Below are 57,671 nucleotides of genomic sequence, written 5' to 3'. Positions count from 1 at the left end.
ACTTGTAATGGTGTCGGGATTAACCAGTTTGCGGATCAGCGGCAGCAGATCTGACGCCAGCATGCCCCGCTCGCCGTCAGCGGCGGCCTGATCTGCAGCCTCGCCGTGGATCACGGCGCCCAGCCAGCTTGCCATGGTGGCAGACCAGCCCTGGGCCAAAAGGGCGGCGATTATACCAGATAACAGATCGCCCATCCCGCCACTTGCCATGCCGGGATTGCCTTCACAACAGAGAGCGACCCGCTCGCCGTCATAAATAAGTGTTCCCGCCCCTTTTAACAACACCACACCGCCATAACGCCGCTGCAGCGCCTGCACGGCGGCAAACCGGTCGGTTTCAATCTCGGCAATGGTGCATCCCAGCAGGCGCGCAGCTTCACCGGGATGGGGCGTGAGCACCCAATTATCCTGATGGCGGGGAGATTGCGCCAGCCAATTCAATCCATCGGCGTCCAAAACCAGTGGCAGCCGTTCGGTGAGATAACGGGCGATTTGCGCGCGTCCCCACTCATCCTGACCGAGCCCGGGGCCAATGACCCGCACCGACGCCCACCCCTCGTCATCAGCGGTAGTGAGACTCATCAGTTCGGGTTGATAGAGGCTGACCGGTGGATGATCCGGATGCTGACACACCCGCACCAGCCCGGCCCCCGCCCGCAGGCAGGCGCGGGCCGCCAGCACGATGGCCCCCTGCATGCCGCGATTGCCCCCCACCAGCAGCACCTTGCCATAAGAGCCCTTGTGGGAAGCGCGCTGGCGCGGGGTCAGTTGCGTGCTCAGCTGCGGATAATCGATACACCAGGCAGCGGGCAGCATAGTGTCATCCGGCGTGACGCCAAGGGGATCACAGTCAAGCTGGCCGACACAATCCACCCCGTCGCCGGTGAGCATCCCCTGCTTGATACCGATAAAGGTGAGGGTGCGCGTGGCCTGCACCACGGCCCCCATGGCACGGCCGGTATCGCCGTTGAGGCCGGAGGGGAGATCCACCGCCAGCACGGGCACAGCCAAGCCATTGATTGTTGCGACGATCTTTGTCAGTAGTGGCGAGAGGGGCGTGTTGACACCGGTGCCAAACAGGGCATCAACCACCAGATCCGGGGCGGAGTGCTGGTCCTTATCAAACTGCTCGGCCAGCCAGACCCGGCCACCGGCCGCCAGCCACTCATCGGCGGCCCGTCTGGCATCCCCCTTCAGCTGGTCGGGTGCTCTGGCGGCAATCACCACCACCTCAATGCCAATCTGGCGGGCAAGGCGGGCCAGCACATAGCCATCACCGCCGTTATTGCCGGGGCCGACGAAGATCCACCAGCAGCGACTGTCGGGCCAATGCAGGGTGGCATAGGTGCGCAGCGCGGCACCGGCTCGCTCCATCAGGGCATAGAGAGGTTGCCCCTCACGCGCGGCCCAGTTGCGCTCCAGTGCGCGGATCTGTTCAGTCTGCCACAACCCCTGTGGTAAACTGCTCCCCTCTTTTGTGCCCAACGCGCCCCTGATGATCTCTACCATGACGGCTCCCGCCTCTTATCAATCGACCCACGCCAGCAAACACCGGCCAGGCCAAGCCGCATGAGCGCACCTGACTTCCACCAGCTGGCCCACGATATCAAGCTCTGGGCACGGGAGCTAGGATTTGACCAGGCGGGCATCACCGACACCGACCTGCGTATCGAAGAGCCGAGATTGCAGGCCTGGCTGGATGCGGGCTATCACGGCAGCATGGATTACATGGCGCGCCACGGCATGATGCGCGCGCGCCCCCACGAGCTGCTGCCGGGCACGGTGCGGGTGTTGTCGGTACGGATGAACTACCTGCCGTTCGAGGCGGGTTTTGCCGCCACCCTGCGCGATCCGACCCTCGGCTATATCAGCCGCTATGCCCTCGGCCGCGACTACCACAAGGTGCTGCGCAACCGGCTCAAACAGCTGGGTGATCGCATCGAAGCGCGCTGCGCCGAGCTGTTTCAGGGCACCGAAGATACCTTGGGTGAGTGGCGCCCCTTCGTCGACTCCGCCCCCATCCTAGAGCGGCCGCTGGCAGCCAAGGCGGGCCTCGGCTGGGTTGGCAAACACTCACTGCTGCTCAACGAATCGGCCGGCTCCTTCTTCTTTCTCGGTGAGCTGTTGCTCAACCTGCCGCTGCCGCTCGACCAGCCAGTGGAGAAGGAGCAGTGCGGCAAGTGCGTCGCCTGCATCAACATCTGCCCGACCGGCGCCATTGTCGCCCCTTATGTGGTGGATGGCCGCCGCTGCATCTCCTATCTCACCATCGAGAACGACGGTCCTATTCCGGAAGAGTTCAGGCCCTTGATGGGCAACCGCATCTACGGCTGCGACGACTGCCAGCTTATCTGCCCCTGGAATCGCTACGCAGATGCCAGCCCGGAACCCGATTTTAGCCCCCGCCCCAGCCTGCACCGCCCGCCCCTGCTGGCGCTGTGGTGCTGGAGCGAGAGCGATTTCCTCAAACAGACCGAGGGGAGCCCGATCCGCCGCATCGGCTATCAACGCTGGCGCCGCAATCTGGCAGTCGCCCTTGGCAATGGCCCGGCGACCCCCGAGGTGATCGCGGCTCTGCAACTGGGGCTGACCACCGCCGATCCCATGGTGGCCGAACATATCGAATGGGCGCTGACCACCCTTGCCCGGCGTCAGGATGAAGAGAACAAGAAGACCCGTTTGCTGATCCGCTGCATCGAAAAAGGTCTGTCGGATCACGCATAAGTGATCTGCCCCTTGCCGGATTGCAGCACTTTTTTCATGCTCTGCCGACCTGCAGTGCCCATAACAGCGTGGTCACTGCAAACTGGTCGGCACACAACAAGGACAACACAGATGCATATGTTGGGAGTGGATATTGGAGGCTCAGGGATCAAGGGCTGTCTGGTCGATACCAAAACCGGCGAATTGATTGGCGAGCGCCATCGCATTGCCACACCGCAACCGGCCACCCCGGCCGCCATCGCCCATACCCTCAAGGCGCTGGTCGAACATTTCGACTGGAAAGGACCGGTGGGTTGCGGCTTTCCCGCCACCATCCACAACGGGGTTGCCAAGAGTGCCGCCAACATCGACAAGAGCTGGATCGAAACCGATGCCGAGCATCTGTTTGCCGATGTCACCGGCAAGCCCTGCTATGTGCTGAATGATGCCGATGCCGCCGGTCTGGCCGAGATGCGCTTTGGTGCCGGCAAGGATCGCAAGGGGGTCATCATCCTCATCACGGTCGGTACCGGCATCGGCACCGCCATCTTCGTCAACGGCCATCTGCTGCCCAACACCGAGCTGGGCCATCTGATGCTGGAAGGAATGGTCGCCGAGCACTACTGCTCCGATGCGGCGCGCAAACGGGAAGATCTCTCCTGGAACCGCTGGGGCAAGCGCTTCAACAAATATCTGGCGCGCCTCGAGTTTCTCTTCTCCCCCGACCTCTTCATTCTGGGGGGCGGCAGCGCAGCCAAGCTGGATAAGTTTGTCGATCGCATCGAGACCCGGGCGCCACTGATTCCGGCGGCCAGCCTCAATCAGGCGGGCATTATCGGGGCCGCCCTCTACGCGGCCGAGCAGCAGGGCTAACCGACGCTCACTGCAAGTCAGCAGATATCCAATGGAAAGGGCCCGGTACTGCTGCCGGGCCCTTTTGTTTGGCCGTTATCTTGCGTGTTTGGCACTTATCACCCGTTACATGTCGTCGAGTCGATGCACCCCGTGCACCAGTCGGGTCAGGCGGGTCTGCTCCAGCCCGGCCAGATTCTCGAGCAAAGCGGTGGTGGCCGGTGTCGGGCACTCCCGTGCCAGATGGCTCAGCTCGCCCACCAGCTGCTCTTCCCAGCGGCATACCTGAGTGACGATATCCTGGGTCTGGACTGATGCCGGCAGCTCGAAGCGGGTAATGGCAGGCAGCATGTCCTCGCTGAAACTCTGGTTCAGCCAGGTCTCCCTGACCGCCTCTCCCAGCTGAGCGGCATATTCGTGCAGATGGGCACTGGCCGCATCCTCACGCCCTTGCAGATAGACCAGCAACATCCGGCTCCGTTCGTTGTCCACCTGACTGGTCAAACGCCCGTAACAGAGCCCGAGCTGGTGATGAACCTGTTCAAGATAGTGCAGCAACTCTTTGATCTGTTGGAATCTCATCGCACTGCCCTCCATGCTTGTCGGCATCATCAGTATAAAAAACAAGCGCAACCGACCCAATCCCTATCCGAGCCCCCCTTGCGCTGCATCAAGGTTGACGCCGACAAAGTGGCGATCAGGTGATCCGGTCACGAATAGGGAACGATTTGTGCAGCAATTTGTGCAACGATGGAGGAACATTAAGCTCGACAGCAGATGTAAACAGAAACGGGCTGGCACACTAATAAAACCAGCATATACCCGATATAAACCATCTTTAATTCGGTCATATCCCGTAGGGACGAAACAGGATCTGGAAGAGCAACAATACCATCCTGATCGTTATCCGCCTGACAGAAATCCTTATCACTTTTTTAGACGTCTAGACGTAAAAACATGCGTTGACATGGCCATCCAGACATCTTAGCATCATCCTCCATGATGACAGAGTAACCCAGTGGAACCTCTGCCCAATTTCCCCGCCTGTAGCGCCCTGTGCTTTAAGGCTGTTTGCACGGAAGAATCCATGATTAAGTTGATCGGTCTCAACAAAGTCTACGGTACAGGCAGTGACGCCGTGCACGCCCTGCGTGATGTGAGTCTGCATGTACCCCAAGGCAAAATTTTCGGGGTGATCGGTGCCTCCGGTGCCGGCAAGAGTACCCTCATTCGTTGTGTCAACCTGCTGGAGCGCCCGACAGAGGGACAAGTCATCGTTGATGGCCAGGATCTGGTCGCCCTGAGCGAACGGGACCTTACCCAGGCTCGCCGCCAGATCGGGATGATTTTCCAGCACTTCAACCTGCTGGCCTCCCGCACCGTGTTTGCCAACATAGCCTTTCCACTGGAGCTGGCGGGCTGGAGCAAAGAGAAGATCCAGCAACGGGTTGCCGAGCTGCTGGCGCTGGTCGGGCTGGAAGCCCGTGCCCAGGCCTATCCGTCCGAGCTTTCCGGCGGTCAGAAACAGCGCGTCGCCATTGCCCGCGCACTGGCTCCGGCCCCCAAGGTACTGCTTTGTGACGAGGCCACCTCGGCCCTCGACCCGCAGACCACCCGCTCGATCCTGACCCTGCTCAAGGAGATTAACGTCAAGCTGGGGCTCACCATCCTGCTCATCACCCACGAGATGGATGTGGTGAAGGGGATCTGTGACGAAGTGGCCATCATCAGCGACGGCCGTCTGATCGAACACGGCGAAGTGGCCTGGTTCTTCAGCAACGCCAAGACCCAGCTGGCCCGTGACTTCATCCACTCCACCATCCATCTGGAGGTACCGCAGGAGTATCAGGATCGGATGAGCAGCGAGCGGGTGCCGGGCAGCTACCCGCTGGTGAAGCTTGGCTTTACCGGCAGCACGGTCGATACGCCGCTGATCTCCGAGGCAAGTCGCCGTTTCAATATCGACATCAGCATTCTGAGCGCGGACATCGAGTACGCCGGTGGCGTCAAATTCGGTTTCCTGCTGGCCGAGCTGTTCGGGGATGAAGCCCAGTGCGAGGCGACCCAGCAGTTTCTCATCGACAACCACATTCAGCTGGAGGTAATGGGTTATGTCCGAAGCCATGATTAATCTGCTCATCACGGCCCTGGGCGACACCCTGATCATGGTGTTTGCCTCCGCCCTGTTTGGCTGCCTGCTGGGTCTGCCGCTCGGCGTGGCACTGCATGTGACCAAGGCGGGCCAGATCCTGGCCAACCCCTTGCTCAACCGTACTCTGGGCATGGTGGTCAACGTGGGTCGCTCGGTGCCCTTTATCATCCTGCTGGTCGCCATCATTCCGCTGACCCGGCTGATTGTCGGCACCAGTATCGGCACCATCGCCGCCATCGTGCCGCTGACTGTCGGCTGCATCCCCTTCATCGCCCGTCTGGTGGAAGGGGCCCTGATGGAGGTGCCGGACGGCCTGCTGGAAGCGGCCAAGGCGATGGGCGCCAAGCCGCTGCAAATTATCACCAAGGTGCTGCTGCCCGAGGCTCTGCCCGGCATCCTCAACAGCGTCACCATTACCCTCGTCACGCTGGTGAACTACTCGGCCATGGCCGGGGCCATCGGTGGCGGTGGTCTGGGGGATGTGGGTATTCGTTATGGTTATCAGCGCTTTGACCCGACCGTCATGCTGGTGACTGTGGTTATCCTGGTAGTACTGGTTCAACTTATCCAGAGCGCGGGTGAGCGCCTGGTCAACAAATGTGATCATCGTTAATCGTCGATTTCTGACAGGAGGTTTTATGAAATTTGGCATCAAATCCGTTGCAGCTGCCCTGCTGGCTGGTCTGGTTCTGGCCGGTTGCGGTCAAAAAGAAGAGAGCAAGGTTCTGAAAGTGGGCGCTATTGCCGGCCCGGAGACCGAGCTGGTTGAAGTGGCTGCCAAGGTCGCCAAAGAGAAATACGGTCTGGACGTTCAGATCGTCAACTTCTCCGACTACGTCACCCCGAACGTAGCGCTGAACGATGGCAGCATCGACGTCAACGCCTTCCAGCACAAACCCTATCTGGATGCGCAAGTGCGTGATCGCGGCTTCAAGCTGGTGCCGGTTGGCAACACCTTCGTCTACCCGATTGCCGGTTACTCCAAGAAGATCAAGGCGCTGAGCGAGCTGCAAGATGGCGCTCAGATCGCGGTACCGAACGATCCGACCAACCTGGGTCGCTCCCTGATCCTGCTGGCCAAACAGGGCCTGATCACCCTGAAGGATGGCGCCGGTCTGGAAGCCACCGTGCTGGATATCGCCAGCAACCCGCGCAACTTCAAGATTGTCGAGCTGGAAGCAGCCCAACTGCCGCGCTCGCTGGAAGACGTGGACTTGGCCATCATCAACAACACCTTCGCCGGTCAAATTGGTCTGACCCCGACCGAGAACGGCCTGTTTGTTGAGGACAAAGAGTCCCCCTACGTCAACCTGATCGTCGCCCGCGACAACAACAAGGATGACGAGAAGGTCAAACAGTTCGTACAAGCTTTCCAGACCGATGATGTCTACAAGAAAGGTCTCGAGCTGTTCAAAGGCGGCCTGGTAAAAGGTTGGTAATTGCTCACTCGGCAAAAAAGGCCACGCAATGCGTGGCCTTTTTTATTGGCGCCGCTATCATATCCGCGAGCACGGCAACACGAACATACTCATAACATGAAAAAATGGTATCTGGCCTACTGCAAGCCAAAAGAAGAGGCCCGCGCCCGCGCCCACCTCGATGCCCAGGGTATCGAATCCTATTACCCCATGGTGGAGATCGAGAAGCTGCGCCGGGGCAAGCGAGTTCCGGTACGGGAACCCATGTTCCCCAACTATCTGTTTATCTTCGTCGATTTGGAAGAGGTAACACCGGTCACCCTGAAGTCGACCCGCGGCATCAGCCGGATCATCCACTTTGGCAGTGAATGGACCCCCATCAGCAGCAAGCTGGTCTATCAGCTGATGAGCCGCGATGACAGCGACGAGGCGAGAGCCAGCTACGCCAGCCTTCCCTGCTCGGGCGACAAGGTGCTGATTGAAGAGGGGCCACTTGCCGGCTTCGAAGCCATCTATATGGAGCCGGATGGAGAGAAACGGGCGATTTTGCTGGTCAGCCTGCTCAACCGGGAGACCACCAGCAGCTTCGACAACCACACCTTCAGACGTCTGGACTAAACCCACGGGCCAGACGGCCCGGTGAATGGCAATAGCAATGGCGGGATAATCCCGCCATCTCACGCATCAAGATCAAAGCGGGCGATGACCGCCTTCAGCTTGCCGGTATCGCCAGCCAGTCTGGCTACGATCTCCTCCCCCTGCTGACTACGCTGACAGGATTGCCGACTGAGCGCGGCAATGTCGTCGACCGTCCCGGATACCTCGGCGGCCACCCTCGACTGCTGCTCGGTTGCCACCGAAATGGCCTCCAGCTGGCCCGACAGCGACTGAACCAGCTGGTTCATGGCACTCAGGGTATCGGTCACCAATCCAACAGCATCCCGCCCTTGCTCTACCAACCGGGTACCACTGCTGACGGTACTTACCGTCTGGCGAGTCTGCTGGGAGATGGCCGCAATAGTCTGGCTGATCTCGGCGGTGGATTGATGGGTGCGGGTTGCCAGCTGGCGAACCTCATCGGCCACCACCGCAAAACCACGCCCCTGCTCGCCTGCCCGCGCCGCTTCTATCGCCGCATTGAGTGCCAGCAGATTGGTCTGCTCGGCTATAGTGGCGATCACCTCGGTGATCTGCCCTACCTGTTCACTCTGATGCTCCAGCAGCCCCATGGCTTCGTTGGCCTGTCCAATCATGGCGGCAATCTGCTGCATGGTATCGCTCATTCGCGCCAGCGCGGCCTCTCCCTGACGGGTCTGCTGCCGCACCTGATGGGCTCCATCCGCCACACCGGCAATGTTGCCAGCCACATCACGAGCACTCACTGACATCTGATCGATAGCCGCCGCCACCGCATCGACCCGCTGATCCTGCTCCGTAAGATCCGCCACTATGGCTCTGGTAGTGCTGCCCACATCGAGACAGGCCACCTCGACCTGCCCCACTGCGCCCTGCAACTCCCCGACCAGATGATGTAACTGGGCAGACATCCGGTTGATGGAACCGGTCAACTCTCCCAACTCATCCTGCCCTGTGATTGGCAAGGGCTCAGCCGCCAGCCGGCCATCCGCAACCTGCCCCGCCCGGGTCACCAGACAGGCAATGTCACGGGTCAGACGGTGACTAAAGAGCCATGCGACCACCATGCCAAGCACGATGGCGCTGCCGGTAGCCAACAGCAGTGTCTGGTTGATAGCCCTCCCGGCTCCGGTCATCTGCGCCGAAATCTGATCCACCTCGGCACGGGTTTTCCCCACCTGCTGGACCAGCTGCTCGCTGAGGCTGGACTGCATCGGCTCGATGTCGGTGGCCATCAGGTAGTTTGCCTGATCCCAATCCGGCGCCTGGCGTTTCTCGATCACCTGCCCCACCAGCTCGGAGAAGGGGGGCGCCATCTCTTCAAACAGCTGCCAGAGGCTCTGCTGGGTGTCGGTAAAGAGCGCGGCTTGCTGTTTAACCTCAGCCACCCGCTGCTGATGAAACTGGTAGTAATCCTGATATTTGCTGCGGTATTCGGGATCGCCTGAGATAAGAAAATCCCTCAGGGCAGAGAGGGCGTTGGCGAGGCTGTTATAGGCATCTCCCACCTGTTTGAGCAGCATGCGGCGATCGCCGGAGAGTTGATCCTGCGGAGTGCCAACTTCTTCATTGGCAAAGGATTGCAACTGATCGAGCGCCGCCTCCACCAACGGCCCCGCCTCCTGCAACATCAGGGTGTGAGCGGGCAGATTCTCTTCGCTCTGGGCGATGGTCCACACCTTCTCCTGATGGCTTTTGAAGGTCTCGAGAGACTTGGCGAGCGCCGGGCTGAACGCCTGATGGGCGATGGCCTGCCAGGCCGACTCCCACTCCTGCTTGAGGCGGGAAGCCTGAGCCGGATCCTTGCCGAGGATCAGATAGCCACGCAGGGCAGAAACGGTGGCAACCAGTGCCTTCTGGCTCGCCTCATCCCGCTGCAGGGCGGGCAGCGCCTGCTCCAGCAGGGTGTGTTGGGCCTGATTGATCTGGGTCAGCCGGTAATAGACCAGCGTGGAGGAGAGCAGGATCAGCAGGTTGATAAAACCGAAGCTGAGCAGCAACTTGCTTGAGATTTTCATGAACATCCTTGTTCAAACGGAGGGATCCAGCCAACAGAATCAGATAGATATCAGTGTAGGCAATCTATCTTGCCAAGTCCGGTGCCAATTAGCCAATTCACTGCGCGGCATCGGGCGGGCAGAGAAAAATCCCTGACAGAGGTCGCAACCGAGTTGGGCCAGCACTCGCCAGGTTGCCTCATCCTCTACCCCTTCCGCCACCGACTTCAGCCCCAGCTTGCGGGCCAACTCGATACTGGACTCGATGATAGCCAAACGTGACGGATCGGCATGGCAGCGATCGACAAAGGAGCGATCCAGCTTGAGTTCGGTGAACGGCAACAGTGCCAGCTGCTGCATTGAGGAGTAGCCGGTACCAAAATCATCGATGGAGAGGCCAAAGCCATGCATCCTTAGCCGGGTCAGCACCTCCAGAGACTTGCCCAGATCCTGTACGAATGCGCTCTCGGTCACCTCCAGAGTGATAAGCTCCGGATTGATACTCCAGCGCTTGCACTGATCAATCAATAAGTTGCAGAGGTCCCCTTCAATGAGTGAGGTGGTAGAGAGGTTCATCGACAGATTGAGTGACAACCCGGTTTCCTCCCATAAATGACCATCACTCAGAGATTTGCTGATGATCACCTCGGTCAACGGATCGATAAGCCCGTTGCTCTCCGCCAGTGAAATAAAACGCCCGGGAGGGATCAGGCCAAACTCGGGGTGTTGCCAGCGGGCCAACGCCTCCATCCCGACCCACTCGCCGGATGCAAAACTCACCTTGGGCTGATACCAGGGCAGCAGTTGATCTTGTTCGATCGCCCGACGCAACTCATCGAGTCCTATTCTGTGCCCCTCTTCCTCCCTGAGGGGTTCCTGCCGGGGTGACCAAGCCTGGATAAGCCGCTGGAGCTGCTGCGGCGTTGAGGGTTTCTCTATGCGACCGAGCACCTGCAGGCCATAAGCGGTACTCATACGCAATACGGCTTCGACCACATCCCCCTCAAGCGCGCTGGAGAGGATAATTCCGCCCTGAAAACCACCCAGCGACAGGCGGCGCAACAGCGCCATGCCATCCATTCCGGGCATTCGCAGATCGCAAAACAGGATATCGACGTTGTGTTGCTGGCTAAGCGCCAACGCCTCGATACCATCAACCGCTTCCAGCAGATTCGGGTAACCCAGGCTGCGGATCTGGTGCAGCAGCGCCTTGCGCTGAAATCCATGGTCTTCCACGACCATGATGACCAACTCATGTTGTGCTTTTTTCATCGAGCCATAATCCAATGTCGTGGGCAATCGCCGTCATCAACCTCTGCACTGTGCTGACCAGATCGTCGATCTCGTCGAGCCGCTTCAATCGCGCTGCCGATTCCAGCATGGCAGCCTGGCTGGCAAGCTCCTCCAACCCGACCATTCGGGCAGCCCCCTTGATCCGGTGGGCTGTCTCTACCAAAGCGCTGGCATCATGACAAATAAGCGCTGCCATCATAGCCTCGCCATCCTGCCGGTTGGAATCGAGATACTCCACCGCCATGGCTCGCGCGGTCAGCTCGTCACCAAACAGCGCCAACCAGCGCTCAGCCTGCATGCCTGTAGCCCCAACAACGGGCGCAACCGCGCTTCTGGTTGGCGTCCTCTCTGCCAGCCAATGGGCCAGCATCTGGCGCAAGATATCCAGCGGGTAGGGCTTCAGTAACATGTCACTCATGCCAGCCTCTACCATACGAGCACTCGCCTCTTCCGACGTATCTGCCGTTACCCCTATGATGGGGGCCGTCACTCCCGCAGCCCGCAGCGCCTTGGTCAGGGCATAACCATCCATCACCGGCATATGGCAATCAGTCAACAGCAGAGAGAATTGCTGTCCCTGCCAAGCCCGCAGAGCCTTCTCGCCATCTTCCACGACCTGAGCCTCGATACCAAGAATGGCTAACTGCCGTGCCAACAAGGCACGATTGACCGGATGATCATCAGCCACCAATACTTTGCCACCCAGCTTCTCTGCAAGCGCAGGGAGGATTGGTGTGACCCGCTCCTGTAGCAATTCGTGGCAGCTCTCCAGCAGAAGATCCGGATAGAGAGGAGATAGCCCCAGGCGCCACCATTTCTGTTCACCAATCCGACCCCGTAACGCCTCATCGGGTGACGCTATGATCCCCTTCAGCGCAGAGTGTTGCAGCCAGCTTTGCCATTCCCCCCCAAGCGCTTGCTCAAGCCACCGTTGATCGGCCAACAGCAACCCTTCCAGTGAGCGACTGAGCTCATTGGCCCCCAAGTACCTGAGCTTGGCCCCCTGCCGTACCATGGCCGCTTCGAGGTTGGTGTCATCGCTGAAAAACCACCATTCTGTGTCAGCCAGAGCTGGGGGATCCCACTGCGGATTGGTTAGCGGCACGGTGAAGCGGAAGCAGGAGCCCTCTCCTGCCTTGCTGGTCAGTGCCAGTGCCCCACCCATTTTGCATACCAGCTGCTCACAGATTGCCAACCCCAGTCCGGTGCCACCAAAACGACGGTTGATATCTGACTCCACCTGCTCAAAAGGCGTGAACAGCAGCGCCTGCTTCTCTTCGGCGATCCCGATACCGGTGTCACTGACACTGATGGTCAGTTGCTCGCTCAGGTAGCTGACCCGAATCGTAATCCCCCCTTGTTCGGTAAACTTCACCGCATTGTTGAGCAGGTTGGAGATGACCTGACCGATACGCACCCCATCGATGTCGGCCCAATCCGGCACATGATGCTCCCACTCCAGCACCACATTGAGCCCCTTGTTATGAGCCAGTGCCGCGTGGCCACGAATGGCATCGCAGATCACCGTTTGCAACCGGCTGCTCTGGTAATTCAACTGCAACTGACCCGCTTCTATCTTGGAAAAATCGAGGATGTCATTGACCAGATAGAGCAGGTTATTGGTCGAGGTGACCACATTGCGCACCATAAAACGCTGGTCGTCGTTCAGCTCGCTCATTTGCAGCAATTCGAGCATGCCATGCATGCCTGAAATGGGTGTTCGTAGTTCATGGCTCATGGTTGCCAAAAAGCGGCTGCGAGCCTGCATCGCCTGCTCGGCATAGGCGCGAGCTTCGCGCAACTCATATTCCTGTTGCTTGAGGGCTGTGATGTCCTGAATCACCCCGTTAAGGATCAGTGCTTGCTGCTCCTGTCTGACAAAGTTGCCACGCACTTGCAGATAGCGATCTCCATCAGGTCGCTCCACCTTGACCTCCAGGTCGAGGGGCGCCAGAGTCTCGGCATGATTGGCCACCTTGCTGACAAAATCCTGAAGCGCCTGTTCGGTAAAGCCAAATACCTCACCGGCCGACTCAGCGCCAAACAGTTCCCTATTGGTCACCCCCAAGATCTCATTAGCCCCCTCAGAAGCGTAGAGAAAGCGTCCCTTACCCGGTCCCAGCCATAGATATTGGTAAACAACGCCAGGCATGCTGTCAGTAATCTGGGTTAGGCGATTTTCAGCCTGACGGGCGCGCTCCTCCGCCTCCTTGATCCGGCTGACATCGGTCAGTACTGTCAACACCCCCAGCATATTGCCATCAGGAGCGCGATAAGGGCGTTTGGCATAGATAACATGGCAGGGCGTACCATCAGCTCGCAGGTTGCTCCCTGCCCCCTCCAGATCCTGTCCTGTCTGCCACACTAAACGCTCTTCTTCCAACACACTGTTTCTGAGTGTCTCTGGCATGTTTTGCAGCTCCTCACTGCAACTGCCAGCACCGAGAAAAGCATCGCGATAGGCCTGATTGCACAAGGTGATCCGCTGCTCGCTATCACGTAGCGCCACCATGGTTGGCAGTGAGTTGAGCAAAGTCTGCACAAACAGCAACTGTTCGTTCAGCTTGTCCTCTGCGATTTTCCGCTGCGCAATCTGGCGACGCAAACTGCGAGCCCAGAACATCACCAGCAAACCGCTGACGAGCAAGGCGCCCCCCCCTATGGCCAACCATTTGTAAATCAGGGTGTAATCAGACTCGATATTGACCGACACATTGAGCCAGCGTCGTTCCAGCAGTTGCCACTCCTCATCCGTGATGGTCAGCAGCAACTTGTCCATGATTCGGAGCAACTCGGGCTGAGCATTGTCGACGGCCATACTGATAGGTACGGAAAATTCGGGAGAGCTCAGCACCACCTGATACTTATCATTGAACCCCTTCATCGCCTGCTGTCCCAGATTGGTCATGGTCAACAGCACATATTCGGCTCGCCCAGTATCAAGCAAGGTCAGTAAATCGGCATCTTTGCCTACTTCGATAATATTGGCGCCCAGCGCGTGAATGAGAGAGGCTTCGTAAGAGCCCGTCACACCACCAATCAGACGCCCTTTCAGCTCGACCAACGACTTCAGCGGGCGAGCACCGTGTCTGGCTACAACATAGCTGTCTAACTTCAGATAGGAGGAGGTAAAAGAGGCAAAGGACTGACGATCCTTGAGCGGTGTCATCAAGGGAATAAGGTCCACTTTGTGCTCTTTCAGCATTTTAAGTGACTCCTGCCAGGTATTTGTCGACGCCAGCTCAAAGCGGATCCCGGAGCGCAGACTCAATAACTTCATCAGGTCTGCCGTATAGCCATGCAATTCACCTTCGTCATCGATTTCACTGATGCCGGCAAATCTGGGGGCAACGGCGAACTTGATGACCTTGTTTCTCTGCTTCAGCCAACTAGACTCATCTGGTTCCGGCAACAGACCAGCGTTGGCGCGTTCATCTTCCTGATGCAACCGTAATCGTGAGTCTGCAACGGGTATCCGTTGATATGCCTGCCAAAGCTTCTCACTCAGTTCTGGCTGGAGGGAACTGGTCGCCATCGTCAACGTGCTGCCAGAAAGCCACCCAGGAGCGACAACCCCCATTGACGCTGGCATTCTCTCCATCTTGAGGGTAACAATTGGCCCCAACTCAAGATATGCATCGACAGCGCCCAGCTTGACCATATAGGTCGCCTCAGTGCGGCTCTCCAGCTCAGTTACATCAGAGATCCCCAAACGCGCCAATTCATTACAACTGCCAAACCCGCGAATACAGACCCAGCGTAACTTGCGCGCCTGCTCCAGGGTCAATTGCTGATCCGGGGTATGCATTAAAATGGAGCGGGCATATGAACCGATACTGCCGATATGGTTTATCCCCTTCAGCTCAAGAGCATTACGTTCGACCCCGATTAATGCATCGATCTGGCCACCTTGGAGAGCAATCTGGGCATCTACGTAGGAGTTGTAGGGGATATAACGCAATGACACGCCCATTTCGGCTGCAATACGCGAGGCCAGCTCCTTGAGCGGACCGGCATAACGCAGGTTGGGGAGTTGATAGATGAAAGGGGGATAACCACCACGGGGAACCCCGACCAGCAGCTCCTTTTGTGCAGAAATTTCGTTACTTGTGCTCTCATCTTGCGGTTGGGGAGCCGCAACAGCCAACATGCCTGAAAACAACAGCAAAATGGGAAGAAAAAGCTGACGAAGGAGTGGCATAAGGTCTTGTCCTGATGAGTAAAACAGATAGGGCTGCCACCTCTAATCTTGCAGATCCTGACGACGCAAGGCGAGAAAACAATCGCAGCTGTTACAATGAGGGCGGAGAGGATAATACTGAGTCACCAACATGTGAACCTGGAATCAACCGCAAGATGGAAAAATGGCAGGCATGCAGCCTGCCATTTCACTAGCGAGGGGGATCTTATTCTCCCCTTCGCGATCAGGTTATTCGATTCCCGAGGCGGAAGCCGGTTTGATACTCCCGCTCGCGAACGAGGGCGATTTGACCCTGATATCCTTCCAGCCCGATATCCCTGAGCAGGGCGGGTGACAGATTGACCTGCACGAGACGACGCTCGACCCGGGCAATCCTTTTCTGGACCAGGGATTCAACACTGCGCAGTAAAACCAGTTCGATAGACATGACATTCTCCAGTTGAACATGCGGTTCTCCCGGAGAAAGTGGATATCACCCTGCGGGACGAACCGCGGGTGATAAAAAGACAGGGGTTACCTGTTTACGCCACGCGGTAAAAGAGCACGAGATTTCACGCCGCACGCAGTGCCGCGAGAGAATGCAATATTGAGCATCAGATGTTGCATTTTCGTCTCCTTACCGGGTAAAAGTTGAACAGGTTGCAGAAGTCTAAAAAATATCCGAATTTAACACAAGCCTCTTGCGACTCCTTTTTAAACGTTTTTACGGCATTTTATGCTGCCCGACAGGAGCCTGGGGCATCAGATCCCCGAGAGTAGCCGGTACTCTTCCAGTACATAGGTATCCGTCATGCCGCTGACATAATCGAGCAGCAACCGCACCCGGTAATACCACTCCTGCTCGTTCTGGCAGGCAAATCGCGGATCCGGGGTGGCAATCGCCAATCGATAGGCCTTGAGATGGCGGGCCGAGAGACGGTGATAGAGGCGGCGCGCAAAGAACAGCGCCTGACTCCCCTCCCCGGCCAGCAGACGGGCAAACTGTGGCGCTGGCAGCGACAACAGGCAGGCATAACTGGTCAGCACCCCGCGCAGCGCCGCATACCCCTCCAGCTCAAGCGCTTCCACCTCGGGGCGCATAAAGACCAGCTCGCGGGCCACCCGTTTGAGGATATCGAGCACCCGCGCCGCCGGCGCCTGACCGTGCAGCAGCGCTTGCGGATAGGATCCCTGCAAAATGGCCTGATGTTCGCTGACATAGCTCTGCGCCGCCAGCGCAACCAGATCCCGGGTAAGTTGCTGGCGAAAATGGGGGAAAAAGCCCCGACCAGAAGCCAGCGCCTCATCCAGCAAGGTGCCCATGTAGTCACTCTGGTCAGCAGCTCGCAGCGCCGCCAGCAGTTCACCCTGAGTCAGGATCCTCCGATCTACCGCATCTTCCAGGTCGGCGATGCAGTAGGAGATGTCATCGGCCGCCTCCATGATGTAGACCAGCGGATGACGGCAGCCGGGGGCCAATCCCAGGCTCTGACCGAGGGCGCGGTAGAGCGGCTGCTCGCTAAAGAAGATGCCCCGCTTGCTGCTCCAGCCATGATGCTGGCCATAACTCACCCCGGGTTGCGGCTGCTGCGGGTATTTGCAGAGTGCCGCCAGTTGTCCGAGTGTCAGGTTGAGCTCGTGCAAGCTGTGCACCAGCCGCAGACTCTGGGCGTTGCCATCAAACAGTTGCAGATCCTGACGCAATTCAGCCCACTGGGCCGAAGGTGGCTGCGCCAGCGCCTGCTGATAGAGGGGATCGAGCATCTCGCCGAGCCACTGGCTCATCACCTGCTCGCCAAAGTGGCCAAACGGCGGGTTGCCCACGTCATGAAGCAGGCAGGACATCTCCACCAGATTGATAAAAGCCCCTTCGCAGACCGTGCCTGCTGGCAAGGCAGCCAGAATGCGGCGGCTGATCTGGCGGCCGGTCTCCTGCACCTCCAGCGAGTGGGTGAGACGGCTGCGCACCGAGGCCTTCACATCGAGCGGAAAGACCTGGGTCTTCTGCTGCAACCGACGCACCGGCGCGGCCTGCACGATACGGGCGCGATCCTGCTCGGTCGCCTCCAGCAGCTCCTCATTCCCCCAAGGGTGGATGCGCGCGGGGGTAATCAAACGGCTATACATCTCGCAGCTCCTTGCCAGCAACTTCCATCAGACTCAAGACAGCAACCAGCGCCGCAGACGGGCGATATCGCCCGGATATTCCCGGCGCAGCGTCTCAATCCAGTCTTCCACGTTTTCCCACCAGGCGGGGTGATCCGGGCTCTGGATCAGCTGGGCCGTCTGCTGCAGTCGACGCAGACCGATGGAGCCTGCCGCCCCTTTTATCTTGTGTGCTTCTTCCACCACGCCGGCCTGATCCTTGGCAATCATGTTGGAGTCGAGCACCGCCATGTAGTCCGGCATCATCTTCTCGAACAGATCAACGCTGGAGAGCAGCACCTGCTTTCCCACGGTATCGGCGTAATCGGTGAGGAAGGGGATATCCAGCAGGGCATCCTGGTTGCCCGCATCCGCCTGCTCGTCCGCTTCATCCTCGGCCAGATCGGCAAACAGGTGACCAATCACCTCCCGCACCGCTTTGGAGCCAAGCGGCTTGTTAATGACATCCTGCATGCCGTGATCCCGATAATACTGGCGATCGCCGGTAGAGTTGGCGGTGAGCGCCACCATGGGTGGCAGGCTGTCGCCATAACGCTCTAGCAGGGTTTTCGCCACATCAAAGCCGGTCATGTCCGGCAGCTGGATATCGAGCAAAATGAGGTCGAAATCATCCGGGTTGGCCATCGCCAACGCCTGGGTGCCGTCTCGTGCCACCTGCACCTGATGACCCAGCTTGCCCAGCAGGGCGCAGGCTACTGTCACGTTAAGCTCCACATCCTCCACCAGCAGGATATCGAGGGAGGGCATCTCCTCCTCCTGCTCTGGCAACACAGGCTCGGCGCAAGCCACTTCCAGCTCGGCGGTAAAGCAGGAGCCTTCGCCCGGATCGCTGTCCACATAGAGCTGCCCGCCCATCGCCTGCACCAGCTGACGGGAGACCGCGAGGCCAATGCCGGTGCCGGTGGCGTGCTTCTTGCCCTGCACCTGATAGTACATGGCGAAGATCTTCTCCTGCTGGGCGCGCGGGATGCCGATGCCGGTATCCTCCACCTCGAAGTGCAGGGCCAGCTTGCCCGGCTCGTCGGCTGGATGGGAGAGACAACGCACGGTGACGCCCCCCTCATCGGTAAACTTGACCGCGTTGCCCACCAGATTCCACAGCACCTGACGCAGGCGGGTACCGTCAGCCATCACAAATTGCGGCATGTCGCCATCGCGATCGAAATGGAGATAGAGCCCCTTCTGCTCCGCCTGAATGCGCGACAGGGTCTCCAGCTCGTCGAGGAAGGCAGGCAGGTCGATACGGGTTGGCGCAATTTCGAGGCGACGGCGATCCAGTTTGTCCAAGTCGATGATGTCGTTGAAGATATTGCCAAGGGTCACCGCACTCAGGTGAATGGTCTTGAGCTGCTGATGCTGTTTGGGATCGAGGGGGGTATCCATCAGCATCCGGCTTAAGCCCACAATGCCGTTGAGCGGGGTGCGCAACTCGTGGCTGATGGTGGAGATAAAGGTGGTCTTGTCACGGCTCGCCTTCTCCAGCTTGTCCTGATACTGCTTGCGCTCGGTGATGTCGCGGCCAAAACCGAGCAGGCCGAGTCGCTTGCCGAAGCGGTCGAAGAAGGGCACCTTGCGCAGCTCGAAGTAAGCCTTGCGGCCATCGGGATACTCCAGCCACTGCTCGTAGGTGAGCGGCTCGTTGCTGGCAAAGACCTGCTTGTCGGTCTCCACCACCTTGTTGGCGATCTCCTGCTTGTAGACATCGAACGGGGTCAGACCGATCAGCTCGGCCTCCACCTTGCCGGTCAGCTCTTCCATGGCGCGGTTGCAGCCGGAGAACTGCTCATCCTCGTTGCGGTAGTAGACCAGATCGGGGGAGCAGTCGATAAAGGAGCGCAGCAGCGCGGTGCGCTCCCCCAGATGGAGCTGGGCTTTCTCCCGCTGGAACACCTCGTTCTCGAGATCCTCGATGGCCTGCAGACGCAGGCTCTCGGCCCGATTGGTTTCGGCAATCTGGGCGTTGAGACGGCTGATGTTCTCCTGCAGCTGGGTATTGAGCTCCAGATCCCGCTCGCGCATATCTTGCAGCTTGCGCACCATCCGGCTCAGTCGTTGACGGGAATCCTCCAGCTGATCCACCACGATGGAGAGAAAATAGACCGCCCAGGGAGTCACCAGCAGGCCAAAGAAGACCGAGCGAACGAAGTCGATCACATCGATATTGCCGCGCAGGAACAGGGTCACCCCCATCTGGATGGCGACCGCCAGCACGATAATGCCCGCCGCCAGGAACATGCTGAAGCGCACCAGTCCCAGCTTGGTCATCAGATCGACATAATATTGCGCCCAGGATTTAATCTGTTTCATCTTATTGTTTTCCCCCGATATTCGCGGTACAGAATACCAGCACAACCGAGTGAACTCTTCTTAATCTCGCACAATTAATTAACGATTCGCCGAATGAAATGAGTGGGTTAGGATAATTGGCAATATTGAGTCAGTTGCCATTAAGTTTTTTTCTTTATACTCACCGGCTGAAATAATTCACAACCATTTAATTTAGGAGTTATCCGATGCGCAACACCACCTTGCTGGGCCTGGGCCTGCTGGTCGCAAATAGTGCTTATGCTGATTTGGGTGAAATTCCCAAGGAGTCTGGCTGGTCCGGTTTCCTGCTTGGCGGGGTCAGTGTCATCAATTACGAATCGAATTTTTATAGTGGTGATGATGAAAACCGCCGCCTGAGCGGACTGGGCAGTGCCGAGAGCAGCTCCGCCGTTGCCCCGCTGCTCAACGCCGATATCCGCTACACCTTTGCCGATACCCGCACCCAGGTCTTCCTCGGTAACCTGATCCAGGATGCCATCCGTTTCGACTTCACCCAGCAGCTCGGTATCCGTCAGGAGATGAGCGACAAGGGCATCGTAGCTGGCTCCGTGGTCTTTAATGCCATGCCGACCGAGCAGTGGAGCGATCCCTTCGCCGTAGGCGTTGATCGCCAGTCGACCGATATCAAGTCAAAAGGGGTGCGCTTCGCCTGGGACAGCATCTGGGGTAGCAACTTCAATGGCAGCCTGACCACCCGCAACATCGAGGTGGATGAGGAACGCAGCGGCCAGCAATACGATAAGGATAACCAGACAAACTATGCAGCCAAGCTGGATCGCAACGGCAAGATCCACGCCCTCGACCTCTCCTACAAATGGCAGCTGGCACCCGGTCAAATTCTGGAGCCAGCCTTTATCTACCGCCAAGCCGATCTGGACGGCAGCGCCCAAAGCTACAAGAGCAACGGCCTCCAGTTGACCTACGGCATGCGCGCTTCCCAGTGGTCTTTCGTCAGCAACGCCTATCTGGGCCAGACCAAATATGATGAAGCCAATCCAATCCCTGACTTTGGTAACAAAAAAGCCGACTCCGACGAGTTTGCCCTGACCGGCACCTTCTTCTGGCACCGCCCGTTCGGTATTGCTCCGCTCTCCGCAACCTTTACCGCTGGCTATGCCAAGTCCGATTCCGACATCAACTTCTACGATTCTGAATCAGTGATGTTCAACACCGGCCTGCTCTACAACTTCTAACGACAGTTGTGCGCACCGATACAACAAGGCCACCCGAAGGTGGCCTTGTTGCTATCCGGCGTTTGCTTCAGATACCCAGAGAGTCGAGCAGATCGTCGTGATCGTTGGCAACCGGGGCCGCAGCCTGAGCCGGCTTGGCGGCATCCTGCTTGGCCTGGGCGATCAGCGCATCGGGATCCAGCTCCTCGTGCTCCATCCCCTCATTGTGGATGCGGATGAACTCGGTTTTGTCCATCGCCAGCTCCAGATAGAAGATGTTGTTGCGGGCGGTGAAGAAGGTAACGCGGCGGGACTCCGGGCTGTCGAGATTGGTATCGACGCTCAGCATTACCTGCTTGTTGAGGGCCAGCATCTTCGGCTGGTTCTGGGTGATGTGGGTCTGCAGATCCCGACCCACCTTGACGGTGAAGCTGCCGACGATCTGGTTCATCAGCTCGCCCATCACGTTGCTCACCTCGTCAGAGGTGTGGGAGATGGCGAGATCCTCCTTGGAGAGCCCCATGCTCAGCATGTAGCTCTCGTACAGCTCCATGGCGGCGGCGGCGGAGAAGTTGATCACCACCAGACCGGAAAAACCGCCATCGAACAGCACGAAGCAGCCGATATCCGGCTTGAGGCAGGTCTTGCTGATCCGCTGCACCATGCCGGAAAACCGCACCTGACTCATGGTCGCGGCACTCAAAACGTCCGTCACCGAGTTGCACAGGCTGAGCAGCACATCCTCTGTGGTCAATACGGCATCGTCATCGGATCTTGTCACTATCATGGGACCTTCCTGAACATCGAAAATGGGCTTATCTATACCATAACTCTAACAGATGGCGCGGCCCGGAGACTGAAATAGCGACACGCCTCTCAGTTGACTCCATTATCAGCAGCCACAGGGGTGAAACCGCTCAGCTTGGCGAGCCGGGCACGCCATATATCGGCCTGCTGTGCCAAAACTTGTGGCTCATAAGGCACGACCGGATGAGCGCCCCAGATGGGGCCTGGCCAGGCGCGATCCGTCACAAAGCGGGCTACATGGTGAAGATGGAGTTGCGGCACCAGATTGCCCAGCGCGCCGATGTTGATCTTGTCCGGGCTGAGGGCCTGTTCCATCAGGGCGGCGACGGCGCAGGACTCCTGCATCAGCTGTTGCTGCTGCTCCGGCGCCAGATGGTGAATTTCCCGCAGGTTGGCTACTCGCGGTACCAGGATCAGCCAGGGATACTGGCTGTCTTTGGCCAGCAAGACACGGCAGAGGGGCAGATCCCCGAGCCACCGGGTATCTGCCTGCAGGCGTGAATGCAATTCAAACATGAAAACCTCGTTGAGTACGATGAACAGAGCGCCTGAAAAAAGGAGTGTCCACGTTACTGCAACGGGCAGAAAACTTAAAGCTGTGGCACGGCCCAACCGATAAAGCGCTTGCGCAGGGCCGGGTCTGCCTGGAGGAACAACTGCTGCAACTGCCCTTCCAGCTCGCTGGCAGCCACAACGGGTTGCGCCCCACCGGAGAGCGTAGCGGTTGGTTGTGTAGTCACAGCGACGGCCGTCAGCGCCGCCTTGCCGCCGCTGCGGTTGTATTCAGCCAGTTTGCCATTCCAATCCACCCCAAGCAGCATGCCACTGGTCACCAGCACATCCTGCTGGATGGCAAGCGCGCGGCCATTCTCCTGCAGCGCCACCACCGGATCCTTGGCATAGGCCTGCATCCCCCGCTCGTCTCCCGGTACGCTGGCCGTCAGCTGCAAATGCTGATTGCTGCCCTGATAGCGCACCACCTGCGGCTCGGAACGTACCTGCCGATCATTCTCGCTGCTGCTGCGACTGGGGATCACCCCCTCGAAGCGCACCAGCAGTTGCTGTTCGCCATCCGCCAGGGTGGCATGCTGCTCATCCTGCAAGGTGCCGTTGCTCACCGCGAGGATGCGGAAATTCTCCGGCACCTTCACGTCCACCATGGCCTGTACACTGCCGGCCCCCAAGACTGCACAGAGCAGTACAAAACCGGTCAACCCTCTATTGTTCTTCATTCCCGCTGATCTTCCTGATGCCGATGATGGGCGCAGGGTAGCAGCCGAAGATGACAGAAAAATAACGCCGCTCAGAGCAGGTAGTGGGGTCGCTCGGCAAACCACTGGGCCAACACCTGCTTGAACAGCCGGATCTTGCGCGGCACCCGTCGCTGCTGGGCGTGCAGCACATGGAGCTGATGCAGGCCGCTCTGCCACTCGTCGAGCACGGTCACCAGCTCCCCTGCCGTCAGCAGCGATTCCACCAGCATCAGCGGGCACTTGGCATAGCCCATACCGGCGCGCGCCAATTGCAACACGGTACTGTAATGGTTGGCCCGCACCTTGCCCTGCACCAGAATGTGGGCCTCTTCACCCTCACAGATAAAGTGCCACTGCTCCCAGGCCGGATTGTGCCCCTGCAACAGGCAGCTGCGCCCGCTCAGCTCATAGGGAGTGGCAGGACGCCCCTCTCGCGCCACCAGTGCGGGGCTCGCCACCACCACATCCTTGAGCCGCCCCAGCGGCAGGGCCACCAGATTGTCCGGCACCTCGCTCATGGCGCGCAGGGCGATGTCGTTTTCTCCCTGACTCATGTCGACCATCTGGTTGGTGAAATTGAGTTCCACCTCCACTCCCGGACAGAGCGCGGCAAAGCTGGTCAGCAGTTCGCTCACCATGCGGTCGCCGGTGCTGACCGGGCAGGTAAAGCGCAGCCGTCCGCCATCCTCTTCGGTCAGCGCCTGAATATCCTGCTCCGCTTGCCGCGCCAGCGCGAAGATCTCCCCCGCCTGCTGGTAGAGGGTCTTGCCCGCCTCGGTCAGACTGAGGCGGCGGGTGGTGCGCTGCAACAGTTGTGCATTGAGGGAGGCCTCCAGCGCGCTGACGTGGCGGCTCAGCATCCCCTTACTCACTCCCAGCGTATCGGCAGCGGCCGAGAAACTGCCGCGCAGCACCACCTCATAAAAGCTGGCCAGATGGGCGATATCCATCATTAGCTCCAATATGGAAACAATTGGTTTATTTTACGCGCTTTTTCGCATTTTCTGTTGCGCTAGAATCGATCCATCCCAACCAGGAGTGATGCAGATGAAAATTGTGATTGTGGGTGCCTCCGGCACCGTCGGCTCCGCGGTCAGTGAACTGCTTGCCAAAGATCATCAGGTGATCCGGGTCGGCCACAGTCGTGGCGATGCCACGGTCGACATGCGTGATCCCGCCTCCATCAAGGCGCTGTTTGCCCAGGTGGGCCAGTTTGATGCACTGGTTGTCGCCAGCGGCAGCGTGGCCTTCAACGGCCTGACCGAGATGACCGACGAGCAGTGGCAGGTGGGACTGGAGAGCAAGCTGATGGGCCAGATCAACCTGACCCGAGCCGCCATTCCCTATCTGACTGACAAGGGTTCCATCACTTTGATCAGCGGCATCCTGAGCGAGGAGCCGATCAACTGGGGCGTGAGCACCAGCACAGTCAACGGCGCCATCGATCACTTTGTGAAAGCGGCCGCCTGCGAGCTGCCACGAGGCCTGCGCATCAACGTGGTGAGCCCCACCGTGCTGGCGGAGTCGATGGACAAATACGCCGACTTCTTCCCGGGGTTCGTGCCGGTGCCAGCCGCCAAGGTGGCGCAGGCTTACAAGAAGTCGGTGTTGGGCATCCAGACCGGTCAGGTGTTCAGGGTCAACGGCTGATCGCCGCTCGCTTGCCGCCAGACCAGTAATAAAAACGGGCCCCGCAATGGGGCCCGTCTGTTTCTCTGCCTATATCCCTCACTATCAGCAAACGTTTGTTTGTTGGCGACAAAAAAAGAGAGCAACCCTTAGTCGATCAGACCGTACTGCTCACGCAGCACCTCGATGATCTCCTGCTTGGGATTGGCAGAACGCGCCAACTTGTGGCCGATTATCTTCTCGGCGATCCCGACATAGGTGTTGGAGATATCCATCATCACTTCGGTCGGCAGCTTGTTGTCGCGGGCCAGGGCAAAACGTTCCGGCATGCGGTTCTTGTTGAGCAGGATGTCCGGATCCGGGAAGTGGTTGAGCAGCCACTGACGGAAACCCTCTTTGGACTTCTCGACAATCTGACCGTCGCGCAGGGCCGCGCCATCCCAGATACGGGAGCTGTCGGGGGTGCCCACTTCATCCATGTAGATCAGCTTCTCGTTGCCCGCCGCATCGTGGACGTAACCAAACTCGAACTTGGTATCGACGAAGATCTGATCCAGCCCGGCCAGCGCGTCGCTGATGACGTTGAAGCCCTCTTTGAGCAGCACTTCGTAGCGGTCGATGTCGGCCGGTTTGCTGAAGTTAAAGCCCTTATAATGGCGCTCGATATCGGCACGGGAGACGTTGACGTCATCGGCTTCCGGCACGCCATCCAGCCCTTTCAGCACGCCCTTGGTGGAGGGAGTGATGAGGATCTCCGGCAGTTTCTGATCCTTTTTCAGCCCTTCCGGCAGGGTGATGCCGCAGAACTCGCGCTCGCCATCCTTGTAGGCACGCCACATGGAGCCGGTGATGTACTGGCGGGCAATCGCCTCGATCATCACCGGACGGGCTTTTTGCACGATCCAGACGAAGGGGTGCGGAATATCCAGAATGTGGCTGTCGGCCAGTCCCTTCTCCTTGAACAGCTTGAACCAGTGGCTGGAGATGGCGTTGAGCGCCGCCCCTTTGCCCGGCACGCCGTTCAGGCCATCCACACCTTGCCAGATGCAATCGAAGGCCGAGATGCGATCGCTGATCACCATGAGGGCGAGAGGCGCATCGGCCGGCACATCATAGCCTTTCTCTTTTATGAGCCGGGCACTGTCTTCGGGGGTCAACCAGTAGACGCTGCGCACTTTGCCGGAATGGACAGGTTTATCGGTACGGATCGGCAAATCGTCATTCACCGCCAATACTTGATCTGCAAGACTCATGGCTAATAACACTTCCTGTTTGTGGGGGGTAAACATCGCGAGTTACTCACCTGCGCGCTCTGTTTGCAACGGGCTGGCAAGGGGGCTCGCATCATCGAAAACCGCTCGGAATCCCCGCGTTTTCAGGGGGATTTTGATAACAAAACAGGGGCACAAGGCCCCTGTATTTATTCTGCTTTTGCTGCTGCCTGATCGGCCAGCCCCTTGGCGAACGCCTCGGACAGGCTGATATACATCTGGGAGATAACCCCGGACGATACCGGCTTCTTGTCCTTGTCGAACAGGGTGATGGAGGTCTTGCCTCCCGCCATTTCGCCAAGCTGGAAGCGGTATTTCTCCTCCTCCAGTTTGAACGGCTCGCTCCCTTTCGCCTTCCAGAACTCGGCACCCGGCTCTTCGTACTCGACGTCGATCCAGCCCAGAGACTGCTGGGTATCCTTGATGGTGAAACCATAAGCGGGCAGTACCTGGTTGAGGCGACGCCACACCTGATCAAAGGAGCCTTCGGCAATCCAGGCGCTCAGCTCGTTGTTGTCCAGACCCAGTTGCAGACCCATGCCATCGTTGGACTTGTGCTGCTCGCGGGCTTTCAGCTGGCTGTCGTAATAGAGCGAGAACTGGTTCAGCACTCGCGCGGCATAGCGCTGGGCATCGGCTGGGGTCAGCTTGTTGCTGGTCTCGCCGTCGATGGTCTCTTCGTGATCCAGTACCCGGACCGACATGTTGACGGCGTGGCGCTGGGCATCGTTGCGTACGGTGAACTGGTAACGCTGACGAATTTTGAAGTCTTCGTCATCTTCGCCCCAGCCATCGAGGGCGACTGTGTTGTCAAACCAGCCGGTCTGCAATACGCCATCCTGCTGATCCAGCTTCTCGGTGGTGACCTTGTATTTGGCCAGGAAGTTCATCAGGAACGACCAGGTATCGCGCTCCACGCTCTGGCTGGTGCTCAGGGCATAGAAGGCAACGGTCGGTTCGGTTGCGCTCTGCACGACCTGACTACCCGGTACCACGGTCAGCAGCTGAGCGGGTGGGCGCACATCGACCTGGGCGCCGAGGGCACCTTCACGGCTGCTCTCGGGAAGCGGCGGGATATCGTACTGGCTGTTGAAGGTGGGGGCACTCAATCCTGCGGGGATCAAGAACGCGCGGCCCTCGAGGCGGGCATCTTCATAACCGAAGTCGCGGTTGGCCATTTTGCGATCCTGGGGGGTGCTGCAACCGGCCAAGACGGCCACAGTCGCAACGCTCAGCACCAGACGGGCTCTATTTCCCTTTCCATTAGATTTAAACACTCGCCATCAACTCCGCTGTGGTCAGTGCTCGCGCCATCAGCTGTTCGCCCTCGGGGGTGAGGTCAACCAGCGGCAGGCGCAAGGTGGCTGTTGCAATCAACCCCAGTTGGGCACAGGCCCATTTCACCGGGGTGGGGCTCGGTTCGCAGAACAGAGTCTTGTGCAACGGCATCAAGAGATTGTTGATGTCATGCGCCTGCCCGGCATCACCGGCCAGCGCAGCACGACACATGTCGGCCATCTGGGCCGCTGCAATATTGGTGGTGACCGAAATCACGCCATCGCCACCTTGCAGCATAAAATCACAACCAGTGGCATCGTCGCCACTGTAGAGAGCAAACTCCGGCCCGCACAGCTCGCGCAGCAGCGGGGTGCGGCTCAAATCGCCGGTTGCCTCTTTCAAACCGATAATGCCGGGAACCTTGGCCAGACGGGCCACGGTCTCCGGTTTGAGATCGCAACAGGTGCGACCGGGCACATTATAAAGAATTTGGGGCAGACCACTAGCCTCGGCGATCGCACAATAGTGGCGATAGAGACCTTCCTGAGTGGGCTTGTTGTAGTAAGGAGTCACCGAGAGACCCGCCACCACGCCGGTTTTGGCCAGTCGCTTTGCCAATTCAATGGCATGGGCAGTATTGTTGGAGCCGCAACCGGCGATGACGGGAATGCGTCCGACGGCATACTCAACGGTCTTTTCAACGACGGCGATATGCTCCTGCTCGCTCAGGGTCACCGATTCCCCTGTGGTACCCACCGCAACAATGGCACTGGTCCCGGCGCTGACATGATAGTCGACCAGTTTGGCCAGACTGGCCCAATCGACTTCACCTGAAACCAGCATGGGGGTAACGAGCGCAACAATACTACCGCGTAACATGGACTTTTCTCCCGATTTTCAGGGGCGTAATGGTAAAGCTGACCCCTTTGAAAAACAAGGGAGAGAGGGGGCAAGCCGTGATATCATCCGGAACAAAAAGTAATGGACGAAAGTCGGCAACGTCCCTCAGGGAGTGGTCATCAGGGCCGGAGGGTTGGCTTGCCAGCGCGGCTTTCGCAACGAAATAACGGACGAGAGAAGATTTATGACTCACTACCTGGTCGTAACGGCCATCGGCACGGACAGGCCTGGCATCGTCAATGAAGTGACCCGCCACGTCAGTGGCTGTGGTTGCAACATTGTGGACAGCCGCCTTGGCATCTTCGGCAATGAATTTACCTTTATCATGCTGCTCTCGGGCGACTGGAACAGCATGATGCAACTCGAAATCAGCCTGCCCCTGCGTAGCCAGGAGTGGGATCTCATCACCATGATGAAACGCACCGAACGCCACCAGTCCCTGCAGTATGACATCCGCGCCAGTGCCGACCTGTTGATCCGCGACGAGCCCGGCATCGTAAGCCAGTGCACCCAGTTCTTCAGCGAACATGGCTGGAACATTCAGGCGATGCAATCCATGACCCTGGAGCAGCAGCCGTTCAACCTGCTGAAGATCAGTTTTCAGCTCAATCTGGCCAGAGAGGGTGAAGTGGAAGGTTCGCAAACCGCCTTCGCCGAATTCTGTCGTCAACTGGGTGCCGAATCGTTCGAGTTTATCGTCAATCGCAAACACGCCTGAGGGCGTTTTACCCGAGGAGACCCCATGCAACCACTACAAGCTGGCAGCCCCGCCCCCGATTTCTCCCTGCCCGACCAGAATGGCAATCAGGTCAGCCTCGCTGGCCTGCGCGGCAAGAAGGTGCTGGTCTATTTCTACCCCAAGGCGATGACCCCCGGCTGCACCACCCAGGCCTGCAGCCTGCGCGATGTGAACGCCGAGTTGGCCGCCCTCAATGTGGTGGTGCTTGGCATCAGCCCGGACCCGGCCAAACGGCTGAAAAAGTTCGAAGAGCGGGACCAACTCAACTTCACTCTGCTGGCCGATGAGGACCACGCCGTCGCGGATGCCTTTGGCGTCTGGGGCCCGAAGAAGTTCATGGGCAAAGAGTATGACGGCATTCACCGTCAGAGCTTCCTGATCGACGAAGAGGGCAAGATTGCCCACCACTTCGACAAGTTCAAAACCAGCGATCACCATCAGGTGGTACTGGATTTCCTCAAGGGGTAACCCTCCCCTGCGTCATTGAAAGGTCTGCCATGCAGGCCTTTTTTGTCTGGTCAACCGCCCCTTGCCAACGGATTTTTCTCACCAACTCCCCCGCCCAGATCAAAAAATTCATTTTATATATGGGTTAACGTGACCCCAGAATCATCTTCCAGCGAGATATCCCATGAACATGAGCAACACTGAGCGTTTGATCCTGAGCAACCAGTACGAAATTCTGGCGAAACTCAATCCGGAGAAAGCGGACGTCTACCAGCGCGCCAGCACCATCATCGAGCGTGGCTACTGCCTGCAGATCCTCGAGCTGGAGAAGAGCTTCGGCCATCTGGATCTGGCGACCTGCCAGGAGGTAATCGACACCCTGGAGCTGCACCACGCACTGGCCATCTCATGGGGCAATCTGGATGCCGCCGATCAGGGCGAGATCAACGCCAGCCGGCTGGAGTTCAACGGCTACAGCCGCAGCCAGGAGCGTGAGCTGGCCGACTACGTCTGCTTCCTGCTGGAGGTGGACAAGCGCTTCCCCGAGCTCAAGTGCCCGTGCGACGAGCTCTCCAGCGACATCGCCATGCGCGACAAATACCAGCGGATGCTGACTGTATGGCGTCAGTGCCCTCGTCAGTACAAGCTCTCCATCCAGGAGATCCGCAAGGTACTGGCAGCCTGATCCGCACACCAATCGCAACAAAAAAGGCGCCACTGGCGCCTTTTTGCATCTGAAACGGGTTATTCGTAGAGAAAGGATTTATCGAGCTGCTGGAATGCGGCCTTGAGGGTATCGGCCAGCTCTTCATAGCGTGGCTGAGACACCAGCTGACGGCGGCCACCCTGCTCGTTCATCTTGCCGTTGATCTCCCGATACCAGCTAGCCAACGACGGGGGCAATCGGGTGTCGGCACGCTGACCGAGCCAGTAGTAACCTTGCAGCGGCAAACTGAGCAGAAACAGCACGGAAGTGATGACAGAGGGCCAGTAGTGAAGCTCGCCAAACTGGAACTGCAGCATCACGCTCAACACCGCCAGCGCGGGGATCACCTTGAGGGCGAACTCGGTCGCCTTGATCACCCGATTTTCAGGAAACATCGAATTGAGCTCGGGACGGCGCGGCCAAAGCGTCATATAATGGCGGCCTTGCTGTAACTTAGTTCCAAAAATGTTCATGCTCATACTACCTCCGAGCGCTTTTTGAACGTACTAACGGCAAAACCTCGACAAAATTTGATGCAAAGTAACAAAGGTTGAGGATGACTTTGTTATTTTTCAACAATCGGGTTATCCTTTGTACGCCCATTTTTGCGTCAAAAGCGTCTTGCTATTGACCTGTCAGGGACGTCTGGATTTCGGGTCTTGTATCACTATACAAGGGGCAAGCAACAGATTGCCAACCCTCATAAGGATAAGTTGAAAGTTTTTGGCCGCACCGCGTCCAACGCATCCGCCTACACAACCCAATCTGCGATAGGATTTATTCATGAGTAAGCTGGTTCTTGTTCTTAACTGTGGCAGCTCTTCCCTGAAGTTTGCCGTCATTGACGCAACCACCGGTGATGACCTGCTGTCCGGCCTGGCCGAGTGCTTCAACCTCGACGATGCCCGCATCAAGTGGAAACTGAATGGCGAGAAAGGCAGTGCCGATCTGGGCGCGGGTGCCGCTCACCAGGAAGCGCTGGACTTCATCGTCAACAAGATCCTGCCGCTCAATCCGGAACTGTCCAAGAACCTGATCGCCATCGGTCACCGTGTTGTTCACGGTGGCGAGCGCTTCACCTCTTCCGTTGTCATCTGCGAAGACGTGATTGCCGGCATCGAAGCTGCTGTTCCGTACGCCCCCCTGCACAACCCGGCTCACCTGATCGGTATCCGTGAAGCTCGCCGCGTATTCCCGGCGCTGGCTGACAAGAACGTGGCCGTATTCGATACCGCGTTCCACCAGACCATGCCGGAAGAAGCCTTCCTGTACGCCCTGCCGTACAAGCTCTACAAAGAGAACGGCATCCGTCGCTACGGAGCCCACGGCACCAGCCACTACTACATCAGCCTGGAAGCTGCCAAGCAGCTGAACAAGCCGGTTGAAGAGCTGAACATCATCAACTGCCACCTGGGCAACGGCGGTTCCGTCTGCGCCATCAAGAACGGCAAATCCGTTGATACCTCAATGGGCCTGACTCCGCTGGAAGGTCTGGTGATGGGTACCCGTTCCGGTGATCTGGACCCGGCCATCATCTTCTTCCTGCACGACAAGCTGGGCATGAGCGTGGCCGATATCAACACCATGCTGACCAAAGAGTCCGGCCTGCAGGGTCTGACTGAAGTGACCTCCGACTGCCGTTTCGTTGAAGACAACTACGACAGCAAAGAAGAAGCCAAGCGTGCTATGGACGTTTACTGCTATCGCCTGGCCAAGTACATCGGCGCCTACGCTGCCGCCATGGACGGTCGTCTGGACGCCGTTGTTTTCACCGGTGGTATCGGTGAAAACTCCGCCCCGATCCGTGAAATCACCCTGAACAAGCTGGGTCTGCTGGGCTTTGACGTCGATCACGACGCCAACCTGAAGGCTCGTTTCGGCAAGGGTGGCGAGATCACCAAGGCTGGTTCTACCAAGGCTCTGGTAATCCCGACCAACGAAGAGTGGGTTATCGCCCACGACGCGCTGGAACTGGTCGGCGCTTAATTGACGCAGTAACTCGAGGCCGCCCACAGGGCGGCCTTTTCCTGATCCCAAAAAATGAACAAGGGGTATAAAGTGGCACGCACTATTATGCTTATCCCGGTCGGCACTGGTGTCGGCGTAACTTCCGTGAGTCTGGGCGTTGTTCGCGCCATGGAGCGTCACGGTGTCAATGTCAGCTTCTTCAAACCGGTTGCCCAGCCGCGTCCGGGTGAAACCGGTGCCGAGCGCTCAACCGCCGTTATCCGCGCTGCTGCCAACATCAACCCGCCCGAGCCGTTCACCCTCTCCTACGCCGAGAACATGATCAGCTCCAGCAACACCGACATCCTGCTGGAAGAGATCGTTGCCCGCTTCGAAGAGCACGTGAAATCCAGTGGTGCCGAAGTGCTGGTTGTCGAAGGTATGGTGCCGACCGACAAGCAGCCCTTTGCCAACAAGCTGAACTACGACGTCGCCAAGGCGCTGGATGCTGACATGGTATTCGTGACCCACCCGGGCCATGACTCTAGCCAGAAGCTGAAAGAGCGCATCGAGTTGGCCTGCTCCAACTTCGGTGGTGTCAACAACCCCCGTATCGTTGGCTGCGTGATCAACAAGGTTGGCGCGCCGGTTGACGAGCATGGCGTAACCCGCCCTGACCTGACCGAGATGTTCGAAGCCCATCACCACGCTTCTGACGCAGCTCACAACCTGGAAGTGCTGCAAGTATTCGGCAAGAGCCCGCTGCGCATCCTGGGTTGCATCCCCTGGAACACCCAGCTGATCGCCCCGCGCGCCAAGGATCTTGCCAAGCATCTGGCTGCCAAGATCCTGCACAAGGGTGAGCTGGACAGCCGTCGCCTGCAGACCGTGACCTTCTGCGCCCGCTCCATCCACAACATGGTTGAGCACTTCCGTCCGGGTAGCCTGCTGGTCACCTCCGGCGACCGCTCCGACGTCATCGTCTCCGCCTGCCTCTCCGCCATGAACGGCGTCAAGCTGGGCGCCCTGCTGCTGACCGGTAACTATCATCCGGAGCCGCAGGTAATGGCGCTGTGCCAACAGGCCATGGCCACCGGCCTGCCGATCATGATGACCGGCACCAACACCTGGCAGACCGCCGTCAGCCTGCAGAACTTCAACGTCGATATTCCGGAAGATGACCGCGAGCGTATCGAGCTGGTGCAGGACTATGTGGCTGGCCACATCGACAAGCACTGGATCGAGTCGCTGACCGTCAGCTCTACCCGTTCACGTCGTCTGAGCCCGCCGGCATTCCGTTATCAGCTGACCGAGCTGGCCCGTCAGGCCAACAAGCGTGTCGTGCTGCCGGAAGGCGACGAGCCGCGCACCATCAAGGCTGCCGCCATCTGTGCCGAGCGTGGCATTGCCCGTCCGGTGCTGCTGGGTAACCCGGAAGAGATCCGTCGCGTTGCCGAACAGCAGGGTGTGGTACTGACCGATCGCGTCGAGATCATCGATCCGGCCGTTGTGCGCGAGCGCTATGTGCCGCGTCTGGTCGAGCTGCGCAAGAACAAGGGCATGACCGAAGTGGTTGCTCGCGAGCAGCTGGAAGACAACGTGGTACTGGGTACCATGATGCTGGAGCGCAATGAAGTTGACGGCCTGGTATCCGGCGCGGTACACACCACTGCCAACACCATCCGTCCGCCGATGCAGATCATCAAGACCGCTCCGGGCTCTTCCCTGATCTCCTCCATCTTCTTCATGCTGCTGCCTGACCAGGTGCTGGTCTACGGTGACTGCGCGATCAACCCGGATCCGACTGCCGAGCAGCTGGCCGAGATCGCTATCCAGTCCGCCGACTCCGCAGCCGCGTTCGGCATCGAGCCGCGCGTCGCCATGATCTCCTACTCCACCGGTACCTCAGGCGCCGGTGCCGATGTAGAGAAAGTGCGTGAAGCGACCGAGCTGGCCAAGGCCAAGCGCCCCGACCTCATCATCGACGGCCCGCTGCAGTACGACGCGGCCATCATGGAGAACGTGGCCAAGTCCAAGGCACCGAACTCACCGGTTGCCGGTAAAGCTACCGTGTTCGTCTTCCCGGACCTGAACACCGGTAACACCACTTACAAAGCGGTGCAGCGTTCCGCTGACCTGGTCTCCATCGGCCCGATGCTGCAAGGCATGCGCAAGCCGGTCAACGACCTCTCCCGTGGCGCCCTGGTTGACGACATCGTCTACACCATCGCCCTGACCGGTATCCAGGCTGCCCAGGCTGACGAACAAGCCTAATCAGTGCCTGTCTGAAAAAAACGATCACAAAGGCTGCTCACCCCAGGTGAGCAGCCTTTTTTATTGGTTCTTTTTTGAAGACCAGTGAAACATGCCATCAGCACAGTGTTATGTAGAATAATGCCATGTGATGTGCAAGAAATGTCTCGAGCGTAACTCTGCGGGAAAGCGTGTCCGCCACCTTAAAGATGCATCTAAAATAGATTCAAGATCATACGCTTAGATATATGAGGGCATTTATAGCTGAGCGCTTATAGCAAATATTTCGCCATCGGCATGAGGATTTGACCTGTTAGAAATAGCAGTGAAAAAGACCCGTTTGATACGCTATTCATCAATGTGCCACTCGGCAATATCCACATCATGGAGGAATGGAAATGCTGATGAAGAAGCTCTCTGCAGTCATGCTGCTGGCCTGCTTGCCCCTGTTCAGCCAACCTGTGCTGGCCGTAGATAAGGCAGCGCCCAAGCAAACAACCACAGCCGAGGTCGCCAAGGAGTCCGGCAAGCTGAACATCAATACGGCCACCCTTGCCGAACTCACCAGCCTGAAAGGGATTGGCGACAAGAAGGCACAAGCCATCGTCGACTATCGGGAAAAACAGGGAAAGTTCACCTCGGTCGATCAGCTGGCGGATGTCAATGGCATTGGCCCGGCCACGCTGGAAGCCAACAGGGACATGATAATAGTCAAATAAAGTCGAATGGATCAGTTGCAAATGGGGCAGCCTGTGGCTGCCCCATTTTTCTTGGGGTATGATTGCCGCACTTTAATCCCGCTGGATAGTTTTCCATGAAAAAGACTCCTCTTGTTGTTCGTAAGGCCGTGCTCCCGGTAGCCGGTCTGGGTACCCGTATGCTGCCAGCCACCAAGGCCATCCCGAAAGAGATGTTGCCGGTGGTCGACAAACCGCTGATCCAGTACGTAGTGCGCGAAGCCATCGCCGCCGGTATCAAAGAGATCGTGCTGGTCACCCACTCGAGCAAGAACTCCATCGAAAACCACTTCGACAAGAGTTTCGAACTGGAAGCGACCCTCGAGAAGCGAGTCAAGCGTCAGCTGCTGGAAGAGGTGCAACAGATCTGCCCGAAAGACGTCACTATCATGCACGTCCGCCAGGGTGAGGCCAAAGGTCTGGGCCACGCGGTGCTCTGCGCCCGCCCGCTGATCGGTGACAACCCGTTTGCCGTGCTGCTGCCGGATGTGCTGATCGACGACGTTGCCAGCAACCCCAAGCAGGACAACCTGGCCGAGATGGTGCACATGTACGAAGAGAACCAGATCAGCCAGATCATGGTGGAAGCGGTTCCCGAGAGCGAAGTGGACAAGTACGGCATCGCCGACATCAAGGGCGAGGCCCTGAGCGAGGGGATGTCTCTGCCGATGCAGGCCATTGTCGAGAAGCCGCCCCGTGACGAAGCCCCCTCCAATCTGGCGGTGGTGGGTCGTTACGTCCTCTCCTCCAATATCTGGCCGCTGCTGGAGAAGACCCCGGCCGGTGCCGGTGACGAGATCCAGCTGACTGACGCCATCGCCATGCTGATGGAGCAGGAGCAGGTCAACGCCTACTTCATGAAGGGCAAGAGCCACGATTGCGGCAGCAAGCTGGGCTACATGAAAGCCAATGTGGAATATGGTGTGCGCCATCACGAGCTGAATGGTGAATTCATCGGCTGGCTGAAGCAGTTCGTCAAGCAGTTGTAATCGCTGATAAATCTGTTTTTTATAGACGTATTTAAGGGGCATCAAATGATGCTCCTTTTTCATTTTTGCAACAAAAAATCAATCAAGAGTAAATAAACTCTCAGCAAATCATAATGTTGTAATTTATTCACACATGCTCTATAAGGATTGAGGCGTGTTTCTCGCCCTTGCATAAAAAACTCAAAAAAATATAAGACACAGGTGGAAGTTCCAATGAATAACCCGTCAAAAGGGACCTTTTTAGGTCACCCTAAAGGGCTTTTTTTGCTCTTTAGTACCGAACTGTGGGAGAGATTCTCCTATTACGGCATGCGTGCCGTGCTGGTGCTCTATCTGACCGACCTGACTGCCAACGGCGGTCTGGGCTGGAGTCAGGCAGATGCCCTCAAACTCTACGGTATCTATACCGGTCTGGTTTATATCACTCCGCTGATCGGCGGCTGGCTGGCTGACACCTTCCTGGGTCAACGTCGCGCCATCCTGATCGGTGCCGTGCTGATGGCCGCAGGTCAGTTCACTCTGGCACTGCCCCACGCCATGTTCCCGGATATGGTCAACACCATGTTCTACGCGGGCCTCGCGCTGCTGATCGTGGGTAACGGCCTGTTCAAACCGAACATCTCCACCATGGTGGGTGACCTCTATGAAGAGGGCGATCACCGCCGTGATGGTGCTTTCACCATCTTCTACATGGGTATCAACCTGGGTTCCCTGCTGGCAGGCGTGATCTGTGGTGCTGCAGCCACCGCCTACGGCTGGCAAGCTGCCTTCGTCGGCGCCGGTATCGGTATGCTGCTCTCTCTGGTGATCCAGGCTACCATGGCCCAGCGTTTCCTGGGTGACATCGGTCGCGTCACTGCCGCCCAGCGCGCAGCCGCCCTGCGTACTACCGAGCAGAAAGCACCGCTAACCAAGCAGGAAGTGGATCGCATCAAGGTTATCCTGGTACTGGGTCTGTTCACCATCATCTTCTGGGCCGGTTTCGAGCAGGCCGGTGGTCTGATGAACCTCTACACCCAGGAGTATACCGACCGCATGATCGGCAGCTTCGAAGTGCCGACCGCCTGGTTCCAGTCCCTGAACCCCTTCTTCATTATCACACTGGCACCGGTCGTTGCGGCCATCTGGATCAAGCTCGGCAAGAAAGAGCCGAACTCTCCGGTGAAATTCGCCATGGGTCTGCTGTTCCTGGCTATCGGCTTCCTGTTCATGGTCGGTGCCGTGCTGCAGCAGGGTGGTGACAACACCGTCAAGACCTCCATGTTCTGGCTGGTTGGCGCATACCTGTTCCACACCCTGGGCGAGCTCTGCCTCTCCCCGATCGGCCTCTCCATGGTGACCAAACTGGCTCCGCTGCGTCTGGCTTCCCTGATGATGGGTGCCTGGTTTGGCTTCGTTGCCCTGGCCAACTACGCTGCGGGCTTTATCGGCTCCTTCGTGGGTGAAGCCGGCCCGATCGCCATCTTCGGTGGCATCGCCCTGGCTGCAGTACTTAGCGCACTGATCCTCCTGACCATGGCCAACCGCCTGGTTTACTGGATGCACGGTGCCGAAGGCCCGGCCAAAGAGCCGCAAGCTCAAGAGAAGAAACTGCACTCCGCCACCGTCTAAACGGTCAGGATTGTAAACAACAAACAGGGCGCCCATCGGCGCCCTGTTTGTTTTAGCCTGTTTATCAGGCGGCATCAGTGATGACGAACCTGCACATCCAGCGAGCCGCCGCTGTCGCTGCGAAACTGCAGGGCGAACGGTTCATGCCAGCTGCGTTTGTGCAGGGCGTAGTGGCTACTGCGCATCAGGCCAAGGGGCAAGCCGCCGGAGCGCATCAGCCAGTGGGGAGAGGTGAGCCCTGCGTTGGCAAACACCAACCCATCATGCTGATCAAACAGCAGCGCCGCCATGGCAAAAGAGTGGCGAAGCCCGGACGCCATCAACTGATGGTTGAGGTATTCTAGCAACCGGTGCGGCTGGCTCAGCAACCTGCTCTCGTTCTGCTGAAACTGGCGGTAGGGGACGTTCATCAAGGATCGCACCAGCGCACCACAAAATGCCGCATCCGTCCCCATGATCGGCAGCTCCATCACCAGCACCAGCAGCTTGTCTTCCACCTTGAAGGTATCTGGAATAAACAGCTGCCCCAGCCCCTTGAACGTGACCTGCCAGGGGCCCCACTCCTGCAAGCCCGGCGGCTTGAGCCCCGCCAGCAGGCGACTGGCCGCCTTGTCGTGGGCACTGAAATAGTCGATGTGATCCATCAGCTCCAGTTGCTGCGCCCGGCTGGCGCTGCCGTTGAGACACTGTTCGATGCTGCGCTCTACCAGCGCGTAATCCTCAAGGGGTTTGAGCAGATAGTCCCGCGCACCGGCACGCAAGGCGCTGGCGACTGCCTCCATGGTGCTCTGGGCCGAAATGACGATAACCGGAATATGGGGATAGCGCGCAGAGAGGCAGGCGATCACCTCGTGGCCATCCATATTGGGCATATTGAGATCGCAGAGCACCACATCGGGATGATAGAGAGCCGCCGCCGATAGCCCCTCAATACCATCTTCGGCCTGAAATACCGTTGCCCCGTCCCGTGCGAGGTAACTTACTAACGAGTGGCGAAAAACGGCCTCGTCCTCCACCACCAGGATCCGTAGCCCGGCTTTTGACATCTTGATAAAGCTATTATTAGTCAATTGGTTATTTAGGTATTAAGACTAGCTCAAAAGTGCGGTCAGCGCGGAAACCCTGCGTCAAAAGTAGACCTCGATCATACGATGGCATCAAGAGAACCCCATCCGTCCGCGCAACTCTATTCACTCGGGTGGCCCCGCGGCTACGACCGCCATCCGAATTGTGCAAGTGGGCGCCATAAGGGATAATGCCCCCCACTCCAGCTCGTGAAGAAGACCATGACCCCAGCCGAATACAGCGCCCTTGCCCACCCAAGATTGTCCCATCCGGCTCGCAGTCTCTATACCCTGCAACTGCGCCGACTGGTGCTGGAAAATCAGGCGGCAAGGCTCAACTATCCCGAGCTGGGTCGGGCGCTGGCAGTGGTCGATCCGGGAGATCCCTGCGGCTTTTCGTTTCAGGTCAATGCCCGCCAGCTCACCGAGCTGTTCGATGAACTGATGGAGGCGGGCCTGCTGCAGGTCGAGGCTCAGCCCGAGAGTGAGCACTACCATCAATGCCCGTTCCAGTTGCCACTGCTGACCCAGAAATTGCGCAGCCCGCTGCCGGAGCGCCCCTTCCAGATGCATCTGCAATGGCGTCCGGACGAAGAGCTGCCCGCCCTCGCCCGGCTGTGCGGAGTGATCGATGCCAGCTACAGCGAAGAGGATCTGGGGGAGTTTATCGCCTATTGGCTGGGGCGCCCCGAGGTGTTCGACTCCCAGCATCAATGGATGCTCAAGTTCATTCGCGCCCTCAAGACCCGCCGCTATACCCGTCGCAAACCGATGGAGGTGCAGGGCTACCAGCAGGTGACGCCGGCCCCGGCAGAGTCGGGCCCCAGCAAACGGGCCCAACAGATGATTGAAGAGGCCAAGCGACTGGCCCAACAGAAGACGCAAGAACCCGCAGCGCAGCAGGAGCCGGATAATGATTGATAGCGGCCCCCGCCTGCAGGCAGAATCAACCCCTTGTCTACCCATCCCTGATCGAGCAGAAGGAGCATTCCATGACTGACCCGCAAGATCCCCTGCGCCAGGAGCTGGAAGAGATCGAAGCCAAGCGCCAGAAGATCGCCAAGGCCAAGCAGGATCACCGTATTCACGACCCGGAATTGAGCCGCCATGTGGGTGGCCTGCTGGAGCGCATTCGTCGCCTGCAACAAGAGACCGGTGGCGGCCAGTATAACTACGAGACTCTGCGCAAGGAGTATGACGCCAAGGCCAACGCCGAGGTGCGCGAGCTGCAGAAGGCGGCCCGTCAGGAGCGGATCCAGAAGCTGATCGCCCAGGCCGACCTCAACCCCGACTGGGTGTTTGACAAGATGGATGCCGGTGACCCGGCGCTGCAATACCCTATCGAAACAGCCCGTTACTTTATCAGCGGCTTCGAGCACTGGGAGAAGAGCGGTGGCGGCTGCATGCTGATCTACGGCGACTACGGCACCGGCAAGTCGACCCTGGCGGGAGCGGTGGCGCATGAGCTGATCGCCCGTCACCAGAAATCGGTGATCTTCCAGCAGTGGGCCTCCATCGTCGATCGGCTGTTCTTCAACGTGATCCCCGACCAGGACGAGCGCAACCAGTACCGCCGCGCGCTGGAAGAGGTGGATCTGCTGATCATCGATGAGGTATCGGCCAACCGCGCCAAGATGGCGGAGAGTCAGTCCAGCTTCCTCGGCCACCTGTTGCGCCGTCGTCGCAACCTGTCAAAAAGCGTCATCATCATCACCAACCACACGCCCCAGACCTTGCATCAGGCGATCGGTGATTTCAGCTATGAGGCGATCAAGGCGTTCAATCCGGTGGATATCCACCTGAGCGGCCCCAGCCGTCGCCCCAGCATCGGCAACTACAACGGCTGATCCCCTCTCAGCGAGTGCGAGTCGCTGGCGGCTCGCACTCTCTCCTCCCTGCCTGCCCACAAATAGAAACAACTCTCATTTACAGCGCACAAACAAGTCACTAGGCTAGTCCCTTTTGCCAAGGGAGCTCAGCTATGCCAACCACACTGATTTTCGGAGCCAGCCGAGGGCTGGGCCGTGCCTTTACCCACCACGCTCTCGCTGAGGGTCACCGCGTAGTCGCGCTGGTGCGCAGCCCCGAGATGGCCACGGAACTGGAGGCGCTGGGAGTAGACGTCATCGAAGGGGATGCGCTGGATCCGGCTGCGGTGCAGCAGGCGTGCACCCGAGCGGGACAAGATGCACAGGTCGTCTCCACCCTCGGCAGCTTTCGCCAGACGGCGCCGGTGGACTATCAGGGCAACCGCCATGTGATCGATGCCATGGAGCAGGCAGGCCTGAAACGACTGCTACTGGTCACCTCCCTCGGCTGTGGCGACAGCTGGCAGTATCTGCCTGAACGTGCCCGCGCCGCCTTCGGTCACGAGGTGCGCCTCAAGAGTCTGGCGGAGAGCTGGCTGCAGACCAGCGCCCTCGCGTGGACCATTCTGCGCCCTGCGGGCCTGCAGGATGGCGACGCCACCGGCCGCGCCGAGCTGAGTCAGGGCAAGGAGGTACACGGACTGGTTCGCCGCGCCGATGTGGCCACCCAAGGGCTGCGTCTACTGGCAGATGAGACAGCGGTGGGGCAGATCTACGCCATCGGAGATCCCACGCTCCAGCGCGGCTAAAGCAGCAGTAAAACCGCTTAACCCCACCACATAGCAAAACGGTCAGCCCAAGGGCTGACCGTTTTCGCTTTACCGCACACGCCATCTCACGGGCGCTTGCCCTATCCCGTTTAACCGGCGGTGGTTTCACCCTGCACGACTGACGGGCGAGCAACTGGCAGCGACTGCTGCCGCCAGCGCAGCAGCAGGCAGGCCAGCACGCCGTAGAGCAACGCAAGCCCCCACAACTGCCACCAGTAACGGGAAACCTGGGCGAAGTCGGCCCCCATCTGGTTAAGGCGCAGAAAACCCTCGATGGCGGGGATAGTGGGCACCCACTGAGCCAGCCAGTTGAGGGGCGCCGGGATCAGCTCGAGCGGCCAGATAAAGCCCGCCAGAAAGACCAGAGGCAGGGAGGAGATCAGTACCACCTGAGTGGACAGATCCCGCCGGGTCAAGAGGGCACCCAGCACAATCCCGAACCAACATGTGGCCAGCAGGAATGGCAGGGCAAACAGCCAAAGCTGCACCGGATCTGCATGACGAGCGATATTGTAGTGATCGAAGCAGAAGCCGAGAAAGTAGCTTACCGGCAGCAGGAACAACCCCGCCAGCACCAGTGTTCTGGCCAGCAGCAGCGGCAACACCGGCGCGCTTTGCCAGTAACCATGCTCACCGCGACAACTGCGCTGGTTCTGGGTCGCCCCCAGGATCCCCGCCCCCATCAGCAACACCTGATGGAGGATCAGCACGAACACCGCCGGCACCACGTAGTTGACGTAGCCCATGGTGGGATTGAACACCGGCACCACGTTGAGGGCCACCGCATTCCAGCCCATGGCCGCTTGTGGCAGCGCCTCGCCGTGGCTCAGCAGCCGCGCCACCTTCACTTGGGCGGCGAGGGTGCCACCGGCCTGCGCCAGTCCTTCGGCAATGGTGCCGTAGACCAGAAAGTAGGAGGCATCACCGGCATAGCTCAGGGTGACGCTCTTGCCCAGCATCAGGTCCCGATAGAAGTGGTTGGGGATGTGCAGGATCCCGCTCGCCTCCCCGGCCATCATCAGCTGTCGCGCCTCGGCCAGCGAATTGGCTCGCGCCACCAGCTTTACCTGCGGCGTGGCATCGGCCATAAACTCCAGCTGACGGGACAACTGACTGCCATCGTCGTTGACCACCACTACCGCCTCTTCCCGCGGCAGCTGATGCAGATAGGGCTGGGGATAGAGAAACGAGTAGAAGATCACCCCGCCAAACAGGGTCAGCATGATGGCGCGATCAGCCAGCAGGGTGCGCAGCTCTAGGCGCAACAGATCGACAAATCCCAGCATCACTCAGGCTCCTTTTCGGCGCTCGCCACTGCGGCTGATTGACGGGCCAGCTCGGCCTGCTGCTTGTAACGACGAACCACCAGCAGCAGGGGGAGCAGAAACAGCAGCAGCGCCCCCAGTTGCGGCAACGCCGATGCGAGAGGCAGACCGTAGTTGCTCTGACCAATCTGCAGCTCCACATAGTGAGAGACCGGCAACAGGCTGCGCCAGAAGCGGGCGAAATCTCCCATGGCACTCACCGGAAAGGTGACCCCCATAAAGGCGAAACCGGGCGCCGTGTAAGCCCCCGCCAGCGACAGGGCACGGGCCGGATCCCGAATGATGCCGTAGAAAAAGGCCCCCATGGTGACGCAGGCCGCCGAGGCGAGCCCCAGACCCACCACCAGCACCAGCCAGCTGCCGTGCATGGGGTAGGAGAAGCCCTTGAACAGCAGCAGTGTCCAGACTATCCCCCACCCCCAGCCAATCAACATGTGAGGCAGCAGGGTGCGCCAGAGGCCAAACCAGACACCGCGAGTGGTCCAGTCCAGCCCCAGCCGATCGGTACGGGCCAGCGCATTGAGGCCGAACAGCACCACCAGGATCTGCCATACGGCTGGCAGAATGGCACTCAACAGAAACTGGGCGTAGCTGGAGTTGAGGTTATAGAGCGCCGTTACCTGACTGCTGATAGGCACCGACTGCCCGAGTGCGCCGGGCAGCGCCTTGCCATCGGCCATCGCCTCCAGCACGCCGACCTGACCGTTGAGAGTGCCTACCACCTGCGCCAGCGCCGAGTTGACCAGCTTGGCGATCAGGATGAACTGGCCGTTGTTGAACACCGTCACCTGCGGCTGGGTGCCCTGACGGGCATCCCGCTCCAGATGGTTGGGGATCACCACCAGCGCATAGATGTCGCCACCGCGCAAGGCGCGCGCCCCGGCCTCGATGGAGTCAAACTGTTGCGCCACCTTGAGCCCGGCCGAGCCATCCAGCGAGAAAGCGAGCTGGCGCGAGAGCATGCTGTGGTCGAGATCCACCAGCCCCACCTTGAGGTCGCGGGCCAACCCTGCCGAGAAGATCCAGCAGAGGATCCCCATCAGCAGCAGCGGCACCCAGCTCATCAGGGCACGGCTGAATGGATCCTGCCACAGCAGCCGAAATTCACGTCCCATCAGAGTTCAACCAGCACACTCATGCCAACCCGTAGCCCCTCAACCGGTTGCAGCGGACGGGCCTCTACCTGGAAGCTCTTCATATCGAAACCCTGACGGGTATCGGTAGCACGCCAAGTGGCGAAATCCCCCATCACGGCCACATGGGTCACCTTGAAGCGCACGATCTGATCGCCAAGGCCCGGGATGCGGGCATCGAACTCGGTACCGACCGGGAAGCGGGGCAGCAGATCTTCGCGCACATGGAACTGGGCCCAGGCATCGCTCATGTCGAGCAAAGTCACCACCGGGAAGCCCTGCGGCGCCAGCTCGCCGCTGCGCAGCAGCACTTGGCTTACCTCGCCTGAGTGGGGGCTGACGATGCGGGTATCGGCCAGATAAGCCTCAACCTCGGCCACCGAACCGGCCGCCATCTTGGCCTTCTCGCGGGCGGCGATCTTGGTCTCTTCCCGCGCCCCTTCCAAAGCCATCTGGTACTGCTGCCACGCCATCCCTTCGCTGTAACGGGCGGCTTGCCAGGCAGTCCAGGCCTCGTCGCGCTTTTGCAGCGGCATCACGCCGTCGCGGTGCAGGCTGGCAACCCGCTCATAGGTCTTGCCGCGCAGGGCTGCGGCGGCCTTGGCTTTTTGCCACTGATCCTTGGCAGCGGCGATCTGTTGGGCTCGGGCTCCTTTCTCCGCCTCTTGCGCCAGCGCGCCTGCAGCCGCTTCACCGGCCTTGGCCTGGCTCAGCTTGGCTTCGAGCTCGGGGCTCGCCAGGGTAAAGACCAGTTGATCCTTGGTCAGCTGATCACCCTTTTTCACCAACACTTCGTCGATGCGACCCGGCACCTTGGAGGAGACCGAATATTGCTGCGCTTCAATCTGCCCTTGCAGATGCACCGGCTCCGGCTGATAGGCCAGCCAGAAGCGCCAGCCGAGCCAGACCACCAGGATCACCAGTGCCAGCGGCAACAACAGCGGTTTACCCTGGCTCATCTTCTTTTTGATGGGGGGATGGCTCATCACTTCACCTCGACAAACGGGCGACCCTTGGCGGTCGAAACAGAGATAGAAAAAGGAACGGACTGGAGTGCGATCATGAGTTCACCTCGATCACCCGACCGTGCTGATATTGATTGAAACTGTTCATCTGGCCGGAGAGCGCCAGCAGGCGGGCCAGCGACACCACATATTGATAGGCCGCCGCTGCGCGCTGGGTCTTGACCCCCGCCAGCTGGTTTTGGGCATCCACCACATCAAGGGAGGTAGAGAGTCCCTGACCGAAGGCCTTGTCCCGCAGTAGCACATTCTCCTCTGCCAACGCCTGGGTGGAAGAGAGGGATTGATACTCCTCCAGCCCCTGCGCCGCTTCGCGCCAGGTCTTCTCTACCAGCAACTCCAGATCCTCGCGGGTCTTGGCCTGCAGCAGATTGACTTGCAGCTCGGCGCTCTTGGCGGCCTGTACCGTCTCGGAGCGGCCATCGCGGCTCACCAGCGGCATGCTGACCCCCACCCCCACCAGCCAGTCCGGCGTGGTCTTGGAGGCGAGCGAATCATCTTCATAGAGGTTGTAGTTACCGAACAGAAACACCTCAGGGGCATATTTGCCCTGCTCGACCCGGATCATCCCCTTGGCCTGCTCCTTCTTGGCACTGAGCAGCTTGAGACCGGGGTGCACCTCCAGGGTCTGGCTCACCAACCCCTCGAGGCGCGGCAGCTCCTTGTTGACGAACAGGCCGCTGCCCGGCTGGGCATTTGGCAACTTCAGCATGCGGCCGAGGGCCAGCTCGGCGATCTCGAGGCTGCGGCGCGCCTTCTGGGTATCGATGCGCGCTCTGTCATACGCCGACTGGGCGGAGAGACGCTCCACCCTGGCGATCTGGCCCTGCACTTCGAGCTTCTTGGCGTGATCCAGATGGTGGGCGAGCCCCTCTTCGATCTCCTGCTTGGTCTGCACCACCTGAGCAGCCAGCACCACGCCGAAATAGGTCTGGGAGAGGCTCTCGAAGGTGGATTGCTGCTTGAGCACCAGCAGCTGCTGCGCCTCGCTCACCTGCGCCTGGCGGATATCCTGCGCCGCATCGATGCGACCACCGGCAAACAACGGCCAGAGCATCTTGACCGAGCTGGTCACCACATTCTGTTTGGTCAGGGGGGTGACAAATGCGTTGGCCCCGACCCCGAACAGGCTGCCGAGCGCCAGGATCAGATCTTTCTGCTTGGCCAGCGGATTGAGATCGAGAGCATCAAGTTCAATCGGCTGATCAAGATGGGTATAGCTGGCCCCCACATCGACCTTGGGCAGATACATGGATTTGGCCGCCTCGCGCAGCTGCTTGGCCCGATCGACCCCGGCCTGTTCGGCAGCCAGCCCTTCATCCTGCTGGATGACCCGGGTCCAGGCTTCGCCGAAACTGATGGTTTGCGCCTGCGCCGACCCCAGCACGGCCCCCAGCAGACACGGCCAGAGTGATTTAATGAACCTTGACGTCATAGATCCCCAATCCGCTTTTGTTGCATAAATGTTTGGAGCATTTGCTCGACTTAAGCCCGTTATCATAACGCAAAGCGGGCCTGCAAGTGGACTGACAATTATGCAGGCGTCCGACCCGAATGGTACAGCGCTCACTCTCCGGCAATCTGGCCGTTTTTCAATAACTCCAGAATTTGCAAGCCTTGGCGCGACGTTTTTTTCAGAAAAAAATGGCTGACGCTCAAATACTAACCTTTTCTCCTGCCTAAAAAATGCGTAATATACGCCGCCCTAAGCCGATGGTAACCGTGGAATGCAGATAGGTCCCCACACGCTTGAAACTCCCTTGATTGTGGCTCCCATGGCCGGTGTAACTGACCGACCATTCCGTGAACTTTGTTTGCGATTGGGGGCTGGCATGGCCGTTTCCGAGATGCTGCTGGCCAACCCGGATGTCTGGGATACCCAGAAAACCCGGATGAGGATGGATCACTCTGCAGAAGGCGGATTGCGATCGGTCCAGATTGCCGGAGCCGACCCCGAGATGATGGCGTTTGCTGCCCGCTACAACGTGGAGCAGGGCGCACAGATCGTCGACATCAACATGGGATGTCCGGCAAAAAAAGTGAATAAGAAGTTGGCAGGTTCTGCCCTGCTGCGTGCCCCCGATCAGGTCAAAGCAATTTGCCGGGCCGTGGTGGATGCAGTGGAGGTGCCTGTCACCTTGAAGATCCGCACAGGATGGGATCCGGATAACCGCAATGGCGTGGAGATCGCCCGAATCGCCGAAGATTGCGGTATCGCGGCCCTTGCCGTGCATGGTCGTACCCGTGCCTGCCTCTACAAGGGCGAAGCGGAGTACGACACGATCAGGGCGATTAAGCAGGCCGTATCGATTCCTGTTGTCGCCAATGGTGACATCAACAGCCCGGAGAAAGCCCGGTATGTCCTCGACTATACCGGCGTTGACGCCGTGATGATCGGCCGAGCTGCGCAAGGACGACCCTGGATTTTCCGGGAAATCCGTCATTTTCTTGAGACGGGCACCAAGCTGCCGCCTCCCGAGAGGGAAGAGGTTCGCACCCTGATGAACGAGCATGTAACCAACCTGCACCGGTTTTATGGTGCATATCTGGGAGCGCGCATAGCCCGTAAACACGTGGGCTGGTATCTGGATGAAGAAGAGACGGGCCGAGAATTCCGTAAGCACTTCAATGCCCTGGATTGCGCAGACGCGCAACTTGAGGCACTCGAAGCGTATTTCGATGGATTAGGTTAACAAGATAACTAAAGAGCCGACCGAATATGTTCGAACAAACCCTGACTTCTGATGCATTGGTAACAACTACTCACAATCACGCTGCCGAGCCGACCCAGCGCCCCCTGCGTGACTCTGTGCAACAGGCCCTGCGTAACTACCTGGCCCAGTTGAACGGTCAGGAAGTGATTGATCTGTACGATATGGTTCTCTCCGAAGTCGAAGCGCCGATGCTGGACGTGATCATGCAGTACACCCGTGGTAACCAGACTCGCGCTGCCGTGATGATGGGTATCAACCGTGGCACCCTGCGCAAGAAGCTCAAGCGTTACGGCATGAACTAAGCCATAACAGCTAAGCTATTGAAAATAAAGGCACCATCATTTTATTGATAGTGCCTTTTTCGTTTTGAACCCACATTTGAACCCACACCTACAAGACTAGTTATCATTGTCGACGACTCAACTCGGACTAGCCTGATGAACAGCGTTGACCACATAACTGTACCTATCCTCCCCATGTTGCCTAATGCAAGAGAGGGCCAATGGCCCTCTCTTGCTATCTATGTTGTTGGTCAGTGCAAACAGCACTGCTTGTACTTCTAGCCGCAGCCAAAGGGACACGGCTCGTTGCGGCCAATCTTGATGGGTACCACCACTGGTGTTCGCTACGTTGTGCCAGAAAGTGGGCATGAAGGATACGAGCAGCAAATCGGGCCTTGGTGGCTTGCTCTTGCAGGTGTTCATTGCTGAGCACCTCCAGCGACGTAGACATGGTTTCTTAACCATGTGTTCTTTATGGTCTCTGTCATCCGGGGGATGTCGCTCCAATGGATAGGCATCTATATCGGTCTCAGGCACAATGTTCGATTAGATAGACCTGATAATGGGTAGTTCAGCTGATGGCACGAATATTAACCAAAGCGCAATTGAGTAAACTGGAAAGCAAAAGCCAAGCCGAGCTGTTGGCTATCGTGCTTGACCTGGCAACGCATCTTCCCCTCGCAAAAAAGCACCTGATTAACCAGTACCTTACTGCTGAGGATGCCTTATTGGCATTGGCAAAAAAAGAGTATAGCAAGCTCACTCGTCGCCCCCCTTCCTGGGATTATAAGGAGGTGGATGCCTTCTTCGATACCTTGCAAAATCAGTTTATTCCGTTGCTGGCCAAGGGGATCGTCGCCTCTCCAAGGGAGGGAGAACTCTTCGCCCTCGAGTTGCTGGCGAATGCCAGAGCCTTGTATGAAAAGATGGATACATCCAGTGGCAGCTGGGAGGACTACCATCTTGTGCTGGTCGAACAGTGGTTGATGGCGATCGCTGCTCAACGAGAGTCTGTCCCCCCAGAGGTGCTGGCTCGTCGATTACGTGACGGATTGTCAGACATTGATCCATCGATCAGCATTACTTGCCTGTTTGATTACCGTGATGTGCTCGGCTCCCCAGTGATGCGAGCCTTGCGCGATAACTATGCGGCGGCAGGTCTATTGCCAGAGGCGTTGGGGTTGAGCTTTGAGTTGCGTGATATTGCATTCTTTGACTCGGTGCAACAGGCTGGTCTCTTTAGCCACCCCCGTCAGCAGATTGACTATGCCAGACTGCTGACCGACGAATTACGCGCCGATCAAGCCATCGCGGTATTAGAGGCAATGGACTCGGCTCTGTTGCAGCGCCACCGCCAATTGAACCTGTGGCATCAAGTGTTGATCCGGGCCTATCTGGAAGAGGGACGCCGAGCTGACGCTCATGCTCAGGCATTACGCGCGTTTGCTAGCACACGGGCAAACTCGTTTTTTGCGAGTTATTGCCAAAGTGGAGATGAGCCTAGAGAAGTAGCATTAGGCCAGTTTGTTGCCATTGCCGAATCATGGGGGCTACGCGAGGTCTTGTTGCTGTTGGAGGAGGTTGATGCATGGCCACAACTGGCACAACGGCTTGAGCAATGTACAGATGCAGACTTGCAGGAGGATCTCTCACTCCTTGCTGGTTCAACCGTACGAACCTGGTCGAGCCGCCTCTATCAGCAGGGATTTATCGTGGTGGCAGTGCGGCTACGTCGTCAATTGGTGGCCAATGTCGTTAATCAGGGCAAGAGCACCTACTACACGGGGGCAGCCTCGGATCTGAAAAAGAGCCTGGATTATCAGGCGGCCTTAAAGGTAGAACAAGAGGATGGAGAGAGACCTCTCTGTTCGCCACAGGAGTATCTGAATCAGCTTTATCAGCAGCACAAACGCAAGAGCAGCTTTTGGGAGGCGGTTCGTCAAAAGCTACCGGCCATTACCATGTCGGCGAGCGGTGTGCAGTATCAGGCCGAGAATAAATAAGGCGCTAACACCTTTCACTCGGTCAGTCAGCTTGTGCTGGTGTTCCATGCGCCCTTGGCTGTCCAGCGCCTCGATAGCACTCATCTGGATGTCTCATTGCCACGACATCCTTCAAGCTACCCAAAACAAGAGAGAGCCATTGGCTCTCTCTTGTTTTCGAAATAGGTGTTTTCAAAAAATGTGTTTTCGAAAAAAGTGTTATCGAAAGAAGATCTCATCAAAGTCCGGCTCTTCATCCCAGATGGCGTGCTGACGTGCGTCCCAGCGCTCGGCCAGATAGGGTTTGAGGGTTGCAAGGGTGGTGATGGTCGCCAGTTGTCCATGCAACTGCTTGATATCCCGCTGTAGATAGTGCTGATGCTCCTCGAACGCGAGATCGGTCTTCTTCTTCGAGCGCTGTTTAAACTTGTGCAAGATAACCCCTTGCACTCCCTCCGGGCCACTATAAAAGCAGATCTCGAGCTCACGTTTTTTCTGCCAGAGCGCCGGATTGATGGCCACCAGATTCTCTTCACTCAGCAGCTTGTCTGCCTCGGGCAGATGGGTGTGAGCCAGGTGCAACAGAGTAAACATATCCCGCGTTTCCCACGCATGGCTGAGCTCGCCCATCAGGCGGCTCTTCTCTTCACGCTTGACCGGGTCTTGCTCCCGATCCGGGTGCAGCGTCATAGCCAGCTTGCGATAGAGCTGCTTAAGGCTTGAGTTATCGAGCAGTTGCTCAACCCTGGCAACCTCATCCGGATCGGCCATGTCATGATGATCCTGCCAACGTGCGAAAGCCTCGTCATTGGCAAAGGGGTCATCGCCACAGTCCGGCGCGTCGTCGTCCCACTCATGCTCATCACCGCCCTGTTTTTGGGCCTGGGCTTGCATATAGTCGCGCAGCTTCTCGGGATTTCTGACCATCTCGCGCAGCAGCTCGATATCATCGGGGCTCTCGCCAAACGCCTCTTGCAGCATGTCAGTGATAAAATCGCAGCTCGCCTCGAGCTGATCATCATCGAGCTGGCTGACGCTGCCCGCTTGCACCGCCATATAGAGTGACTCCAGATCCAGCTCCCCCCGAAACGGGTTGGATTCAAGATACCCCATCAATTCATCAATCCAGCCATGGAGCATCTCGCGCTGCCACTGGGTAAAACTTTTGCGGGCGGTGAAACCGGCCAGCCGCTGGCAAAGCTGAAAAATCAGCCCACACTGCTCACGCTCCAGAGGCTCAATGTCGCTGACAAAGCGCTGATAGATATCCGCCCCCTCTTGCTCCTGTTTGGCCAGCTTGGCCTGCAGCTTTTCGATGGCCTGCCACTGGCGATGAAAATAGGCAAGGGCCGGACTCTCGTGGCGCGGCTCGGCTTTTTTTCGCTTGGCCGAGGTTTTACTCTTGGTCAGTGACATGAAAACTCCAAATGAAAACGGGATAGTTGGCTACCGTGGCCACGGCAGATTATCAGAGGGGAGGAGATGCGCCTATCCTCGCGGTCTGCTGCCGGAGAAAAGCGCACGAGGTGTACCGAGGTTGTGGCTCCCGAGTCACCCGGGCAGGCACGCAATCGCTAGAGCTGACTGCGCAGTATGTTCACCAGTACAGGTGCGAAGGGCTCCAGCTTGCCTTGTTTGGGCTGGCTCAGATCTTCGATCAGCATTGTCAGCAATTGTGCATCATCTTCCAGCGCCAGTGCCTGCTGATCATCGCCATAGTGGGTCCAAATCAGGCTATCCACCAGCTGTTTGCGCTTGGCAACCAGCACCTTGTTGCTTTGCTCCGTATCACCCAGATTGAGTACCCGGATCGCCTCTTTGGCTCTTTCCGTCAACCCCTCAACCCGACCACTCCATTTAAAGCGCAACTCGGTTTCGCACTCAGGCATCAGCGGGGTCAACGGCAGAGGCTGCGAGCCATGGGCGGCATCGCACTGTTTCGGTGTTTTGCAACTGGCTACCAGATTGCTGAAATCCATGGTGCGCTTAGGGGCGAGATCCCTAGCCTCAACATGCTCGTTCATGGTGTCTTCACTGGTGCCGCTGATGGCTCGGCAACAGTAGGCGCAGAGATGGAATTGCTCAGTAGTGCAAGCCTCCCGGATCTGCTGGCGAATTGCCTGACCCTCTTCATCGTTGGGTAGGTCGTGATATCGAGCATGAGGATTTTGACGTTTGAATGCCGCCAGACTTGCAGGTTCTTGTCCCTTATAAATCTTGCGCACGGCGCAGCTCCTCTTTGCGCAGCAGCAGGCTAGCCTTGGTCAGCTCCAGGTTGTTGGCTGGCAGCTCGGCTCTTAGCGCGGCCAGCAGGGCATTGGCCTTATCAAATTGCCGATCTTGAATTAAATCGAGTAAGTCATTCAGTCGGCTCGCCACCCGCTCATTGCGAATAGCGGTATCCATCACCTCCAGCAGCACCGAGTTGGCATCCTGACCATATTGGGATGGCACTTCAGTCAACTCGCCATTATCGAGCGAATAGACCAGTACATCCTTGCAATCGCTGATCACCAGGGGGGAGTGGGTGGTCAGCACAAACTGACAGTTGGGGAAGGTATCAGTGAGCCGCTGGATGATAGTACGTGCCCACTGGGGATGCAGGTGCATGTCCACCTCGTCGATCAGCACCACCCCATCGCCGTGCAGCGGATTTTCCAGCTCCGGATTCATCATTGCGAGGCGGCGGGCAATATCGCCCACCAGTGCCATCAGGGATTTCTCCCCTTGCGACAGTTGCAACACATTGAGGGTCTGACCCTCCTTGTCGATGGACATATGCAGACGCGGCTTACGGCGGACCTTCAGATTTTTAAATCCGGGCATAAAGTTGGCAATAGCTGTGCGCACCGCCGTCAACTGACGATCTCTGGCTGATGCCTGTGTCTGTTGCAACTTTTGCCAAAGATCAGGACCGAGTAAATCTTGAAGTTCATTAAGAACTTCAGTAGGGATTACCGACTCGTTTTCGCTATCTTCCCGCTCGCGAAACCACTCAAAGAAACGACGAAAATCGACTCCTTGACTCAGCGAATTGTCATAACCATCGAGTTGGCGAAATGAATGTTTCTCTTTGATCTTTAGCAGAATATCCAGCACCACCCGCTCGACTGGGTAGAAGGCGATCAGGGGTAAGCTGACATTTTCCTGCTCTGTCAATCGTGCTCGATACTCATCGGCTAGTTTGCTAGCGTCGGTCAATATGGATTGCTCGTTGCTCTTGCGACCGGCGCGAGTTTTGGTGAGAGACCAGATGTATTCCTTCAGCTGATCGTGTAGTTGAAGAGAGACCACCGCGGTATTGGCGCCATTGAGGATGACCTCTTCCGGGATGGGGCTGCCGCTGCCTTTGTCGCTGCGCAAACGGGCAACAAACCAGCTGAGTGAGGTCGCCAACGATTTGAGTACCGAGGTTTTGCCTGCACCATTGTTGCCAATCAGCACGGTCACATTCGAGTTGACCCGCTCCGTGGGGGCAAACTCGATGGCAAGACGCTCAAAACGCCCCAGATTTTCGAGGGTGAGTTGTTTGATTTCCATGCTCTATTCCTAATTTTGCTGCCAACACGACCTTATCTCGCCTGCACTTGGCTTACAACCCGTCGAATGTTGCCGCTGACTGCACATCATACGAGCGGGTCAGGCCGTTGCGCGAGGCTTGCGGGGCCCACACTTACCTTTTTTGCCGCTGGCGGTGGCCCGCTCGGTCTGAATGCGGGCCAGCAGGGCGGCGGTTTCTCGTGCGTCCGATTACGCTTCGCTAATCGAACCTACGTCGCGGATGTTTTGGTTGCCCGTTTGCGCGGCTTGGCAGTGGCCCGCTCGGCTTGAATGCGAGCCAACAGGGCGGCGGCGCTATTGTCGCCACTGATCAGGTCCGGGTTGGCTGCGCGCCAGTCGGCGGTCAGCTCGCCACGAAATGCCTTGGCCAGAATGGCCTGGGTCAGGTTATCGACCCGCGCTTTGGCCGTCTTGGCCTGCTGCTCGATGGTATCGGCATAGGCAAAGAGTTGTTCTACGCGACGGACAATTTCGGTTCCTGATTACCCATGACCCTCAGCCAGCTTCAAGAGCCGATATGGCATCGGAGGGCTTGCCATGACTGCATGCCCCAATTCAACCAACATGCTCTTGAGGTCAAAACGATGATTAAACCGGAAGCAGTATTCCGCAAGATGCCTTGGTAAATGCTTCGCTCCGAGCTTATGACAACTGCCCCGCAGCGAGTTCTTCACATTCTGCGTATTCCGGCGAAGTTGAACAGCCATTCCGGCCAACGTGAACACCCTGATCCTTAACGCGCTCACGTCACCCCGTTTCTAACTCGAGTGTTCAGATTGGGTCAACTCACTTCTCCTCTTTCTCATCGATTCTCCCTTCAGTGACAGCCGGTGAGCGTTGTGCATCAGCCGGTCCAGGATCGCATCTGCCAGGGTGTTGTCACCCAAGCTCGCGTACCACTCTTCAGTTGGCAGCTGACTGACTACTACCGTCGAGTATTTCCCGTACCGATCATCCATGATCTCCAGCAGGGCGTTGCGCTGCTCGGCATTCACCGCTTCCAGTCCCCAGTCATCGAGGACCAGTAGCTCTATCCTGGCCAGTTGACCCAGCAGTCTGGCGTAACTGCCATCTACCTTGGCCTGGCTCAGCTCAAGTAGCAGACGCGGCAGCCGGTAGTAACGAGTGCTGTGCCCCTGCTGACAGGCTTGGTAGCCCAGCGCACAGGCTAGGTAGGTTTTTCCGCAGCCACAGGGGCCGGTAATGAGCAGGTTCAGGCCCCGGCGCAGCCACTCTCCTTGGGCCAGGTTTGCCACCTGTGACCGCTCCAGGTTGCGTGCAGACTGGTAGTCCACCTCTTGCACCGTGGCCTGGAGTTTGAGCCTCGCCTGCTTGACCAGCCGAGCTTGTTTACGCTGCTCCCGGCTCAGTTGTTCGTGTTCGACCAGCAGGCTTAGCCGCTCGATGAAGGGCAGCCCTTCGTAGGTACTGGCCTGTTCCAGTTGTTGTTGCACGGCATCCGCCATGCCAGTCAGTTTCAGGTGTCTCAAGCGGGTCAGCGTTTGTTGGGTCATGGGACGTATCCTCTCTAGTGGAAGCTCTGGGGGCCGCGGATGTTCTCGTGCTCTTGCGGCAGTTCTGGATAACTGAGCGGACTTGCGGGCAGTTGGTCGCGGCCACTGGTCAGCACCGGCTTGAGCAGCTTGAGCCGCACCAGTCCTTCCCGGTTGGCCAGCTGGCAACAGGCTTCGACTCGTGATGGCGGATACTCCCGGCTAAGACTCAGCAGTCCCAGGCAGAGTCGGTATGCCTGCTCGGCATGGGCTTTCTCTGCCAGCCGTTCGCTAACCCAGCACAAGGTGCCCGGTCCGATGTCGGCAGCCCACTGCTTAAGACGCCCTGGCGTCCAGCGTTGCTGCTTGCTGTGACGTTCCGGCATGTGCTCAGGGAGTGTGCTCATCCCCGGGATGGTTTTACGCGGATGGCTCGCGACCAGCTGTTGCTGGTGATAGACCTGAAGCAGGGTATCGCCCGCATGGAGCTCCAGTTGCTGACCCACATACTGGTGCGGCACCGAGTAATGGTGCTGCTCATAGCTGACGTGATAGTCGATGTTGACCTTGACCGTTTTGATGGCGACATAGCGATAGGGATGCACCGGTAGTGACCCCAGTGCCGGGCGGTCCAACTGCTCAAACGCCTCGCGTCGGTTACCGGGCAGCTGCTTGAACGGGCGCTCGTTGAGCTCATTTAACAAAGCCCGGATGCACTGGTTGAGCTCGGCAAGCGAGAAGAAGGTCTGATGGCGTAGACGGGCCAGGATCCAGCGCTCGACGATCTGCACACCCACCTCGGCCTTGGCTTTGTCCTTGGGCTTGTAAGGACGAGCTGGCATCACCGCCACCTGATAATGCTCGGCCAACTGCTGGTAGCTGGGGTTGAGCTCGGGATCGTATCGGCAAGCCTTGCTGACACCGCTCTTGAGGTTGTCGGGGATCAGTAGTGCCGGTGTACCACCGAAAAACTCAAAGGCACGGACATGGCTTTGCAGCCAGTCCGGCAGTGACTGGGACCAGGTGGCCTCGGCAAAGGTGTAGTTGGACGCACCGAGCACGGCGACAAAGATCTGGGCCTGACGGACCTCACCCATAGTCGGCGAGACGATGGGCACCGTGGGCCCGCAGTAGTCGATAAAGAGCTTTTCCCCCGCCTTATGGATCTGGCGCATGGAGCGCTTTTGCAACTGACACCAGGACTTGTAACGGTCACAGAACTGGGAGTAGCTGTAACAGCTATTGGGATAGCGCTGGGTGTACTCCTCCCAGAGCAGCTGTTTGGAGACCCCCTTGCGCTTGAGCTCCTGATGGACAGAGGGCCAATCCGGTACAACATGGCGGGCCGAGATGGTGGTATCGGCCTGCGGATAGAACAGGGCCGCCAGTTGGCCATCATCAAGCTGGCTAGGTAAGGGCCAGGTCAGGCCGAGCGTCTGGGCACTTTTGAGGAGTTTCTGGATGGAGCCAACGCTGACCTTGGTGCAGCAACTTATCTGGCGAACAGAGAGGTCAGCTTCCAGCCGCAGTCGCAGCACTTCACGAATTTTACGCATTGCAATCCTCTTGGCAGACATAGGCTCTTCCCTGGCAAAAGGGAGAGCGTATCAAAGGTTGTTAAATCAATGCGTTAAGGATGATTCTGGTGAATGTGAACAGTGATTCCGGGATGTTGAACACTGTTTCCGGAAAGGAGGTGCAAAGTGTTCAGGTTGAACCGGAATGAGCGTTCACGTTGGTCCGGAAATGGTGTTCACGTTGAACCAGAATCGGTGTTCATGATCGGCCGGAATATGCAAACCCGTTACCATGTTTAGAGCTGATAGCAAATCGGGTTGCGGTTGCACCTTCTTTAAGCTCTGCTGCCGCGACTTGTCGATCTTGAGAAATCATCCTAAAACCTCGTATTGGGGTACCACGTGGGGTACCACATCTAGCAAACGGTAGGCACATTACTGTATCCACTTACCTGGCCACCGGCAGGTCCTCCCAGCGGGTGGTGTAACAGGGGCTCAGGAGCTCTTGTCGCATCATCCACTCAGGCGACCCCGTACCTTGGCTGGCAAAGCCTACTCGCCCCAATCCCTTGGCTTTGATCTGGTCCATCACTGCCATCAGCGCGTCCGATTGAGCGGAGGACGGGGCAAACAGATCTGCCTGTTGTTGCCCCTTGGGGGTGAACTCACTCAGCATGACGCCCCCCTTCTGATAGCGGTAACCGTCGCGCCAAATCTGCGGTAGCAGCACGTTCACTTGCTGCAGCAGCAACCGGGTATCATCGCTAGGGCAGACCAGTCGGACGCCAGCCTGCTCACTGTAGTAAGGAGCTCGTTCGTCAAAGGGGCTGGTTCGCACGAACAGGTGCACCCGTTGGCAACACATCCCCTCGGCCCGCAACTTCTCGGCTGCGCGAGCCATAAAGCCTGACAACGCTTGGGCCATTTCTCCACGGTCAGTCACGCGCTCACCAAAGGAACGGCTCGAGAGGATCTGCTGCTTCGCCGCCGGTTCAACGGTCAGCTCTGCGCAAGGCAGGCCACGCAGCTCCTGTACGATTCGCTCGACCACCACGCCGTATTGGGCGCGTAACCCTTGGGCATCGCTAGCCACCAGGTCAGCCACGGTGTTGATGCCTTGTGCCACCAACTTGGCTCCCAAGCGCCGTCCTATGCCCCACACCTCGTCCACCGGAGTGATAGCCATCAGCCGGGCACGGCGCAGCTCGTCACGCAAGTCCACGACGCCGCCAGTGGCAGGCCACTTCTTGGCTGCATAGTTGGCCAGCTTGGCGAGGGTCTTGGTGGGGCCAATCCCGACCCCTACCGTTAGGCCGGTCCACTGCCACACTCGCTGCCGGATCTGTTGTCCATAGGCTGTCAGGTCCCCGGCAAACGACTCCGACAACGCCATGAACGCTTCATCGATGTAAAGGAAAGAAGAACAGCCATGGACATGACTTCAGCTCAGACATTCCGCTACTCAATCTCTGATGTC

Annotated in this window: 49 protein-coding genes and 2 pseudogenes (1 of these 51 running past the window's edge); 23 read left to right on the top strand and 28 right to left on the bottom strand. The window is 58.3% G+C overall.

All coding sequences use genetic code 11. From position 1 onward, the window contains the following. Nucleotides 1–1,509, bottom strand: the 5' portion of a protein-coding gene (locus tag OKC42_RS17090; protein ID WP_270820324.1) for an NAD(P)H-hydrate dehydratase. The gene continues 3 nt to the left of window position 1, outside the view; 1,509 of the gene's 1,512 nt are visible here — the first part of the coding sequence; the start codon lies at nucleotides 1,507–1,509; the stop codon falls past the left edge of the window. Between the two features lie 60 nt (nucleotides 1,510–1,569). Here OKC42_RS17090 and queG point away from each other — a divergent pair, with 60 nt between their 5' ends. Further along, the gene (gene queG, locus OKC42_RS17085) at nucleotides 1,570–2,724 is read left to right on the top strand and encodes a tRNA epoxyqueuosine(34) reductase QueG (RefSeq protein WP_257687179.1); all 1,155 of its coding nucleotides are present in this window, start codon (nucleotides 1,570–1,572) and stop codon (nucleotides 2,722–2,724) included. A 111-nt stretch (nucleotides 2,725–2,835) separates the two neighbouring features. Continuing rightward, entirely contained in the window at nucleotides 2,836–3,576 is a 741-nt protein-coding gene (ppgK, locus tag OKC42_RS17080) for a polyphosphate--glucose phosphotransferase (protein ID WP_005339062.1), read from the top strand. A gap of 105 nt (nucleotides 3,577–3,681) precedes the next feature. On the opposite strand, the gene OKC42_RS17075 is transcribed toward ppgK, so the two are convergent. Beyond that, a complete protein-coding gene (locus OKC42_RS17075) occupies nucleotides 3,682–4,137 on the bottom strand; it encodes a hypothetical protein (RefSeq protein WP_021231947.1) in 456 nt (151 codons plus the stop codon). Between the two features lie 505 nt (nucleotides 4,138–4,642). Here OKC42_RS17075 and metN point away from each other — a divergent pair. The 4 genes from metN to rfaH all read left to right on the top strand — a co-directional run bounded on the left by metN (nucleotide 4,643) and on the right by rfaH (nucleotide 7,743). Further along, nucleotides 4,643–5,686, top strand: a complete 1,044-nt coding sequence (metN, locus tag OKC42_RS17070; RefSeq protein ID WP_110303434.1) for a methionine ABC transporter ATP-binding protein MetN — start codon at nucleotides 4,643–4,645, stop codon at nucleotides 5,684–5,686. Further along, nucleotides 5,667–6,320, top strand: coding sequence for a methionine ABC transporter permease (locus OKC42_RS17065; protein ID WP_005339070.1), 654 nt, complete (start codon nucleotides 5,667–5,669; stop codon nucleotides 6,318–6,320). The genes metN and OKC42_RS17065 overlap by 20 nt, the downstream gene beginning before the upstream one ends. Before the next feature lie 25 nt (nucleotides 6,321–6,345). Beyond that, entirely contained in the window at nucleotides 6,346–7,146 is an 801-nt protein-coding gene (metQ, locus tag OKC42_RS17060) for a methionine ABC transporter substrate-binding lipoprotein MetQ (protein WP_167565957.1), read from the top strand. A gap of 96 nt (nucleotides 7,147–7,242) precedes the next feature. Then, nucleotides 7,243–7,743 carry a transcription/translation regulatory transformer protein RfaH gene (gene rfaH, locus OKC42_RS17055; RefSeq protein WP_005339074.1) on the top strand — a complete coding sequence of 167 codons (501 nt, stop codon included), beginning with the start codon at nucleotides 7,243–7,245 and terminating at the stop codon, nucleotides 7,741–7,743. A 59-nt stretch (nucleotides 7,744–7,802) separates the two neighbouring features. Here the strand turns inward: rfaH and OKC42_RS17050 are convergent, their stop codons facing one another. The 6 genes from OKC42_RS17050 to arcB form a co-directional block, all read right to left on the bottom strand. Next, nucleotides 7,803–9,779 carry a HAMP domain-containing methyl-accepting chemotaxis protein gene (locus OKC42_RS17050; RefSeq protein WP_270820321.1) on the bottom strand — a complete coding sequence of 659 codons (1,977 nt, stop codon included), beginning with the start codon at nucleotides 9,777–9,779 and terminating at the stop codon, nucleotides 7,803–7,805. Between the two features lie 39 nt (nucleotides 9,780–9,818). Further along, complete coding sequence (locus tag OKC42_RS17045; protein ID WP_100654486.1) at nucleotides 9,819–11,030, bottom strand: EAL domain-containing response regulator; 1,212 nt, start codon at nucleotides 11,028–11,030, stop codon at nucleotides 9,819–9,821. After that, complete coding sequence (locus OKC42_RS17040) at nucleotides 11,011–15,252, bottom strand: ATP-binding protein (protein ID WP_270820319.1); 4,242 nt, start codon at nucleotides 15,250–15,252, stop codon at nucleotides 11,011–11,013. The genes OKC42_RS17045 and OKC42_RS17040 overlap by 20 nt, the downstream gene beginning before the upstream one ends. Nucleotides 15,253–15,475: 223 nt before the next feature. Further along, on the bottom strand, nucleotides 15,476–15,679 hold the full coding sequence (locus OKC42_RS17035; RefSeq protein WP_076492755.1) for a hypothetical protein: 204 nt from the start codon (nucleotides 15,677–15,679) through the stop codon (nucleotides 15,476–15,478). Nucleotides 15,680–15,993: 314 nt separating this feature from the next. Next, nucleotides 15,994–17,358, bottom strand: a complete 1,365-nt coding sequence (dgt, locus tag OKC42_RS17030; protein ID WP_270820317.1) for a dGTPase — start codon at nucleotides 17,356–17,358, stop codon at nucleotides 15,994–15,996. A gap of 33 nt (nucleotides 17,359–17,391) precedes the next feature. Then, a complete protein-coding gene (gene arcB / locus OKC42_RS17025) occupies nucleotides 17,392–19,704 on the bottom strand; it encodes an aerobic respiration two-component sensor histidine kinase ArcB (RefSeq protein ID WP_257123686.1) in 2,313 nt (770 codons plus the stop codon). A gap of 206 nt (nucleotides 19,705–19,910) precedes the next feature. Between arcB and OKC42_RS17020 the strand changes: the two genes are divergently transcribed. After that, nucleotides 19,911–20,918 carry a DUF2860 domain-containing protein gene (locus OKC42_RS17020; protein WP_257687175.1) on the top strand — a complete coding sequence of 336 codons (1,008 nt, stop codon included), beginning with the start codon at nucleotides 19,911–19,913 and terminating at the stop codon, nucleotides 20,916–20,918. A gap of 67 nt (nucleotides 20,919–20,985) precedes the next feature. Here OKC42_RS17020 and OKC42_RS17015 read toward each other — a convergent pair whose 3' ends face one another. The 4 genes from OKC42_RS17015 to OKC42_RS17000 all read right to left on the bottom strand — a co-directional run bounded on the left by OKC42_RS17015 (nucleotide 20,986) and on the right by OKC42_RS17000 (nucleotide 23,907). Further along, nucleotides 20,986–21,684, bottom strand: coding sequence for a DUF3334 family protein (locus OKC42_RS17015; protein ID WP_005339098.1), 699 nt, complete (start codon nucleotides 21,682–21,684; stop codon nucleotides 20,986–20,988). 89 nt (nucleotides 21,685–21,773) lie between these two features. Then, on the bottom strand, nucleotides 21,774–22,220 hold the full coding sequence (locus tag OKC42_RS17010) for an HIT domain-containing protein (RefSeq protein WP_040065025.1): 447 nt from the start codon (nucleotides 22,218–22,220) through the stop codon (nucleotides 21,774–21,776). A 74-nt stretch (nucleotides 22,221–22,294) separates the two neighbouring features. Then, complete coding sequence (locus OKC42_RS17005) at nucleotides 22,295–22,936, bottom strand: DUF2057 domain-containing protein (protein WP_270820314.1); 642 nt, start codon at nucleotides 22,934–22,936, stop codon at nucleotides 22,295–22,297. A gap of 71 nt (nucleotides 22,937–23,007) precedes the next feature. Beyond that, complete coding sequence (locus OKC42_RS17000; RefSeq protein ID WP_257687200.1) at nucleotides 23,008–23,907, bottom strand: LysR family transcriptional regulator; 900 nt, start codon at nucleotides 23,905–23,907, stop codon at nucleotides 23,008–23,010. 97 nt (nucleotides 23,908–24,004) lie between these two features. On the opposite strand from OKC42_RS17000, the gene OKC42_RS16995 reads away from it, so the two are divergent. After that, nucleotides 24,005–24,607, top strand: a complete 603-nt coding sequence (locus OKC42_RS16995; protein ID WP_257687173.1) for a short chain dehydrogenase — start codon at nucleotides 24,005–24,007, stop codon at nucleotides 24,605–24,607. Between the two features lie 128 nt (nucleotides 24,608–24,735). Here OKC42_RS16995 and OKC42_RS16990 read toward each other — a convergent pair whose 3' ends face one another. The 3 genes from OKC42_RS16990 to dapA form a co-directional block, all read right to left on the bottom strand. Next, complete coding sequence (locus OKC42_RS16990) at nucleotides 24,736–25,839, bottom strand: phosphoribosylaminoimidazolesuccinocarboxamide synthase (protein ID WP_162506306.1); 1,104 nt, start codon at nucleotides 25,837–25,839, stop codon at nucleotides 24,736–24,738. A gap of 167 nt (nucleotides 25,840–26,006) precedes the next feature. Continuing rightward, nucleotides 26,007–27,134: an outer membrane protein assembly factor BamC gene (gene bamC / locus OKC42_RS16985; protein ID WP_005349235.1), complete on the bottom strand. Its 1,128-nt coding sequence runs from the start codon at nucleotides 27,132–27,134 to the stop codon at nucleotides 26,007–26,009. Beyond that, nucleotides 27,127–28,014: a 4-hydroxy-tetrahydrodipicolinate synthase gene (gene dapA / locus OKC42_RS16980; RefSeq protein ID WP_257687172.1), complete on the bottom strand. Its 888-nt coding sequence runs from the start codon at nucleotides 28,012–28,014 to the stop codon at nucleotides 27,127–27,129. The genes bamC and dapA overlap by 8 nt, the downstream gene beginning before the upstream one ends. Nucleotides 28,015–28,219: 205 nt before the next feature. Between dapA and OKC42_RS16975 the strand changes: the two genes are divergently transcribed. The 3 genes from OKC42_RS16975 to OKC42_RS16965 all read left to right on the top strand — a co-directional run bounded on the left by OKC42_RS16975 (nucleotide 28,220) and on the right by OKC42_RS16965 (nucleotide 29,906). After that, nucleotides 28,220–28,753 (top strand): glycine cleavage system protein R, encoded by a 534-nt coding sequence (locus OKC42_RS16975; RefSeq protein ID WP_064337273.1) that lies wholly within the window; start codon nucleotides 28,220–28,222, stop codon nucleotides 28,751–28,753. Between the two features lie 24 nt (nucleotides 28,754–28,777). Next, nucleotides 28,778–29,242 (top strand): thioredoxin-dependent thiol peroxidase, encoded by a 465-nt coding sequence (bcp, locus tag OKC42_RS16970; RefSeq protein WP_005358255.1) that lies wholly within the window; start codon nucleotides 28,778–28,780, stop codon nucleotides 29,240–29,242. Nucleotides 29,243–29,405: 163 nt separating this feature from the next. Next, nucleotides 29,406–29,906, top strand: a complete 501-nt coding sequence (locus OKC42_RS16965) for a YfbU family protein (RefSeq protein ID WP_019446223.1) — start codon at nucleotides 29,406–29,408, stop codon at nucleotides 29,904–29,906. Between the two features lie 59 nt (nucleotides 29,907–29,965). Here OKC42_RS16965 and yfbV read toward each other — a convergent pair whose 3' ends face one another. After that, nucleotides 29,966–30,406: a terminus macrodomain insulation protein YfbV gene (gene yfbV / locus OKC42_RS16960; RefSeq protein WP_005339116.1), complete on the bottom strand. Its 441-nt coding sequence runs from the start codon at nucleotides 30,404–30,406 to the stop codon at nucleotides 29,966–29,968. Nucleotides 30,407–30,710: 304 nt separating this feature from the next. On the opposite strand from yfbV, the gene OKC42_RS16955 reads away from it, so the two are divergent. The 5 genes from OKC42_RS16955 to OKC42_RS16935 all read left to right on the top strand — a co-directional run bounded on the left by OKC42_RS16955 (nucleotide 30,711) and on the right by OKC42_RS16935 (nucleotide 37,464). After that, on the top strand, nucleotides 30,711–31,913 hold the full coding sequence (locus OKC42_RS16955) for an acetate kinase (RefSeq protein WP_005349210.1): 1,203 nt from the start codon (nucleotides 30,711–30,713) through the stop codon (nucleotides 31,911–31,913). A gap of 54 nt (nucleotides 31,914–31,967) precedes the next feature. Then, nucleotides 31,968–34,148 (top strand): phosphate acetyltransferase, encoded by a 2,181-nt coding sequence (gene pta / locus OKC42_RS16950; protein ID WP_005339119.1) that lies wholly within the window; start codon nucleotides 31,968–31,970, stop codon nucleotides 34,146–34,148. Nucleotides 34,149–34,525: 377 nt separating this feature from the next. Continuing rightward, entirely contained in the window at nucleotides 34,526–34,846 is a 321-nt protein-coding gene (locus OKC42_RS16945) for a ComEA family DNA-binding protein (protein ID WP_115521677.1), read from the top strand. 95 nt (nucleotides 34,847–34,941) lie between these two features. Then, nucleotides 34,942–35,853 (top strand): UTP--glucose-1-phosphate uridylyltransferase GalU, encoded by a 912-nt coding sequence (gene galU, locus OKC42_RS16940; protein ID WP_139405564.1) that lies wholly within the window; start codon nucleotides 34,942–34,944, stop codon nucleotides 35,851–35,853. A 213-nt stretch (nucleotides 35,854–36,066) separates the two neighbouring features. After that, nucleotides 36,067–37,464 carry a peptide MFS transporter gene (locus OKC42_RS16935; RefSeq protein ID WP_047436211.1) on the top strand — a complete coding sequence of 466 codons (1,398 nt, stop codon included), beginning with the start codon at nucleotides 36,067–36,069 and terminating at the stop codon, nucleotides 37,462–37,464. A gap of 74 nt (nucleotides 37,465–37,538) precedes the next feature. On the opposite strand, the gene OKC42_RS16930 is transcribed toward OKC42_RS16935, so the two are convergent. Further along, a complete protein-coding gene (locus OKC42_RS16930; RefSeq protein ID WP_270820313.1) occupies nucleotides 37,539–38,510 on the bottom strand; it encodes a response regulator in 972 nt (323 codons plus the stop codon). Between the two features lie 240 nt (nucleotides 38,511–38,750). Here OKC42_RS16930 and OKC42_RS16925 point away from each other — a divergent pair, with 240 nt between their 5' ends. From OKC42_RS16925 to OKC42_RS16915, 3 genes are all read left to right on the top strand, one after another. Further along, nucleotides 38,751–39,449, top strand: coding sequence for a DnaT-like ssDNA-binding domain-containing protein (locus OKC42_RS16925; RefSeq protein WP_257687171.1), 699 nt, complete (start codon nucleotides 38,751–38,753; stop codon nucleotides 39,447–39,449). A 71-nt stretch (nucleotides 39,450–39,520) separates the two neighbouring features. Next, nucleotides 39,521–40,375, top strand: a complete 855-nt coding sequence (locus OKC42_RS16920; protein ID WP_151285939.1) for a DnaA ATPase domain-containing protein — start codon at nucleotides 39,521–39,523, stop codon at nucleotides 40,373–40,375. Nucleotides 40,376–40,509: 134 nt separating this feature from the next. Further along, nucleotides 40,510–41,145: an SDR family oxidoreductase gene (locus tag OKC42_RS16915; RefSeq protein WP_270820312.1), complete on the top strand. Its 636-nt coding sequence runs from the start codon at nucleotides 40,510–40,512 to the stop codon at nucleotides 41,143–41,145. Nucleotides 41,146–41,255: 110 nt separating this feature from the next. On the opposite strand, the gene OKC42_RS16910 is transcribed toward OKC42_RS16915, so the two are convergent. The 4 genes from OKC42_RS16910 to OKC42_RS16895 form a co-directional block, all read right to left on the bottom strand. Beyond that, nucleotides 41,256–42,452, bottom strand: coding sequence for an ABC transporter permease (locus OKC42_RS16910; protein ID WP_270820311.1), 1,197 nt, complete (start codon nucleotides 42,450–42,452; stop codon nucleotides 41,256–41,258). Then, nucleotides 42,452–43,606: an ABC transporter permease gene (locus OKC42_RS16905; RefSeq protein WP_144713682.1), complete on the bottom strand. Its 1,155-nt coding sequence runs from the start codon at nucleotides 43,604–43,606 to the stop codon at nucleotides 42,452–42,454. The genes OKC42_RS16910 and OKC42_RS16905 overlap by 1 nt, the downstream gene beginning before the upstream one ends. Then, the gene (locus OKC42_RS16900; protein ID WP_270820309.1) at nucleotides 43,606–44,610 is read right to left on the bottom strand and encodes an HlyD family secretion protein; all 1,005 of its coding nucleotides are present in this window, start codon (nucleotides 44,608–44,610) and stop codon (nucleotides 43,606–43,608) included. The genes OKC42_RS16905 and OKC42_RS16900 overlap by 1 nt, the downstream gene beginning before the upstream one ends. 73 nt (nucleotides 44,611–44,683) lie before the next feature. Continuing rightward, nucleotides 44,684–46,081 (bottom strand): TolC family protein, encoded by a 1,398-nt coding sequence (locus OKC42_RS16895; RefSeq protein WP_219264872.1) that lies wholly within the window; start codon nucleotides 46,079–46,081, stop codon nucleotides 44,684–44,686. Between the two features lie 292 nt (nucleotides 46,082–46,373). Here OKC42_RS16895 and dusB point away from each other — a divergent pair, with 292 nt between their 5' ends. The 3 genes from dusB (at nucleotide 46,374) to OKC42_RS16880 (ending at nucleotide 49,644) form a co-directional block, all read left to right on the top strand. After that, nucleotides 46,374–47,339: a tRNA dihydrouridine synthase DusB gene (gene dusB / locus OKC42_RS16890; protein ID WP_019445016.1), complete on the top strand. Its 966-nt coding sequence runs from the start codon at nucleotides 46,374–46,376 to the stop codon at nucleotides 47,337–47,339. 26 nt (nucleotides 47,340–47,365) lie between these two features. Continuing rightward, nucleotides 47,366–47,662: a DNA-binding transcriptional regulator Fis gene (gene fis, locus OKC42_RS16885; RefSeq protein ID WP_005309538.1), complete on the top strand. Its 297-nt coding sequence runs from the start codon at nucleotides 47,366–47,368 to the stop codon at nucleotides 47,660–47,662. 557 nt (nucleotides 47,663–48,219) lie between these two features. Beyond that, complete coding sequence (locus tag OKC42_RS16880; RefSeq protein WP_270820307.1) at nucleotides 48,220–49,644, top strand: hypothetical protein; 1,425 nt, start codon at nucleotides 48,220–48,222, stop codon at nucleotides 49,642–49,644. 198 nt (nucleotides 49,645–49,842) lie between these two features. On the opposite strand, the gene OKC42_RS16875 is transcribed toward OKC42_RS16880, so the two are convergent. The 3 genes from OKC42_RS16875 to OKC42_RS16865 form a co-directional block, all read right to left on the bottom strand. Further along, nucleotides 49,843–51,039, bottom strand: a complete 1,197-nt coding sequence (locus OKC42_RS16875) for a J domain-containing protein (RefSeq protein ID WP_042649079.1) — start codon at nucleotides 51,037–51,039, stop codon at nucleotides 49,843–49,845. Between the two features lie 158 nt (nucleotides 51,040–51,197). Beyond that, on the bottom strand, nucleotides 51,198–51,848 hold the full coding sequence (locus tag OKC42_RS16870) for a hypothetical protein (RefSeq protein WP_270820306.1): 651 nt from the start codon (nucleotides 51,846–51,848) through the stop codon (nucleotides 51,198–51,200). Then, nucleotides 51,832–53,163, bottom strand: coding sequence for an AAA family ATPase (locus OKC42_RS16865; RefSeq protein ID WP_270796991.1), 1,332 nt, complete (start codon nucleotides 53,161–53,163; stop codon nucleotides 51,832–51,834). Before OKC42_RS16865 ends, OKC42_RS16870 begins: the two co-directional genes overlap by 17 nt. A gap of 287 nt (nucleotides 53,164–53,450) precedes the next feature. Here OKC42_RS16865 and OKC42_RS16860 point away from each other — a divergent pair, with 287 nt between their 5' ends. After that, entirely contained in the window at nucleotides 53,451–53,666 is a 216-nt protein-coding gene (locus OKC42_RS16860; protein WP_042649076.1) for a hypothetical protein, read from the top strand. Here the strand turns inward: OKC42_RS16860 and OKC42_RS16855 are convergent. The 4 genes and pseudogenes from OKC42_RS16855 to OKC42_RS16840 form a co-directional block, all read right to left on the bottom strand. Beyond that, nucleotides 53,667–53,861, bottom strand: a pseudogene (locus OKC42_RS16855) (IS1595 family transposase); the annotation flags it as partial. Between the two features lie 81 nt (nucleotides 53,862–53,942). After that, on the bottom strand, nucleotides 53,943–54,698 hold the full coding sequence (gene istB / locus OKC42_RS16850; RefSeq protein WP_270820305.1) for an IS21-like element ISAs29 family helper ATPase IstB: 756 nt from the start codon (nucleotides 54,696–54,698) through the stop codon (nucleotides 53,943–53,945). A 14-nt stretch (nucleotides 54,699–54,712) separates the two neighbouring features. Next, entirely contained in the window at nucleotides 54,713–56,254 is a 1,542-nt protein-coding gene (gene istA / locus OKC42_RS16845; protein ID WP_270820304.1) for an IS21 family transposase, read from the bottom strand. Between the two features lie 388 nt (nucleotides 56,255–56,642). Next, nucleotides 56,643–57,602 (bottom strand): annotated as a pseudogene (locus OKC42_RS16840) (DinB/UmuC family translesion DNA polymerase); the annotation flags it as partial. Between the last annotated feature and the right edge of the window lie 69 nt (nucleotides 57,603–57,671).

The organism is Aeromonas sp. Y311-2 (assembly GCF_027706025.1).
Taxonomy (GTDB): Bacteria; Pseudomonadota; Gammaproteobacteria; order Enterobacterales; family Aeromonadaceae; genus Aeromonas; species Aeromonas veronii.
Note: the sequence above shows the minus strand (reverse complement) of the source record. Positions and strands in the feature narration are given on the sequence as shown.

Coding starts and splice junctions, on each gene's coding strand:
- queG (WP_257687179.1), top strand. CDS start 1,570: ATGAGCGCACCTGACTTCCACCAGCTGGCCCACGATATCAAGCTCTGG.
- ppgK (WP_005339062.1), top strand. CDS start 2,836: ATGCATATGTTGGGAGTGGATATTGGAGGCTCAGGGATCAAGGGCTGT.
- OKC42_RS17075 (WP_021231947.1), bottom strand. CDS start 4,137: ATGAGATTCCAACAGATCAAAGAGTTGCTGCACTATCTTGAACAGGTT.
- metN (WP_110303434.1), top strand. CDS start 4,643: ATGATTAAGTTGATCGGTCTCAACAAAGTCTACGGTACAGGCAGTGAC.
- OKC42_RS17065 (WP_005339070.1), top strand. CDS start 5,667: ATGTCCGAAGCCATGATTAATCTGCTCATCACGGCCCTGGGCGACACC.
- metQ (WP_167565957.1), top strand. CDS start 6,346: ATGAAATTTGGCATCAAATCCGTTGCAGCTGCCCTGCTGGCTGGTCTG.
- rfaH (WP_005339074.1), top strand. CDS start 7,243: ATGAAAAAATGGTATCTGGCCTACTGCAAGCCAAAAGAAGAGGCCCGC.
- OKC42_RS17050 (WP_270820321.1), bottom strand. CDS start 9,779: ATGAAAATCTCAAGCAAGTTGCTGCTCAGCTTCGGTTTTATCAACCTG.
- OKC42_RS17045 (WP_100654486.1), bottom strand. CDS start 11,030: ATGAAAAAAGCACAACATGAGTTGGTCATCATGGTCGTGGAAGACCAT.
- OKC42_RS17040 (WP_270820319.1), bottom strand. CDS start 15,252: ATGCCACTCCTTCGTCAGCTTTTTCTTCCCATTTTGCTGTTGTTTTCA.
- OKC42_RS17035 (WP_076492755.1), bottom strand. CDS start 15,679: ATGTCTATCGAACTGGTTTTACTGCGCAGTGTTGAATCCCTGGTCCAG.
- dgt (WP_270820317.1), bottom strand. CDS start 17,358: ATGTATAGCCGTTTGATTACCCCCGCGCGCATCCACCCTTGGGGGAAT.
- arcB (WP_257123686.1), bottom strand. CDS start 19,704: ATGAAACAGATTAAATCCTGGGCGCAATATTATGTCGATCTGATGACC.
- OKC42_RS17020 (WP_257687175.1), top strand. CDS start 19,911: ATGCGCAACACCACCTTGCTGGGCCTGGGCCTGCTGGTCGCAAATAGT.
- OKC42_RS17015 (WP_005339098.1), bottom strand. CDS start 21,684: ATGATAGTGACAAGATCCGATGACGATGCCGTATTGACCACAGAGGAT.
- OKC42_RS17010 (WP_040065025.1), bottom strand. CDS start 22,220: ATGTTTGAATTGCATTCACGCCTGCAGGCAGATACCCGGTGGCTCGGG.
- OKC42_RS17005 (WP_270820314.1), bottom strand. CDS start 22,936: ATGAAGAACAATAGAGGGTTGACCGGTTTTGTACTGCTCTGTGCAGTC.
- OKC42_RS17000 (WP_257687200.1), bottom strand. CDS start 23,907: ATGGATATCGCCCATCTGGCCAGCTTTTATGAGGTGGTGCTGCGCGGC.
- OKC42_RS16995 (WP_257687173.1), top strand. CDS start 24,005: ATGAAAATTGTGATTGTGGGTGCCTCCGGCACCGTCGGCTCCGCGGTC.
- OKC42_RS16990 (WP_162506306.1), bottom strand. CDS start 25,839: ATGAGTCTTGCAGATCAAGTATTGGCGGTGAATGACGATTTGCCGATC.
- dapA (WP_257687172.1), bottom strand. CDS start 28,014: ATGTTACGCGGTAGTATTGTTGCGCTCGTTACCCCCATGCTGGTTTCA.
- OKC42_RS16975 (WP_064337273.1), top strand. CDS start 28,220: ATGACTCACTACCTGGTCGTAACGGCCATCGGCACGGACAGGCCTGGC.
- bcp (WP_005358255.1), top strand. CDS start 28,778: ATGCAACCACTACAAGCTGGCAGCCCCGCCCCCGATTTCTCCCTGCCC.
- OKC42_RS16965 (WP_019446223.1), top strand. CDS start 29,406: ATGAACATGAGCAACACTGAGCGTTTGATCCTGAGCAACCAGTACGAA.
- yfbV (WP_005339116.1), bottom strand. CDS start 30,406: ATGAGCATGAACATTTTTGGAACTAAGTTACAGCAAGGCCGCCATTAT.
- OKC42_RS16955 (WP_005349210.1), top strand. CDS start 30,711: ATGAGTAAGCTGGTTCTTGTTCTTAACTGTGGCAGCTCTTCCCTGAAG.
- pta (WP_005339119.1), top strand. CDS start 31,968: ATGAACAAGGGGTATAAAGTGGCACGCACTATTATGCTTATCCCGGTC.
- OKC42_RS16945 (WP_115521677.1), top strand. CDS start 34,526: ATGCTGATGAAGAAGCTCTCTGCAGTCATGCTGCTGGCCTGCTTGCCC.
- galU (WP_139405564.1), top strand. CDS start 34,942: ATGAAAAAGACTCCTCTTGTTGTTCGTAAGGCCGTGCTCCCGGTAGCC.
- OKC42_RS16935 (WP_047436211.1), top strand. CDS start 36,067: ATGAATAACCCGTCAAAAGGGACCTTTTTAGGTCACCCTAAAGGGCTT.
- OKC42_RS16930 (WP_270820313.1), bottom strand. CDS start 38,510: ATGTCAAAAGCCGGGCTACGGATCCTGGTGGTGGAGGACGAGGCCGTT.
- OKC42_RS16925 (WP_257687171.1), top strand. CDS start 38,751: ATGACCCCAGCCGAATACAGCGCCCTTGCCCACCCAAGATTGTCCCAT.
- OKC42_RS16920 (WP_151285939.1), top strand. CDS start 39,521: ATGACTGACCCGCAAGATCCCCTGCGCCAGGAGCTGGAAGAGATCGAA.
- OKC42_RS16915 (WP_270820312.1), top strand. CDS start 40,510: ATGCCAACCACACTGATTTTCGGAGCCAGCCGAGGGCTGGGCCGTGCC.
- OKC42_RS16910 (WP_270820311.1), bottom strand. CDS start 42,452: ATGCTGGGATTTGTCGATCTGTTGCGCCTAGAGCTGCGCACCCTGCTG.
- OKC42_RS16905 (WP_144713682.1), bottom strand. CDS start 43,606: ATGGGACGTGAATTTCGGCTGCTGTGGCAGGATCCATTCAGCCGTGCC.
- OKC42_RS16900 (WP_270820309.1), bottom strand. CDS start 44,610: ATGAGCCATCCCCCCATCAAAAAGAAGATGAGCCAGGGTAAACCGCTG.
- OKC42_RS16895 (WP_219264872.1), bottom strand. CDS start 46,081: ATGACGTCAAGGTTCATTAAATCACTCTGGCCGTGTCTGCTGGGGGCC.
- dusB (WP_019445016.1), top strand. CDS start 46,374: ATGCAGATAGGTCCCCACACGCTTGAAACTCCCTTGATTGTGGCTCCC.
- fis (WP_005309538.1), top strand. CDS start 47,366: ATGTTCGAACAAACCCTGACTTCTGATGCATTGGTAACAACTACTCAC.
- OKC42_RS16880 (WP_270820307.1), top strand. CDS start 48,220: ATGGCACGAATATTAACCAAAGCGCAATTGAGTAAACTGGAAAGCAAA.
- OKC42_RS16875 (WP_042649079.1), bottom strand. CDS start 51,039: ATGTCACTGACCAAGAGTAAAACCTCGGCCAAGCGAAAAAAAGCCGAG.
- OKC42_RS16865 (WP_270796991.1), bottom strand. CDS start 53,163: ATGGAAATCAAACAACTCACCCTCGAAAATCTGGGGCGTTTTGAGCGT.
- istB (WP_270820305.1), bottom strand. CDS start 54,698: ATGACCCAACAAACGCTGACCCGCTTGAGACACCTGAAACTGACTGGC.
- istA (WP_270820304.1), bottom strand. CDS start 56,254: ATGTCTGCCAAGAGGATTGCAATGCGTAAAATTCGTGAAGTGCTGCGA.